The 57,671-nt window shown below is 69.4% G+C and carries 38 protein-coding genes (2 of these 38 cut by a window edge); 22 read left to right on the plus strand and 16 right to left on the minus strand.

The annotated features are described in order from the left end of the window. A protein-coding gene (locus ACQZOG_RS26080; protein WP_203549764.1) for a coagulation factor 5/8 type domain-containing protein crosses the window boundary here: on the minus strand, positions 1 to 1,597 show its 5' portion. Its footprint begins 218 nt before the window's first position; 1,597 of the gene's 1,815 nt are visible here — the first part of the coding sequence; its start codon is at positions 1,595 to 1,597; its stop codon lies off the left edge, out of view. Between the two features lie 242 nt (positions 1,598 to 1,839). Between ACQZOG_RS26080 and ACQZOG_RS26085 the strand changes: the two genes are divergently transcribed. The 4 genes from ACQZOG_RS26085 to ACQZOG_RS26100 are packed head-to-tail and all read left to right on the plus strand — an operon-like array spanning position 1,840 to position 6,396. After that, positions 1,840 to 3,156: an ABC transporter substrate-binding protein gene (locus ACQZOG_RS26085; RefSeq protein ID WP_372453333.1), complete on the plus strand. Its 1,317-nt coding sequence runs from the start codon at positions 1,840 to 1,842 to the stop codon at positions 3,154 to 3,156. A gap of 14 nt (positions 3,157 to 3,170) precedes the next feature. Continuing rightward, entirely contained in the window at positions 3,171 to 4,160 is a 990-nt protein-coding gene (locus ACQZOG_RS26090) for a carbohydrate ABC transporter permease (RefSeq protein WP_203549762.1), read from the plus strand. Between the two features lie 17 nt (positions 4,161 to 4,177). Continuing rightward, positions 4,178 to 5,017 carry a carbohydrate ABC transporter permease gene (locus ACQZOG_RS26095; RefSeq protein WP_058917348.1) on the plus strand — a complete coding sequence of 280 codons (840 nt, stop codon included), beginning with the start codon at positions 4,178 to 4,180 and terminating at the stop codon, positions 5,015 to 5,017. 20 nt (positions 5,018 to 5,037) lie between these two features. Further along, positions 5,038 to 6,396 (plus strand): GH1 family beta-glucosidase, encoded by a 1,359-nt coding sequence (locus ACQZOG_RS26100; RefSeq protein ID WP_033273664.1) that lies wholly within the window; start codon positions 5,038 to 5,040, stop codon positions 6,394 to 6,396. Positions 6,397 to 6,465: 69 nt separating this feature from the next. Here ACQZOG_RS26100 and ACQZOG_RS26105 read toward each other — a convergent pair whose 3' ends face one another. Both ACQZOG_RS26105 and ACQZOG_RS26110 read right to left on the minus strand, forming a co-directional pair. After that, on the minus strand, positions 6,466 to 6,675 hold the full coding sequence (locus tag ACQZOG_RS26105; protein WP_033273663.1) for a tautomerase family protein: 210 nt from the start codon (positions 6,673 to 6,675) through the stop codon (positions 6,466 to 6,468). A gap of 116 nt (positions 6,676 to 6,791) precedes the next feature. Further along, positions 6,792 to 7,553, minus strand: a complete 762-nt coding sequence (locus ACQZOG_RS26110) for an SDR family oxidoreductase (protein ID WP_033273662.1) — start codon at positions 7,551 to 7,553, stop codon at positions 6,792 to 6,794. A gap of 97 nt (positions 7,554 to 7,650) precedes the next feature. Here ACQZOG_RS26110 and ACQZOG_RS26115 point away from each other — a divergent pair, with 97 nt between their 5' ends. The 3 genes from ACQZOG_RS26115 (at position 7,651) to ACQZOG_RS26125 (ending at position 12,913) form a co-directional block, all read left to right on the plus strand. Further along, positions 7,651 to 8,511, plus strand: a complete 861-nt coding sequence (locus tag ACQZOG_RS26115; RefSeq protein ID WP_359518296.1) for a helix-turn-helix transcriptional regulator — start codon at positions 7,651 to 7,653, stop codon at positions 8,509 to 8,511. 197 nt (positions 8,512 to 8,708) lie between these two features. Further along, complete coding sequence (locus ACQZOG_RS26120) at positions 8,709 to 10,598, plus strand: DUF2075 domain-containing protein (protein ID WP_391604955.1); 1,890 nt, start codon at positions 8,709 to 8,711, stop codon at positions 10,596 to 10,598. Between the two features lie 38 nt (positions 10,599 to 10,636). Beyond that, positions 10,637 to 12,913, plus strand: coding sequence for a DUF2075 domain-containing protein (locus ACQZOG_RS26125; protein WP_430741857.1), 2,277 nt, complete (start codon positions 10,637 to 10,639; stop codon positions 12,911 to 12,913). Positions 12,914 to 12,967: 54 nt separating this feature from the next. On the opposite strand, the gene ACQZOG_RS26130 is transcribed toward ACQZOG_RS26125, so the two are convergent. Continuing rightward, positions 12,968 to 13,096, minus strand: coding sequence for a DUF6408 family protein (locus tag ACQZOG_RS26130; RefSeq protein WP_225627849.1), 129 nt, complete (start codon positions 13,094 to 13,096; stop codon positions 12,968 to 12,970). Positions 13,097 to 13,405: 309 nt separating this feature from the next. Further along, the gene (locus ACQZOG_RS26135; RefSeq protein WP_430741858.1) at positions 13,406 to 14,698 is read right to left on the minus strand and encodes a PIN domain-containing protein; all 1,293 of its coding nucleotides are present in this window, start codon (positions 14,696 to 14,698) and stop codon (positions 13,406 to 13,408) included. A gap of 471 nt (positions 14,699 to 15,169) precedes the next feature. Between ACQZOG_RS26135 and pglW the strand changes: the two genes are divergently transcribed. Both pglW and pglX read left to right on the plus strand, forming a co-directional pair. Continuing rightward, positions 15,170 to 19,840 carry a BREX system serine/threonine kinase PglW gene (gene pglW / locus ACQZOG_RS26140; protein ID WP_430741859.1) on the plus strand — a complete coding sequence of 1,557 codons (4,671 nt, stop codon included), beginning with the start codon at positions 15,170 to 15,172 and terminating at the stop codon, positions 19,838 to 19,840. Continuing rightward, positions 19,837 to 23,427 (plus strand): BREX-2 system adenine-specific DNA-methyltransferase PglX, encoded by a 3,591-nt coding sequence (pglX, locus tag ACQZOG_RS26145; protein WP_430741860.1) that lies wholly within the window; start codon positions 19,837 to 19,839, stop codon positions 23,425 to 23,427. Before pglW ends, pglX begins: the two co-directional genes overlap by 4 nt. Here pglX and ACQZOG_RS26150 read toward each other — a convergent pair. Next, positions 23,354 to 23,917, minus strand: coding sequence for an ATP-binding protein (locus ACQZOG_RS26150; RefSeq protein WP_430741498.1), 564 nt, complete (start codon positions 23,915 to 23,917; stop codon positions 23,354 to 23,356). The genes pglX and ACQZOG_RS26150 overlap by 74 nt on opposite strands. 191 nt (positions 23,918 to 24,108) lie before the next feature. Here ACQZOG_RS26150 and ACQZOG_RS26155 point away from each other — a divergent pair, with 191 nt between their 5' ends. The 3 genes from ACQZOG_RS26155 (at position 24,109) to ACQZOG_RS26165 (ending at position 26,253) form a co-directional block, all read left to right on the plus strand. Further along, on the plus strand, positions 24,109 to 24,942 hold the full coding sequence (locus tag ACQZOG_RS26155) for a helix-turn-helix domain-containing protein (protein ID WP_430741499.1): 834 nt from the start codon (positions 24,109 to 24,111) through the stop codon (positions 24,940 to 24,942). After that, positions 24,939 to 25,133, plus strand: coding sequence for a DUF397 domain-containing protein (locus ACQZOG_RS26160; protein ID WP_430741500.1), 195 nt, complete (start codon positions 24,939 to 24,941; stop codon positions 25,131 to 25,133). Before ACQZOG_RS26155 ends, ACQZOG_RS26160 begins: the two co-directional genes overlap by 4 nt. A gap of 244 nt (positions 25,134 to 25,377) precedes the next feature. Continuing rightward, a complete protein-coding gene (locus ACQZOG_RS26165) occupies positions 25,378 to 26,253 on the plus strand; it encodes a hypothetical protein (RefSeq protein WP_430741501.1) in 876 nt (291 codons plus the stop codon). A gap of 82 nt (positions 26,254 to 26,335) precedes the next feature. Here the strand turns inward: ACQZOG_RS26165 and ACQZOG_RS26170 are convergent, their stop codons facing one another. Both ACQZOG_RS26170 and ACQZOG_RS26175 read right to left on the minus strand, forming a co-directional pair. Continuing rightward, on the minus strand, positions 26,336 to 26,968 hold the full coding sequence (locus ACQZOG_RS26170; RefSeq protein WP_430741502.1) for a DUF6879 family protein: 633 nt from the start codon (positions 26,966 to 26,968) through the stop codon (positions 26,336 to 26,338). Then, positions 26,961 to 27,230 carry a hypothetical protein gene (locus tag ACQZOG_RS26175; RefSeq protein WP_391606086.1) on the minus strand — a complete coding sequence of 90 codons (270 nt, stop codon included), beginning with the start codon at positions 27,228 to 27,230 and terminating at the stop codon, positions 26,961 to 26,963. Before ACQZOG_RS26175 ends, ACQZOG_RS26170 begins: the two co-directional genes overlap by 8 nt. A gap of 229 nt (positions 27,231 to 27,459) precedes the next feature. On the opposite strand from ACQZOG_RS26175, the gene ACQZOG_RS26180 reads away from it, so the two are divergent. The 4 genes from ACQZOG_RS26180 (at position 27,460) to pglZ (ending at position 37,188) form a co-directional block, all read left to right on the plus strand. Then, on the plus strand, positions 27,460 to 27,870 hold the full coding sequence (locus tag ACQZOG_RS26180; protein WP_391606087.1) for a hypothetical protein: 411 nt from the start codon (positions 27,460 to 27,462) through the stop codon (positions 27,868 to 27,870). Next, the gene (locus tag ACQZOG_RS26185; RefSeq protein ID WP_430741503.1) at positions 27,867 to 30,002 is read left to right on the plus strand and encodes a tetratricopeptide repeat protein; all 2,136 of its coding nucleotides are present in this window, start codon (positions 27,867 to 27,869) and stop codon (positions 30,000 to 30,002) included. Before ACQZOG_RS26180 ends, ACQZOG_RS26185 begins: the two co-directional genes overlap by 4 nt. A gap of 380 nt (positions 30,003 to 30,382) precedes the next feature. Further along, a complete protein-coding gene (gene pglY, locus ACQZOG_RS26190) occupies positions 30,383 to 34,270 on the plus strand; it encodes a BREX-2 system ATPase PglY (protein ID WP_430741504.1) in 3,888 nt (1,295 codons plus the stop codon). After that, positions 34,267 to 37,188, plus strand: coding sequence for a BREX-2 system phosphatase PglZ (gene pglZ, locus ACQZOG_RS26195; RefSeq protein WP_391606090.1), 2,922 nt, complete (start codon positions 34,267 to 34,269; stop codon positions 37,186 to 37,188). Before pglY ends, pglZ begins: the two co-directional genes overlap by 4 nt. A gap of 66 nt (positions 37,189 to 37,254) precedes the next feature. Here pglZ and ACQZOG_RS26200 read toward each other — a convergent pair whose 3' ends face one another. From ACQZOG_RS26200 to ACQZOG_RS26210, 3 genes are all read right to left on the minus strand, one after another. After that, positions 37,255 to 38,307 carry a CBS domain-containing protein gene (locus tag ACQZOG_RS26200; RefSeq protein WP_193456603.1) on the minus strand — a complete coding sequence of 351 codons (1,053 nt, stop codon included), beginning with the start codon at positions 38,305 to 38,307 and terminating at the stop codon, positions 37,255 to 37,257. Beyond that, entirely contained in the window at positions 38,304 to 40,121 is a 1,818-nt protein-coding gene (locus ACQZOG_RS26205) for a GmrSD restriction endonuclease domain-containing protein (protein ID WP_359518333.1), read from the minus strand. The genes ACQZOG_RS26200 and ACQZOG_RS26205 overlap by 4 nt, the downstream gene beginning before the upstream one ends. Positions 40,122 to 40,222: 101 nt before the next feature. Continuing rightward, positions 40,223 to 40,954, minus strand: a complete 732-nt coding sequence (locus tag ACQZOG_RS26210) for a DUF4839 domain-containing protein (protein WP_359672697.1) — start codon at positions 40,952 to 40,954, stop codon at positions 40,223 to 40,225. Between the two features lie 193 nt (positions 40,955 to 41,147). Here ACQZOG_RS26210 and brxD point away from each other — a divergent pair, with 193 nt between their 5' ends. From brxD to ACQZOG_RS26230, 4 genes are all read left to right on the plus strand, one after another. Beyond that, positions 41,148 to 42,497: a BREX system ATP-binding protein BrxD gene (gene brxD / locus ACQZOG_RS26215; protein ID WP_359518337.1), complete on the plus strand. Its 1,350-nt coding sequence runs from the start codon at positions 41,148 to 41,150 to the stop codon at positions 42,495 to 42,497. Further along, positions 42,497 to 44,707, plus strand: coding sequence for a DEAD/DEAH box helicase (locus tag ACQZOG_RS26220; RefSeq protein WP_359518338.1), 2,211 nt, complete (start codon positions 42,497 to 42,499; stop codon positions 44,705 to 44,707). The genes brxD and ACQZOG_RS26220 overlap by 1 nt, the downstream gene beginning before the upstream one ends. Positions 44,708 to 44,769: 62 nt before the next feature. Beyond that, positions 44,770 to 46,377 carry a competence protein CoiA family protein gene (locus ACQZOG_RS26225; protein ID WP_359672699.1) on the plus strand — a complete coding sequence of 536 codons (1,608 nt, stop codon included), beginning with the start codon at positions 44,770 to 44,772 and terminating at the stop codon, positions 46,375 to 46,377. Positions 46,378 to 47,215: 838 nt separating this feature from the next. Next, positions 47,216 to 47,716 carry a hemerythrin domain-containing protein gene (locus ACQZOG_RS26230; RefSeq protein ID WP_359518343.1) on the plus strand — a complete coding sequence of 167 codons (501 nt, stop codon included), beginning with the start codon at positions 47,216 to 47,218 and terminating at the stop codon, positions 47,714 to 47,716. A 23-nt stretch (positions 47,717 to 47,739) separates the two neighbouring features. On the opposite strand, the gene ACQZOG_RS26235 is transcribed toward ACQZOG_RS26230, so the two are convergent. The 5 genes from ACQZOG_RS26235 to ACQZOG_RS26255 form a co-directional block, all read right to left on the minus strand. After that, on the minus strand, positions 47,740 to 50,673 hold the full coding sequence (locus ACQZOG_RS26235) for a hypothetical protein (protein ID WP_391606092.1): 2,934 nt from the start codon (positions 50,671 to 50,673) through the stop codon (positions 47,740 to 47,742). Beyond that, positions 50,670 to 51,794, minus strand: a complete 1,125-nt coding sequence (locus ACQZOG_RS26240) for an ATP-binding protein (RefSeq protein ID WP_033273656.1) — start codon at positions 51,792 to 51,794, stop codon at positions 50,670 to 50,672. Before ACQZOG_RS26240 ends, ACQZOG_RS26235 begins: the two co-directional genes overlap by 4 nt. A gap of 103 nt (positions 51,795 to 51,897) precedes the next feature. Next, positions 51,898 to 53,340 (minus strand): vWA domain-containing protein, encoded by a 1,443-nt coding sequence (locus tag ACQZOG_RS26245; RefSeq protein ID WP_193467359.1) that lies wholly within the window; start codon positions 53,338 to 53,340, stop codon positions 51,898 to 51,900. Beyond that, entirely contained in the window at positions 53,337 to 54,728 is a 1,392-nt protein-coding gene (locus tag ACQZOG_RS26250) for a hypothetical protein (protein WP_359597608.1), read from the minus strand. Before ACQZOG_RS26250 ends, ACQZOG_RS26245 begins: the two co-directional genes overlap by 4 nt. Beyond that, positions 54,728 to 55,249: a hypothetical protein gene (locus tag ACQZOG_RS26255; RefSeq protein WP_193456610.1), complete on the minus strand. Its 522-nt coding sequence runs from the start codon at positions 55,247 to 55,249 to the stop codon at positions 54,728 to 54,730. The genes ACQZOG_RS26250 and ACQZOG_RS26255 overlap by 1 nt, the downstream gene beginning before the upstream one ends. Before the next feature lie 348 nt (positions 55,250 to 55,597). On the opposite strand from ACQZOG_RS26255, the gene ACQZOG_RS26260 reads away from it, so the two are divergent. Beyond that, positions 55,598 to 57,250: a phosphodiester glycosidase family protein gene (locus ACQZOG_RS26260; RefSeq protein WP_037642688.1), complete on the plus strand. Its 1,653-nt coding sequence runs from the start codon at positions 55,598 to 55,600 to the stop codon at positions 57,248 to 57,250. A 242-nt stretch (positions 57,251 to 57,492) separates the two neighbouring features. Continuing rightward, positions 57,493 to 57,671, plus strand: the beginning of a protein-coding gene (locus ACQZOG_RS26265; RefSeq protein ID WP_193456611.1) for an alpha/beta hydrolase. It continues 853 nt past the right edge of the window; 179 of the gene's 1,032 nt are visible here — the first part of the coding sequence; it begins with the start codon at positions 57,493 to 57,495; the stop codon falls past the right edge of the window.

Consider the following 57,671-nt stretch of genomic DNA (forward strand, 5'->3'; position numbering starts at 1 on the left):
CGTGGGTGGTGACGTGGTCGCCGACCTTGTACGCGGCGTAGCCCTTGAGCGAGCCGTTCTGGATCGCGGCCTGGTTCGGGGCGTCGTAGGCCTTCTCGTTCTGGAAGAAGATCGTGCGGCCGCGTTCGCCGTTCCACTGGACGTCGTACTTGTTGAAGTGCTCGACGAACAGGCCGGTGGCGAGGACGTCGTGGCCGTTGACGACGACACCGTAGTCGCAGCGGTTGGTCTCCCAGCCCACACCCTCGCCGTGGTCGGCGCGCCAGACCCAGGTGTGGTCGACGATGGTGTGCCGGGCGTTGACCACCATGCTGGTGGTGGCCCTGCCGGGGCCGGCGCCGCCGATGCGGATGAAGACGTCCTGGACGGTGATGGGGTTGGCGGAGTGGTTCCGGGAGGCGCCGCGCGGCCCGACCTCCAGCAGGACCGGCGAGTTGACCGTTCCGGCGTCGATCAGGAAACCGGCCAGCCGAACGCCGTCGACATCGGCGACCTTCAGGGCGGTGACGCCGTTGTCGGGCACGAGGGTGGCGTACCCGAGGCCCAGGACCACCGTGTTCGGCCGGTTCACCCGGACCGGCTCGTCGACGTGGTAGATGCCGGGCGTGAGCAGCAGGTGGAGGCCCTGCTCCAGGGCTCGGTTCATGGTGGCCGCCGAGTCGCCCGGCTTCGCGACGTAGAAGCGGTCCAGTGGCAGCGAGGTGCCGCGCGGGGTGCCGTTGCCCCAGGTGACGCCGCGGGCGTTCCTCCGCAGCGCGGGCAGGAAGACGCGGTACTTCCCGCCGTCGAGGTACAGGAACGGCTTCTCGCGGGAGATCGGGGTGGTGTCGAGCGTGGTGTACGGCGGGTCCGGGAAGCTCTGCGCGGGGGCGCCCTCGACGCCGGAGAACACCATGTTCCACACGGCGTTCGTCCAGCCGCCGACCGAGCTCTCCCGGGTGTACCACTGCTGCTGCGAGTAGGGGCCGACCGTGCCGTCGATCCGGCTGTCGGCGATGTAGCCGCCGCTGGCCCAACCGTACGTGGACGAGGCGAGGTTGAGGTCCCCGAGTATGTGCATCCGGCGGAACGGCGCGGCCTGGGCGACCGCCCACCGGTTCGTGCCGTTGACCGGGACGAGGGCCAGGTTCTCCGCCGAACGCCAGAAGTTCTGCGTGGCGTTGCCGTCGAACCAGCCGGCGTCGACCGTCACGTCACCGTGGATGGTGGTGTCGTCGGGCGACAGGCCGAGGCCGGACACCGAGGTGTAGAAGCCGAGCTGGGCGTTGAGCCCCTGGTACGTGCCGGGCTTGAAGAAGAACTGGTAGCGGCCGGGGCCGAACTGGTCCTCCTCCTGCCGGGCGAACACCTCGTCCAGCGTGGCCTGGATGCCCGGCGTGGACGGGTCGAAGACGATCACGTTGGGTCCGAGGTCGCCACCGCCCTTGAGGCGCGGGGGCCTTCTGCGTGCGGTCGGCGCCGCGGACGCCGTACCGGACAGGCCCGCCAGCACGGGCACGGCGGCCGCGGCGCCGAGAACGGCCCGGCGGCCGACGGCCGAACGCGGGGCCGGAACGGCGGGGGAGGGGGTGGAGGGGGAGTCGGACGTCGACGTCATGGGGCGGCTCTCCTGGTTCAAGAGATGAAAGGAGCAGGGGAGTTGGGAGCGCTCTCTCGCCGCTGAATGGTTCATCTCCGGAACGCATGAGTCAAGACATGCGACAGGAGTCGAGCGAGTCCGTCGGAAGCCTTGACGTGGTCCCGGCCAAGGGTTTAACTCACGTCCTAAATTAAGCCATGAGGCGCCGTCCCCGGGCCGTCCTCGGGGCATTCGACCTTCCCGGAAAGGGACCAGGAGCCATGCGCAGCATCCGAGCCGCGGCCACAGGCGCCGTCATGCTGTCTCTCGCACTCGCCGCTTCTGCCTGCGGAGGCGGTTCGAGCACCGGTGGCGGGTCCAACGACTCGCCGAAGGAACTGACCTACTGGGCCTCCAACCAGGGCGCCAGCATCGAGGTCGACAAGAAGGTCCTCCAGCCGGAGCTCGACAAGTTCGAGAAGCAGACCGGCATCAAGGTGAAGCTGGAGGTCGTGCCCTGGTCGGACCTGCTCAACCGCATCCTCACCGCCACCACGTCCGGCCAGGGCCCGGACGTGCTGAACATCGGCAACACCTGGTCCGCCTCCCTCCAGGCGACCGGAGGCCTTCTGCCGTGGGACGACGAGCGGTTCGAGAAGATCGGCGGCAAGGACCGCTTCGTCGACTCCGCGCTCGGTTCCACCGGAGCCGAGGGACAGCCCCCGGCCGCCGTCCCGCTCTACTCCATGGCGTACGCGCTCTACTACAACAAGCAGATGTTCGCCGACGCCGGCATCGGCGCCCCGCCCGCCACCTGGGACGAGTTCGTCACCGCCGGCAAGAAGCTGTCCCAGGACGGGAAGTGGGGCACAGCGATGGAGGGCTCGAACCCCTCCGAGAACATCCACCACGCCTACGTCTTCGCCAAGCAGCACGGCGCCGACTTCTTCACCCCCGACGGCAAGCCGGACTTCGCCAACGACGGCGCCGTCGCCGCGGTCAAGCAGTACGTCGACCTCATGGCCAAGGACAAGGTCATCGCGCCCGGCAACGCCGAGTACGCCCAGAACCAGTCGGTCAGCGACTTCGCCAAGGGCAGGACAGGCATGCTGCTGTGGCAGTCCGCGTCCGCCAACCTGAAGTCCCAGGGCATGAGCGAGGACGCCTACGGCATCGCCCCGGTGCCCGTGCAGTCCGGCACCCCGGGACCCGGCAAGCAGGTCAACTCGATGGTCGCCGGCATCAACCTCGCCGTCTTCAAGAACACCGACAACCTCGACGGCGCCACCGAGTTCGTGAAGTTCATGACCAGCGACGCCGAGCAGAAGATCCTCAACACTGCCTACAGCTCCATCCCGCCGGTCAAGGCCGCCCAGGCCGACCCCGCCTTCAACACCCCCGCCAACGCCGTGCTGAAGGACACCCTCGCCAAGAGCGCCGTCGCCCTGCCGCAGGTGCCCGACGAGTCCCAGTTCGAGACCGCCGTCGGCACCGCCGTCAAGGACCTGTTCGCCGACGCCGCCGCCGGACGCCCGGTCACCACCGACTCGGTGAAGGCCGCGCTCACCAAGGCGCAGCAGCAGATGCCCACGAAGTGAGTCCCCACACCGCCATGACCGCCACCGCCCCCGCAGCGGAGGCCACCGTGCGGAAGAGCTCCCCCGGTGCGACGCACGGCCCCCGCCGCCGCACCGGGAGGCTCCGCCGCGTCGGACTGCCCTACCTGCTGCTCCTGCCCGCGCTGCTCCTCGAACTCCTCGTCCACCTGGTGCCGATGGTCATCGGCATCGTGATGAGCTTCAAGGAACTCACCCAGTTCTACATACGCGACTGGGGCACCGCCCCCTGGGCCGGCCTCGACAACTACACCGTCTCCGTCGACTTCGACGCGCCCGTCGGCCAGGCCCTGCTCCACTCCTTCCTCGTCACGGTCGCCTTCACCGTGCTGTCCGTCGGCCTGTGCTGGCTGATCGGCACCGCCGCCGCGGTGTTCATGCAGGACACCTTCCGGGGCCGCGGCCTGCTGCGCGCCCTGTTCCTGGTGCCGTACGCGCTGCCCGTCTACGCGGCCGTCATCACCTGGGTGTTCATGTTCCAGCACGACAACGGACTGGTGAACCACGTCCTGCACGACCAGCTCGGCCTCACCGACAAGCCGTCGTTCTGGCTCATCGGCGACAACAGCTTCGTCGCCCTGCTCACCGTGTCGGTGTGGAAGGGCTGGCCGTTCGCCTTCCTCATCGTCATGGCCGGACTGCAGAACATCCCCCGCGAGCTGTACGAGGCCGCCGCCCTCGACGGCGCCGGCATGATCCAGCAGCTCCGCCGCATCACCCTGCCGTCACTCCGCCCCGTCAACCAGGTGCTGGTCCTCGTCCTGTTCCTGTGGACGTTCAACGACTTCAACACCCCCTACGTCCTCTTCGGCAAGAGCGCGCCCGAGGCCGCCGACCTCATCTCCGTGCACATCTACCAGGCGTCCTTCGTCACCTGGAACTTCGGCACAGGCTCGGCGATGTCCGTGCTGCTCCTGCTGTTCCTGCTCGTCGTCACCGGCGTCTACCTCACCCTCACCTCACGCGGACGGAGGACCGCCCAGTGAGCACGCCCCGGTCCCCGATGGCCCCGCCCCGCACGTTCCTGTGGTCACGGCGGGTCTTCCTGACCCTCCTCACCGGCTTCGTGCTGATCCCGGTGTACGTCATGCTGTCCAGCTCGCTGAAGCCGCTCGCCGACGTCACCGGCACCTTCCGCTGGCTGCCGACCGAACTGACGGTCCGCCCGTACATCGACATCTGGTCCACCGTCCCGCTCGGCCGGTACTTCGTGAACTCGCTGATCGTCGCGGGCGCGGCCACCGTCTGCTCGGTCGTCATCGCCGTGTTCTCCGCGTACGCCGTCAGCCGCTACTCCTTCCGCGGCAAGCGCGTCTTCACGGTGACCGTGCTGTCGACGCAGATGTTCCCCGGCATCCTGTTCCTGCTCCCGCTGTTCCTCATCTACGTCAACATCGGCAACGCCACCGGCATCGCCCTGTTCGGCTCCCGCGGCGGCCTGATCCTGACGTACCTGACCTTCTCGCTGCCGTTCTCCATCTGGATGCTGATCGGCTACTTCGACTCCGTCCCGCGCGACCTGGACGAGGCCGCGCTCGTCGACGGCTGCGGACCGCTCGGCGCGCTGTTCCGCGTCGTCGTCCCGGCCGCCGTCCCCGGCATCGTCGCCGTCGCCGTGTACGCCTTCATGACCGCCTGGGGCGAGGTCCTCTTCGCCTCCGTGATGACCAACGACACCACGCGCACCCTGGCCGTCGGCCTCCAGGGCTACTCCACCCTCAACGACGTGTACTGGAACCAGATCATGGCCGCCTCCCTCGTGGTGAGCGTCCCCGTGGTCGCCGGGTTCCTGCTCCTCCAGCGCTACCTCGTCGCCGGCCTGACGGCAGGAGCCGTCAAGTGACCCAATGTGAAAGGACTTTCGTGACCATCGACTACGCCGCCCTCCCCGACGACTTCCTGTGGGGCACGGCCACCTCGGCCTACCAGATCGAGGGCGCCGTGGCGGAGGACGGCCGCTCCCCGTCGATATGGGACACCTTCTCGCACACCCCCGGCCGCATCGACAACGACGACCACGGTGACGTGGCCTGCGACCACTACCACCGCTGGCACGAGGACATCGCCCTGATGAGCCGCCTCGGCGCCAACGCCTACCGGCTGTCCGTCGCCTGGCCGCGCGTCGTGCCCGGCGGCGACGGCCCGGTCAACACCAAGGGCCTCGCCTTCTACGACCGCTTGGTCGACGGACTCCTCGAGGCCGGCATCACCCCGTCCGTCACCCTCTACCACTGGGACCTGCCCCAGACCCTCCAGGACCGCGGTGGCTGGCCCGAGCGCGACACCGCCGAGCACTTCGCCGCGTACGCCTCCGCCGTCGCCGAACGCCTCGGCGACCGCGTCCACCACTGGGCCACCCTCAACGAACCCCTGTGCTCCGCCTGGATCGGCCACCTCGAAGGCAAGATGGCCCCCGGCTGGACCGACCTCACGGCAGCCGTCCGCGCCTCCTACCACCTGCTCCTCGGCCACGGCCTCGCCGCCCGCGCCATCCGCGCCGCCGCCCCCGGCGCCCAGGTCGGCATCGTCAACAACCTCTCCACCATCCACCCGGCGAGCGACAGCCCCGGGGACCGCGCCGCAGCCGTCCGCATGGACGGCCACACCAACCGCTGGTGGCTCGACCCGATCCACGGCCGCGGCTTCCCCGCCGACATGCGCGAGGTCTACGGCGTCGACCTCCCTGAACGGCCGGGCGACCTCGACACCATCGCGGCCCCGCTCGACTGGCTCGGCCTGAACTACTACTTCCCGCAGGTGGCCGCCGCTGACCCGGACGGCCCGGCCCCCTACGCCGCACCCGTACGCCGTGACGGCGTCCCGCGCACCGGTATGGACTGGGAGATCGACCCGACCGGCATCGAGGACCTCCTCCTCCGCCTCACCGACGAGTACGGCGCCCGACGCCTCTACGTCACGGAGAACGGCTCCGCGTTCCCCGACGTGATGCGCCCCGACGGCACGATCGACGACCCCGAGCGCCAGGACTACCTGACCCGGCACATCGCCGCCTGCGCCTCAGCCGCCCGCAAGGGCGCCCCGCTGGCCGGCTACTTCGCCTGGTCACTGCTCGACAACTTCGAGTGGGCGTACGGCTACGACAAGCGCTTCGGCCTGGTCCACGTCGACTACGCCACGCAGGCGCGCACGATCAAGGGCTCGGGGTACCGGTACGCGGACATCATCCGGGGGCATGGGGAGCGGGTACGGGAGGCGGCGTGAGCGTGTGGCGCCGGCTGGTACGGCGCCGGCGGGTGCGGGTAGGGTCCCGTGCCCGCCGGCGGCCGCGGGTCAGGCGTCGCTGTTGAGCAGGGCGGCCGTGAGGACGTGACCGCCTACGCCCCAGCCTCCGTCGGCGACCTCGTCGACGAGCACCACGGTGGTGGCGCGGGCGCGCTCACCGTAGATCTCCGCGTAGAGATCGGTGGTGCGCTCGACGATCTTCTTCTTGTCGTCGGAGCTGAGGGTGTCCGCGGGGACCTTGAAGTGGGCGAAAGGCATGAGTGGTACTCCTTGAGAGCTCTGTAGGAAGTGGCGGACGCGATACGGGCACCGTAGGGACGTCTCCCAGGTGGCCGGCACGTCCTGGGTGACCGGCAGGGCGACCGGCGGGAGGCTCAGACCATTCCGCCGTTGGCCCGCAGGACCTGGCCGTTCACCCAGTGTCCCGCCGGGCTGGTGAGGAAGGCGGCGACCCGGGCGATGTCCTCCGGGGTGCCCAGCCGCTCCAGCGGCGGGGTCTTCGCGAGCCGGTCGATCTCCTCCGGCGTCTTGCCGTCGAGGAACAGGTCGGTGGCGGTGGGGCCGGGGGCTACGGTGTTCACCGTGATGTCCCGGCCGCGCAGCTCCCGGGCGAGGATCAGGGTCATCGACTCGACGGCGGCCTTGCTCGCCACGTACGCGCCGTAGGCGGGGAACTGTGCTCCGACCACGGAGGTCGACACGCTTAGGAAGGAGCCGCCGGGCCGCAGTCGCCGCGCGGCCTGCTGGGCCACCACGAAGGCGCCGCGGATGTTGGTGCGGTGCATCGCGTCGAGGGCGGCCAGATCGAGGTCGGCGACGGGCGACAGGACGAGGCGGCCGGCGGCGTTCACCACGACGTCCACGCCGCCGAACTCCTGCTCCGCCCGGTCGAACAGCGCGGCGACCGCGTGCTCGTCCGCCACATCCGCCCGCACGGCGATCGCCCTCCCGCCGTCGGAGGTGATCGCCTTCACGGTCTCCTCGGCCGAGGCCGTGTCCCTGGTGTAGTTCACCACCACCGCCAGACCGTCGCGGGCGAGCTGGAGCGACACCGCGCGGCCGATGCCGCGCGAACCGCCGGTGACGACGGCGACCCGTGGGGGAGCCGGTGTGAGGAGACTGTCATTCGTAGTCATGCCTCCACGGTGCGCGGTCCCGGCAGGCGCAACCAGGGGATGCCATCCCCTGGGTCGCCCCTGGGGCGGCGCTACGGCCGAGCACAGAATGGTGCACATGGGTTCTGCGAAGTACACCGAGCTCGGAGCGTTCCTGCGGTCGCGCCGGGACCGCATCCGGCCGGCCGACGTGGGTCTCCCCGCCGGGCCGCGGCGCCGGGTACCCGGGCTGCGCCGGGAGGAGGTGGCGCAGCTCGCCGGGGCATCGGTGGACTACTACAACGAGCTCGAACGCGGGGCGGGCTCCCAGCCCTCCGAACAGATGATCGCCGCTCTGGCCCGGGCACTGCGGCTGACCGCCGACGAGCGCGACTACCTCTACCGGCTGGCGGACCGCCCCGTGCCCGCCCCAGGCACCGCGGCCTCGCACGTCCACCCCGGCATGCTCGACCTGCTCCAGCGGATGCCGTCCACTCCCGCGCAGGTCATCACCGACCTCCACGTCACGCTGGTGCAGAATCCGCTCGCGGTGGCGTTGCTCGGTGACCAGTCGGGATTTCGGGGGCCCCGCGCGAGCTTCGTCCACCGGTGGTTCACCGAGCCCGAAGCGCGCCTGCTCTACCCGGAGGCCGACCACGCGACCCAGTCGCGGGCGTTCGTCGCGGACCTTCGCGCGGCCGCTGCCCGCAGGGACGCCAAGGACATCGAGGCCGCCTCGATGATCCGCACCCTGCTGCGGGTCTCGCCGGAGTTCGCCGCCCTCTGGGCCGACCATGACGTGGCATTCCGCCGCGACGACCGCAAGCGCATCCAGCACCCCGCCCTCGGGGTCGTGGAGGTCAACTGCCTGAACCTGTTCAGCGAGGACGGCCGACAGCGCCTGCTGTGGTTCACCCCGGCCCTGGGCACCGACAGCGCGGACCTCCTCGATCTGCTGGCGGTCCTCGGCACGCAGGACGTGGTCGAGTCCGGGGCATGAGGGACCCGGTCGACCGGAGGTGCTCCGGCAGGCACGGGCCTCGTGACCTGCGCCGGGCCCACCTCACCCTTCTTCTTGTTGCCAGGTAACCTCATCCACATCAATGCGGCCCGACGGGCTTCCGCTCCACCCCGGTGGAGTCTCGAAGGACATGCCCCCACCCGCACGAGTCACTTCGTGCTGCCTGGGGGAAGTCCTTGCTGTTCCGCGCGTCCGCAAAAACGGTCGCCGTCATGGCGCTCGACGGTTCGCTGTTCCTGCACCTCATCGACCAGTTCGTCCACATGCACGGCTACCGGCCCGGCACCTCGGAGGTGCGCTCCTGGGAGCGCAGCCTTCCCGTCCTGGCCGCCGCGCTCAACGACGCGAGCCTGGGCGACGTGGAGATGATGCTGGAGTACGCCCTCCCGCTGAACAGCAAGCGTGCCGACGTGGTCCTCGCAGGCGTGCACCCCTCTACCGGGGAACCGTCGTACGTGGTGGTGGAGCTGAAGCAGTGGAGCGAGGTCCGGCCCCACGAGGACGATCCCACACTGTGCCACGTCGAGCCTTATGTGCACCCCGTCCTCAACCCCGTCGAGCAGGTGCGCCGTTACTGCGACTACCTGGTCAACTTCAACGGAGCTGTGGCCGAACGAGGACACCGGGTCAGCGGGGTGGCGTTCCTGCACAACGCCACCGAGTTCGACGTCGCCGCCCTGCGGGAGATCGAACGTGACGGCCGCGGGCTGCTGTTCACGGGGCAGCGCCGCGGCGAGTTCCTCGACCATCTCCGTTCCAAGCTGAGCGATCGCCACTCCGGCGCCCGTGCGGCGGACGAACTGCTCTCCGGCGCCACGGTGCCGTCGAAACAGCTCATGTCGGTGGCTGCCGTGGAGGTGCGCGAGCGGCAGCAATTCGTGCTGCTCGACGAGCAGCAGGTCGCCTACCGCATGGTGCTCAACGCGGTGGAGAAGGCCAAGCGCGCAGACCGCAAGGAGATCGTCATCGTGACCGGCGGTCCCGGCACGGGCAAGAGCGTGATCGCTCTCCAACTGCTCGGTGAGCTGTACCGGCGAGGGATGCCTGCCCTGCACGCCACGGGCTCCCAGTCGTTCACCAAGACGATGAGGAAGGTCGCCGGCTCCCGCAAGCGCGAGGTGCAGGACCTGTTCAAGTACTTCAACAGCTTCATGACCGCCGAGAAGAACAGCCTGGACGTCCTGATCTGCGACGAGGCCCACCGCATTCGGGAGACCTCGGCGAACCGGTACACGCGTGCCGAGCACCGCACCGGCAAGGCCCAGATCGACGAACTCATCGACATCGCCTACGTGCCCGTTTTCCTTCTCGACGAGCACCAGGTGGTACGGCCGGGCGAGATGGGCACCGTCGCCGACATCGAGGCGGCAGCGGCCAAACGGGACATCCCTTGCCACGTCATCCCGCTGGAGAGCCAGTTCCGCTGCGGTGGCAGTGACGCCTACCTGCGCTGGGTCGTCCGGCTCCTCGGCCTCGAAGCCGGCGCCCCTGTCGTCTGGGAGCCCGACGACCGTATGCAGCTGCTGGTCGCCGACAGCCCGCAGGAGATGGAAGCGTTCCTCGAGGCCCGGCGGGCGGAGGGTTACGGCGCCCGCATGTCCGCCGGCTACTGCTGGCCTTGGTCCCCGGAACCGAAGCCAGGTCACCCGCTTCCGCTGGACGTCATCATCGGTGACTGGGCCCGCCCGTGGAACCTGCGGGGCGAGCGCTCGCTCTCCGGTGCGCCCCCAGCCGCCCTGTGGGCCACCGACCCGGCGGGCTTCGGCCAGGTCGGCTGCGTGTACACCGCTCAGGGCTTCGAGTACGACTGGTCCGGCGTCATCATCGGCCCCGACCTGCTGTGGCGCGGCGACCGCTGGATCACGGACCGAACGGCCTCCAAGGACCCGGTGTTCAAGAAGTCCACCCCGGACGCCGACGTGGACCGCCTGATCCGCAACACCTACAAGGTGCTGCTTACGCGAGGCATGGTCGGCACGGTCGTGTACTCGACGGATCCGGAGACGCGCGGAATGTTGCGGGAGTTGGCGGGCGGTCGGCTGGAGCAGCGCGTTTCCACGGTGTGACGGGGGCACGTCCACGCCACGGAGCACACGATCCGGCCATGATGGCTGTGCTTCGCGTCGACCACGGCGTCGCCGTCGTCCGTAGCGCGGCTGGTCTCCCTAAGATTCGAGGTACTGATTGCGGCCCGACGGGCTTCCTTACGAGGACATGCCCCCACCCGCACGAGTCACTCGTGCTCTGGGGGACCCACCTCGTGTCCATGCTCCTGCTGCGACTGGCAGCGCAGGATCTGCTGACGTTGAACTCAAGGCGCCGCATGGTGCCGCACCTGGCCGCCAGGTGGCGGCACTTCCGAGGCGCCGACGCCTCGCTGTCGGAGCGGTCCGCGTGGGCCGAGAGCCTCGTGCACCTCGCGGAGGACCTGGTCGCCGCCGGTCGCGGGAACGTGGAGATGATCGTCGAGTGTGCCGCCACCCTTGACGAGGCCGACCGCCCCGCCGACCCGAGGCTCATCGACGTCGTTCTGGTGGGCCATCACCCCGACGACAAGCGGCTGTCCGTCCAACTGGTCGAGCTGAAGCGCTGGTCAACGGTGACCAGGGTGGAGCGAGCCACCGCGGAACTGGTCCACGTACCGGGGATGGGCAGGAAGAAGCACCCCGCCCTGCAGTTACGCGAGTACTACGAGGCGTTCACGGGCGGCAGGGGCCCACTGAGCGGACTGGACTTCGAATGCGGGGGGTTCGCCTACTTGCACAACGCCACCGACGCGTCCGTCCGGCCTCTGGTCGACGTGGACGCTCCGACCGGCGCCTACGCTGCCGTCTACACGAATGACCGGCGCGAGCAACTGATCTCCGACCTCCGCAAGCACTTTGCCGACGAAGGGGGCGCCTCCGCGGCCGAGATACTGCTGCAGAATATGGGCTTACGCAACACACCCCTGCTCGACGCCATGATCCGCTCCCGCGGCGAGGACACGGTCTTCACCTTGCGTGGCCGGCAGAAGAGGGTCGCCGAGCAGATCCTGGAAACCGCGGCCGAGGTTCTCCCGGATCCGCAGCGCCCCGCCCTCGTGCCGGACGAGCGGCGCGTGGTCTTCCTCGTCACCGGCGGCGCCGGTACGGGGAAGAGCGCCATCGGCCTGCAGATCAAGGCGGAGCTGGAGGCGGGGGGCCACACGGTCAAGTACGCCAGTGGCAGCAGGGCCTTCAACGGCGCGATCCAGGAGCACGTCGGTTACGGGGACCGGGAGTTCAGGGAGAGCTTCACCTACTTCAGCAACTTCGTCACCCCTCCGGACCCGCTCTTGGACGTGCTGATCTGCGACGAGGCGCACCGCCTGCGGGAACGCTCGACCAACCGCTTCTGGAAACCCGAACACCAGGGCACCAAGCCCCAGGTCGACGAACTCCTCGACGCGTCCCGTCTGACCGTGTTTTTCCTCGACGAAGGGCAGACCGTACGACCCAACGAGGTCGGCACCGTTGACTTGATCAGGAACGCGGCGCGACGGCGCGACACCGCCCTTCTCGAGTACGAACTCCGGGAACAATTTCGCTGTGGGGGCAGCGACGCTTACATCCGCTGGGTACGGGCGTTGCTCGGTATGACGGACGATGAGCCCCAGCAGTGGACGCCGGACGGCCTGATGCATGTCGAGGTGGCGGACAGTCCGGAGGAACTCGAACGGATCATCCGCACCGAGGCGCTCGCCGGAGCGTCCGCCCGCCTCGTCGCGGGGTACTGCTGGCCGTGGACGAAACCGATCGGCAAGGAGAGGCGGCTGGAGGCCGACGTGCGGATCGGCGACTGGCACCGGCCCTGGAACGCGGACAGCGACGCCTACTGCGACGACGGGGCACCGCCGTGCAGGATCTGGGCCGTGCACGAGAAAGGGCTTGACCAGATCGGCTGCGTGTACACGGCACAGGGCCTTGAGTGGGATTGGTGTGGCGTGATTATGGGCGAGGACATGGTGCGCCGGGACGGCCGGTGGGTGTTCCGCCGGGGCAAGGCACGGAGGGACCCGGAGACCGGTGTCAAGCACGTCGCCGTCCCGGGCTCGTTCGACCCCAAGGTGAAGGTGGGCAGCGTCGATGAGGAGGAGTTCTCCCGGCTGGTCCGCCACGCCTACCATGTACTGATGACCCGGGCGAGCCGGGCGACGGTGCTTTACTCCACGGACGAGGAGACCCGGAACTACCTGAAGGAACTGGTCGGCGAGGTCCAGGTCCACGGGCTGCGCCCCACTTGGGAGAACCTTCCGGAGGAGGCACGCGTGCCGCACCTGCCCCGGCCGCGCCGAGGGCGGGGCTCCCGTCGGAGGCGCCAGAGCACGGGGCCGCACGCTCCCGACCTGTACCTGTTCTGACGCGCGCCGCCTGCATGCGGGGTGGCGGGCTCTCCGGGCCCGCCACAGGCCTGCTCAGAGGAACAGGCGCGCTGCCGCCACCAGGGCCGTCACCACGACCTGGGTGACGACACCCGCGGCGACGTCGACCAGGATCTCGCGAAGCCGGTAACGACGTGCAGGCTTGTACTCAACGGGATTCATGGATGTCCACTCCTTGGCGTGACCTGGGAATGGCGGGACCGCCCTTCCGGGCATCCGCGGTCACGCCGCGTGCGACACGCAGCGGAAACCACTCGTCAGTCACAGCCGGGAACCGGCATCCGAAACTCCGCCGACGTACCCTCCGGGAAGGTGCGCAGCGAGATCAACGGTAGTGGACCATCAATACGAGCCCACGCCTTTTCAGCCAATGCCGGGATGCGGTTGACGAGCGGTTCCCGGCTCGGCTGCGGCCGAGCCGGGGCTTGACAGCCTTTCGAAAGGGCCTGCGCGCCGCGGACCGGCGTTGCGTCACGACTCCTCATCGTTGTTCTCCGCGTCGTTGATGAGGGGAGCGAGGAGAGGGTGGACTCTGAAGCCGGACGTGCGGCCCGGACCGTTCTTGTACTCAGCCGTGAGAACAGGAACCGCTGAGTCCGGGATCAGCCCTTGCTTCTGCAGCTTGCGGCTGATCCGAGTGATTGGCTTGGTGAAGCCTCTCAGCGTTCGATCGTCGTCGTAGTCACAGAGGTCGTAGACCGCTTCCGGTTCCGCATGACCGTCCATGGCTGCCGCGTAGCGGATGACCGCCACACGGTTTGTGTAACCCTCGTATTCCAGCCCGCGGAACAGAGCCTCGAGGGCCTCGACGGTCCATCCGCCATAGGTGACGCCTGCTTCAATGCGCTCGACTCGCTCGATGTCCTCGACGGAACCAGCCTGAAGACTGAGTCGCAGTACGGGGGCGGCGACTTCCAGGAACTGCTTCGGCGACAGCAGGTAAAGGCGGCCTCCGCCACGTGCCCGTAGCTCCGCCGTCAACTCCGGTCGTGGGCCTCGGTTGTGGCCCCGCTCCTTGCGCCACCAGTCTTCCTTCGCGTCCGCGGTCACGAACAGGACATCGCACTGGCGGCGGGATGCCTCTCGCAGCAACTGTTCCCAGACGAAGAAGTCACCGACCGCCCCGTTGCCGTCCTTCTTGGCGTCCATGTAGCCGGGTGGCACGCGCTGGTCGACACGCTTCTGACCCAACGCGGTCAACGCGGCGCGGTCTTCCGGGGAGAAGGAAGGCCCCACCCTGCCGGTCAGTGCCGGCTCCAGCTTGGCGATCACCGGATCGGTACTCGTGTCGTGACCGATGTGCTGCCACTCGCCCTCACCAACCTCATTGATCTTCTTTCGGACTTCTTCGAAGACCTCGCTCAACCGATCGTGGAGCTCCTTGAAGTCGTCATCGCTCAAAGCGACCCGGTTGGCCCAGGTGCGCAGCGTTTGTACCGCTTGCACCGAGTGACCGCTCATCTCCTGGGCGGCCTTGGCGCTGGTCGACCGTGCCTCGGAAATGGTGGTCTCCCGGTTCCGCCAGAACTCCACCAGGACCTGGTGGGGAATCCATAAACGATCACCCAGGGCGCCGAGCGCCGCCAGAAGATCGGCACGGGCCTGCTCGGTGTAGCGGTAGAGATTGAGCAGGACGTTGGCGTCCGGGGTGACGAGGCCATTCGTCAGCACCGAGCCGAAATCCGCAGTCGTCGGAGTGCGGAAGGCTCCGAAGTCGTCGAACAGTCCGCGGATGTTCGTGTCGGTCTCCGTGGTGTTCGTCATCGTTCCCCCGGTTGCTGCCCACGTCGGCCCCCTTGCCCACGTGCCTGGCGGTGACCCTAGTGTTTCTCCGGTAGGGAGGAATGGCGGATGGCGGAACTCGTACACGTCGGGACGTCGACCGGTTCCTGCGGGGCGGGGGCGATGGCCAGAACCCGGGAGTGACGACTGCGTGGAGGCCGTGTGGACGCTCCACTTCGTGTGCCTCCACGACAGAGGAGGGTGGCGCTGTGCTCAACTCGCGCAACCCGGCCTAACTGGAGCGCTCCGGGTGATATATCGATATATGGCCCGCGTTGTTGCCGTATGTCTGTGCGAAGCGTGGCGTCCCATTGTGATCACGCGAGCCCTATGTCCTATAGTCCCGTCCTTCACCGCCTCTTTTCATGCCACAGGCAACCACTAGGATCTGCCCCGGGGACCTGACCATGGGGAACGGCGGTCCTCGAAGGACACGAGAAGCGGGGAACAGGCATGCGGGAAGGCCGGTGGGTCACGGTCACCGAGTCCGAGTTCGAGCACGAACGCCGCGGCCTGGAGGCGATCCGCCAGAAGCTGCCGGACGCCGACCCCTGGCGGGCTTGGTCGAACTTCACCTTCACCGCGAACACCGGTCACGTCCGCGAGGTCGACCTGCTGGTCGTCGCCCCCGGCGGAGCCTGCATGATCGAGCTGAAGGACTGGCACGGCTCGGTCACCTCCGAGAACGGCACCTGGGTCCAGACCACCCCCGGCGGCCACCGCCGCACCCACGGCAACCCGCTGCACCTGGTCAACCGCAAAGCCAAGGAGCTGGCCGGCCTACTGGCCCAGACCGGCGCCAGGCGGGTCTGGGTCGCCGAGGCGGTCTGCTTCACCGACAACAGCCTCCGCGTCCGGCTGCCCGCCCACGACCAGAACGGCGTCCACACCGTCGACGAGCTGGTCGAGATGCTCAAGCAGCCCCCGCGCGACGAGCGCCGCCGCGTCACCGCGATCGGCTCCCGCGAGATCGCGGCGGCCCTGAAGAGCATCGGCATCCGCAAGAGCGACGCCCAGTACAAGGTCGGCCCCTACGAGCTGGAGCGGAAGTCCTTCGACTCCGGGGAGACCTGGGCGGACTACCTGGCCCGCCACAGCGACCTGCCCGAGGCCGCGCGCGTGCGGATCTACCTCAGCGAACGCGGCTCGGAGGCCTCCCTGCGCCAGTCCGTCGAGAACGCCGCCCGGCGCGAAGCCGTGGTACTGGGCCGCTTCAAGCACCCGGGCGTCGTCCAGCTCAAGCAGTACTTCCCCTCCGGGCACGCTGCCGGACCCGCGCTGATCTTCGACTACCACCCGGACACCCTGAAGCTGGACGAGTACCTGGTCCGGTACGGCGAGAAGCTGGACATCCTCGGCCGGATGGCGCTGGTGCGCCAGCTCGCCGAGACGATGCGCTCCGCGCACGCCAGCCGCATCCACCACCGCGCGCTCGCCGCCCGCTCCGTCCACGTCGTCCCCCGCCCGCGCGGCCGCAAGGGGCAGGCGGTCGGGGAGGAGGCCGCCTGGCTCACCCCGCAGCTGCAGATCTCCGACTGGCAGATCGCCACCCAGCGCAGCGGCGACTCCTCCTCCGGACAGGGCATGACCTGGTACGCGCCGACTGCCCTGTCCGCCATGCACCTGGGCACCGACGCCGACGCCTACCTCGCCCCGGAACTGACCGCCCTCCACCCCGACCCTGTCTACCTCGACGTCTACGGGCTGGGCGTCCTCACCTACCTGCTGGTCACCGGCAAGGCCCCGGCCGCCAGCCAGGCCGAGCTGCTGGCCCGCCTGGAGGCGGGCGAGGGCCTGCGCCCCAGCTCCCTGGTGGACGGCCTCTCCGAGGACGTGGACGATCTGGTCCAGGCCGCCACCGCCTACCGCCCCGGCCAGCGCCTCTCCAGCGTCGACGAGTTCCTGGAGCTGCTGGAGGTCGTCGAGGACTCCCTCACGGCCCCCGCCGCGGCCGTCGACGGGCACGCCGAGGAGGAGACCGGGGAGAGCGCCGACAAGGACCCGCTGGAGGCCGTCGCCGGCGACGTGCTCGCCGGCCGGTGGGAGGTCCGCCGCCGCCTCGGCACCGGCTCCACCAGCCGTGCCTTCCTCGTCCGCGACCTGGAGGCGGAGACCCGCAGGACGCGACCGCTGGCGGTGCTGAAGGTCGCCCTGTCCGACAGCCGCGGCGAGATCCTCGTCCGCGAGGCCGAGGCCATGCGCCACCTGCGCCCTCACTCCGGCATCATCCGCCTCGTCGAACCCGAGCCGCTGCACATCGCCGGCCGCACCGTCCTGGCCCTGGAGTACGTCGGCGACGAACGCGACGACGCCGGTGAGGGCGCCGAGGGCGCATCCCGCCCGCGCCGCCGCGAGGAGACCGTCGCCCGCCAGCTCCGCGAGCACGGCCGTCTCCCGGTCGACCAGCTCGAGGCGTACGGCGACTACCTCTTCGGCGCCGTCGACTTCCTCGAGGGCGAGGGCGTCTGGCACCGCGACATCAAGCCCGACAACATCGCCGTCCGCATCCGCCCCAACCGCACCCGCGAACTCGTCCTCATCGACTTCTCGCTGGCCGGCTACCCGGCGAAGAACACCGACGCGGGCACCGAGGGCTACCTCGACCCCTTCGTCGACGTCATCACGCGCGGCTCCTACGACTCCCACGCCGAGCGGTACGCCGTCGCCGTCACCCTGCACCAGATGGCCTCCGGCGAGCTGCCCAAGTGGGGCGACGGCAGCGTCCTGCCGCGCATGACCGACCCGAAGGAGTGGCCGTATCCGACCATCGCGGCCGAGGCCTTCGACCCGGCCGTGCGGGACGGGCTCGTCGCCTTCTTTCAGAAGGCCCTGCACCGCGACGCGGGCAAGCGGTTCCCCGAGCTGAAGCCGATGCGGGACGCCTGGCGCAAGGTCTTCCTCGACGCCTCGCAGACCGTCCCCTCCAGCCACCGCACCCGCCCCACGGCCCCCGCCGACCGGACCACACCCGCCGAGGGCGCCGCCGCAGGAATCGCGGACGCCGAGCCGGAGACCGCCGAGCAGCAGCGCGACCGCCTCGCCGCCGAGGTCACCCGCGACACCCCGCTGACCGTCTCCGGCCTCACTCTCGCCGCCCAGTCCTTCCTCTACGGCCTGGGCCTCACCACGGTCGGCGACCTCCTCGACTACAGCCGCCGCAAGCTCGTCAACGCCCCTGGTCTCGGCGCCAAGACCCGCAACGAGGTCCAGCAGCGGCAGCGCGAATGGGGCGAGCGGCTGCGCGAGATCCCGGTCTCGCCGCTCACGCCGAAGGGCCGGGCGGAGGCGAAGGAGGAGCTGGAGCAGCTCACCGCCGCCGAGTCGGCCCTCGTCGGGCAGCTAGCGACGGGCGAGTCGGCGGGCGCGCTGTCCGCCCGCACCCTGCGCTCCGTCAGCCTCGACACCCTCGCCACCGTCTTCGTGCCGGCCGTCAACAACAACGGCTCCAACCGCAACAAGGCGGAGATGGTGCGGCTGCTGCTGCGCCTGCCCGACGAGCACGGCGTCCTGCCCGGCATCGGCGTCTGGCCCAAGCAGAAGGACGTCGCCGACGCGCTCGGCCTCAGCCACGGCCGCATCCCGCAGATGCTCAAGGACGAGCGCAAGCGCTGGAAGGCGGAGCCCGCCGTCCAGGCACTGCGGGACGAGATCATCGACCTGCTGGAGAGCATGGGCCGCGTCGCCTCCGCCGTGGAGATCGCCGACGCCCTCGCCGTCCGGCGCGGCACGCACCTCGCCGGGCGCGAGCAGCGGCGCGCGATGGCCCTGGCGGCGGTACGGGCCGTCGTCGAGGTCGAGCAACTGGTACCGCAGGAGGCCGAGTTCCAGCACCAGCCGAACCGCAAGGCGACCGACGAGTCGCTGGGCGCCGGCCTGCTCGCCCTCGACGTGCGCGAGAACGACGCCCCGGACACCCCGACCGCGCCCGGCCTGCTGGACTACGCGATGCGCCTGGGCAAGACGGCCGACCGGCTCGCCCGGCTGGACACCCTGCCCACGGCCGCGACCGTCCTGGCCGAACTGGGCGCGCTGACGGTCCCGCCCGGCGCCGTCGACTGGGACGAGCGGCGCATGGTGGAACTGGCCGCCGCCGCGTCGCTGAACGCCGCCGCCACCCCGCGCCTGGAGATCTACCCGCGCGACCTGTCCCTCGTCCGGGCGCTCCGCCTCACCCAGGCCGGACTCGTCCGCTGGATCCCGGGCGTCCCGGAGGGCCGACAGCCCGGCCTGACCGGCGAGGACGTGCACGAGCGGGTCCGGGTCCGCTTCCCCGAGGTGGTCGTCCCGGACGGACGCGGCGGCACGACCCACGAACTGCCGACCGGCGGCCCGCTCACCAAGGCGCTGCGCGACGCGGGCTTCGAGCTGTCGCTGAGCATGCGCGAGGACACAGGCACGCTGCGCTACCTGCCGACGCGGGTGGAGGACGCCTCCAGCTACCTCACGACCGGCGCGTGGCGGCAGTCGACGCGCACGGGCACGGTGACGCGGTACGCGGACGACCCGCAGCTCGCGGGCGCGGTCCGCGCGGAGGAACGACTGCTCGCCTCGGCCCACCGGGACGGGTACCGGGTGCTGACCGTACGGCAGCAGCTCGTGCGGGACGCGGTGCGGGAACTGGGCGCCGAACGGCTGGGCGCGGGGGCGGTGTCGGTGACCGAGCTGTTCCTGGAGGCCCTGCACGCCCAGGTCACACCGGGCACCAAGCCGACCTGGGAGACCCTGCTCAAGGCGGACGCCGCCGAGCCGGGGTCGAAGGGTGCGGTGCGGTTCGCGGAGTACGCGCGGACGGCGTGGGGCTCGGTCGAGCCCCGGATCGCCGCGCTGCTGGGCAACGGTGGCGGTGCGGGGCCGGTCCTGCTGACGGAGGCCGGGGTGTTCGCCCGGTACGACGCGATGGGCGTCCTGGACCGGCTGGCGTCGGCGGCCCGGCGGGGCGGGCGGGGGCTGTGGCTCCTGGTCCCGCAGAACGACCCCTCACGTGAGCCCCGGCTCGGGCAGGCGGCCGTGCCGTACCAGGCCGGCCTGGGGGAGTGGATCCAGCTTCCGGACACGTGGGTGGGTAACCGCCATCGCGGATCCGGCGAGGTTGTGGCAAGTGGTGTCGAGGGAGACGCGAAGTGATCGACCGCAAGGCTCTGTTGGACGACCTGAAGCAGCAGGTCAAGGCGGTCGAGGCCGACCTCGGCAAGCAGGTGAAGGCGCTCGGTGAGGTCGGTGCGCGGCTGCGGGCCGAGTACGACCAGGCGCGCAAGCTGGGGCGTACGGCGGCGACGTGGAACTCGTGGCTGGACGAGCGGGTCACGCAGGTCGCGGTGGCGTGGGTGCTGGGGACTGTGTTCGTGCGGTTCTGCGAGGACAACCGGCTGATCCCGGAGCCGTACCTGACGGGGCCGGACGGTGACCGGCGTGAGCTGGCGGAGTCGCGATACGACGCGTACGTGGAGTTGGACGACGACCCGACCTACCGGGGGTGGCTGGAGAAGGCGTTCGACGAGCTGGGGCAGGGGCAGGCGGGACGGCTTCTCTTCGACAAGCGGCACAACCCGCTGTACCAGGTTCCGCTGTCGCACGACGGTGCGCGGGAGCTGGTCGAGTTCTGGCGCCAGCGGGACGAGGCGGGCGTTCTCGTTCACGACTTCACCGACCCGCTGGACGAGGATGGTACGAAGGGCTGGGACACGCGGTTCCTGGGTGACCTGTACCAGGACCTGAGCGAGGCCGCACGCACCACGTACGCGCTACTGCAGACGCCGGAGTTCGTGGAAGAGTTCATCCTCGACCGGACGATGAACCCGGCGGTGCGGGAGTTCGGGTACGAGGGCCTGAAGATGATCGACCCCACGTGCGGCTCGGGGCACTTTGTGCTGGGGGCGTTCCAGCGGCTGGTCCGGCTGTGGGCTGAGGAACAGCCAGGCAAGGACGTGCACGAGCGGGTGCGGGAAGCGCTGGACTCAGTGCACGGCGTGGACATCAACCCGTTCGCAGTAGCCATTGCTCGATTCCGGTTGCTTGTGGCAGCGATGGCGGCCAGTGGGGTGCGGACAGTCGCTGAGGCGGCGAAACACAACTGGCCAATGCACCTTGCGGTGGGTGACTCGCTAATTAAGAATCAACAGCTGGGGCTATTTAGTGCGGTCGATGGTCAGGACGAGCTGGCCTCATTCGCATATGCCACAGAGGATCTGCGTGACGAGCATTCGGGAATCTTGCAGTCGGGGCGGTACCACGTCGTGGTCGGAAATCCGCCCTATATTACTGTCAAGGATAAGAAACTGAACGAGTTGTACCGTGAGCTATATGACGCTTGCGGCGGCACCTATGCACTCTCGGTCCCATTCGCGCAGCGGTTTTTCGAACTGGCCAAGCAGGGGCATGTCGATGGCCATGGGTATGGCATGGTTGGGCAAATCACCGCGAATTCGTTCATGAAGCGTGAGTTCGGGGCAAAGCTCATCGAGAGCTACTTCCGGGATCGGGTCGAGCTGACGGAGGTTATTGATACTTCGGGTGCCTATATCCCCGGGCATGGGACTCCGACGATCATTCTAGTGGGTAAACGTCGCGAAGGCGTTCTACGTTCTGCCACGATTCGCACGGTGCGAAGCGTGCAGGCAGAACCTGCTGTGCCGAAGACGAGCGAAAACGGCTTTGTTTGGAGAGCGATCGTCGACCAGATCGACAATCCGGGAACCGTGAGTCAGTGGGTTTCGGTGGACGATCTGGACCGCGAGCGTTATTTCGCTAGGCAACCTTGGATCCTTTCGGATGGCGGCCTCGAAATGGTTGAGCAGCTCGAGAAGGGAAGTAATTTTTCTCTGAAGTCGGAAATCGAGCCGCCTATTGGTCGTGCGATCCGTGCTGGTGCCGACGAGGCTTACATTCGCCCCATGCGGGCTACTTATAGGGCTGATTCCAATCGAGTCGGGCTGCGCCCTCTGATGACTGGGGAGATCGTTCGAGATTGGAACGCTTCTCCTGACGAGGCGATCTGGTTTCCGTATGCCAATGAATTGGCGCCCGGAGACTTGGCAAGGGAGTTGTGGCCACTGCGGCGGCTTCTTCAGGCGCGCCGTACCTTCCAAGGAGATATGAGTGATGCGGGCCTGCAGTGGTGGGAATACATGCAGTTCACTCCGTCAGCTTACCGAACCAATCTCTCCCTCTCATTTGCCGAAGTAGCTACACATAACCACTTTGTACTGGATCGCGGTGGAAAAGTGTTCAAGCAAACGGCTCCAGTAATTAAGCTTAGTCCGGATGTGACCGAAGAGCGGCACGTAGAGCTACTCGGACTGCTTAACAGTTCGGTTGTAGCTCTTTGGCTCAAGATGGTGTGTCACAATAAAGGGCGCCCTGGTGCTGAGCAGGCGGGCGCAGATGAGCCGTGGGAAAATCGTTATCAGTTTAACGGTTCGAACGTCGAGCGTGTACCGCTGCCTTCCTCGTATCCTACTGCTCTCGCAAAGTCGATGCAGAGCCTGGCGGAACTTTTGTCGCGCTACAATCCTGCTGTAGTGGTGGCCTCGGGGGTGCCGACGGCGCAGAGGCTTCGTGAGGCTCGTAAATTTTGGGAGTCCACTCGGGGGCAAATGATCGCTCTACAGGAAGAGTTGGACTGGCAGGTCTACTCTCTTTACGCCCTTATTGAGCAAGAGATCATTTCCCCCAGTGAAGACGTTCCTGTAATCGATCCTGCTGAACGTGCTTTCGCTATTGTACTCGCTCGTAAGCAGCAACGAGGAGAGGTCAACACCTCATGGTTCCAGCATCACAACCATAATTTCACTCCTGTCACCGAAATTCCGGCTCACTGGCCCGCCTCCTACCGTGATGTCGTGCAGAAGCGGATCGACGCGATCGAGTCGAACAGGGCCATCGGCATGGTCGAGCGCCCCGAGTACAAGCGCCGTTGGGCTACCGAGGGCTGGGATGCCCTCCAAGAGAAGGCCCTGCGCTCCTGGCTGCTGGACCGCATGGAGAACCGCGACCTCTGGTTCGACGAGAACGGCCAGCCCACCACCCTCACCCTCTCCCGTCTCACCGACGCCCTCTCCCGCGACGAGGACTTCGTCTCTGTCGCCAAGCTCTACGCGCCCCGCAAGGACCTCCCCCAGGTCGTTGCCGAGCTGATCACCAACGAGCACGTGCCGTTCCTCTCCGCTCTGCGCTACAAGCCCTCCGGGCTGAAGAAGCGCGCGGACTGGGAGGAGATCTGGGACCTCCAGCGCAAGGAGGACGCAGCGCCCGACGAGCCGGCCAAGCGGAAGATTCGGGACTCCATCCCCGTACCGCCGAAATACAACTCGGCCGACTTCCTGCGTCCCCCTTACTGGAGGGCGCGCGGCAAGCTGGACGTGCCCAAGGAGCGGTTCATCTCCTACGGCCAGACCAACGCCGCCACCCCCGAGCTGTACGGCTGGGCCGGCTGGGACCACAAGGAGCAGGCGCAGGCGCTGGCGACTTACTTCACCAACACCGCGCTGTCCACCGAGGAGATCACCCCATTCCTCGCCGGCCTGCTGGAACTCCAGCCGTGGCTGTACCAGTGGCACAACGAGTTCGACATGCTCTACAGCGGCTCCCCGGCGGACTTCTTCGCCGGTTACCGCCAGCAGAAGCAGGGCGAGCACGGGCTCACGGACGATGACCTCCGTGGCTGGCGTCCCCCGGCTGCGACCCGAGGTCGTCGCGCAGCAGCGAAGAAGTAGCCAGGAGTAGATCGACATCCGTCGGTTCAGGGGCCACCCGATGCGTCAGCGGGTGGCCCTTTGTCTGTGAGTGCAGCTCCGCCCACACGGTCTTGCCCGGGGCGGTCTTGCGAGGGTTGACGCCCCAGTCGTCCGCGAGGGCGGCGACCAGAAGCAGGCCCCGGCCGGACTCGGATAGCGAATCGGTCGCCGAAGGGCTGGCGGTCGGGGGCTGTTTCTCAGCGCGGGTGTCGGTCACCTCGATACGGAAGGTGCCCTCGGTCAGGGTGAGCTGGACGTGGAAGTCCCGGCCGGGGACGTGGCCGTGCTGGACGGCGTTGACGGTGAGTTCCGCCGTGATGAGGGTGTGTGTCTCGTTGACCGTGGTCGCGTACGGGTAGCCCCAGTCGTTCAGGCGGTGCGAGACGAGTCTGCGAGCGAGGCGGGCACCGCGTGGCGTTGACGTGAAGCGCATAGTGAACTCGCGTTCGAGCGCGGGGTGCTGCTGCATATGCCCATTCGGGGGAGTTGCTGACTTCATAGGGTCAACGGTGTCGAACTCTGCGTAGCGTTGACCAGGAGTGATGCACTGACGGGTGCGGGCTGTACACGCGGTCGGTGCGCTTGTACCTGGTGTTGGGCGTGACCGGTTCCCAGGACCCGAAGTTGGCTGGCTGGGCGGTTGCACGAGAGGAGTGCGGCGTGGACGACGAGGTTCAGCAGCCGGAACAGTATGAGGTCGGGACGGGCATGCTGTGCGTGTTCGGGAGGCAGTTGAAGCTGTTCCGGGAGCGGGCGGGCCTGGACCGCGCGGGGCTCGGGTCCCTGACCGGGTACTCGGCCTCGACGATCGCGTCGTTCGAGCAGGCAAGACGCATTCCGCCGCCAAAGTTCATCGACCAGGCAGATGAAGTGCTGGCGGCAGGTGGGGTACTGAGAGCGAGTAAGGAAGAGGTGGCTCGGGCTCAGTATCCAGCGTTCTTTCGCGACGCGGCCAAGCTGGAGGCCGAGGCCGTTGAACTTCATGTGTACGCCAACCAGGCAGTGCCTGGACTCTTGCAGACCGAAGAGTACGCGCGGGCAGTGTTCACCAACTGGCGGCCCTTGCTGCACGAGGATGTGGTCGAGCAAAGGGTGACGGCGCGCCTGGCTCGGCAGGAGATCTTCTCTCGGATGCAGCTGCCCACCATCAGCTTCGTCATCGAAGAGTCGGTCCTGCGGAGGCCACTGGGCGGATGGGGCATCATGCGCGGGCAGTTGGAGCAGATCTTGCTTCATGGCCAGCGGCGTAACGTGGAGGTCCAGGTGTTGCCGACCGAGCGGAACGAGCATGCCGGACTGGCTGGTCCGTTCACCTTGATCGAGACGAAGGAAGGGCGGAGGATCGCGTATGTGGAGGCTCAGCAGGACAGCCGCCTCTACACAGCGCGGAAGCCCGTCCGGGAGATCGAGGAGCAGTACGGACTCCTTCGGGCCCAAGCGCTCACTCCCCGCGAGTCGCTGGCCTTCATCGAGAAGTTGCTTGGAGAGAGATGAACGTCGAACAGACTGTTCCTGAGTCGGCTTGGATTAAGAGCAGTTACAGCAGCGGAGCAGGCGGCGAATGCGTCGAGGTCGCCGCACGCCCCGCCACCGTCCACGTCCGCGACTCGAAGGACACCACCCGCGCCGTACTCGCCGTTGGACCCACCACATGGGCCGTCTTCGTAGAGTTCGTGGCACGCTGACAGAGGTGGCGCCGATCGCGGGGGCCCTCGGCGGGCGTGTGCTTGCCGAGGGCCCTGCGTATCCCACCCCTACGGCACACCTTCAGCAGACCCAGCGCCTTGCTCGCCCGCGATCGCCTTCCCGGACAGTGATCGGCATCGTGAAGGAAGCCGGCTCTCACGCCACCGCCACTCTCGTAACGAGCTCTCAACGAAGTCGATCCATGCTGATCCCCGCAACTCGGAGGCACTGTAGGTTCCTGCCATGAAGCAGGGTAAAGAGGTCGAGAACCCCGAGTCGCGTTTCTTCGCGGTGCTGATGGCGGCGGCGAAGCTCCCCGGTGTGCGGATCAACAGGGAGGCGTACCTCCGCAGTGCGCTCGCTCGCCACTGCTCCGAGGAAGAGATCCGACGAGCGATAGAGGAGACTCCCGCTGCCGCCGGCATCACGGTCGAGCTCCTCGACAAGGTCGCCAACGACTCCATCCGCTACGAAACCGCCAAGGTCAGCGCTCTCTCGGCCGCAGCCGGGATGCCCGGCATCTTCGCCCTGCCCGCCACGGTGCCCGCCGACCTGGCCCAGTACGTCGGCCACATGTTGCGCATCGCGCAGAAGCTCGCCTACCTCTACAGCTGGCCCGATTTGTTCGCCGATGAGGGGGAGGGCGTCGATGACGCGACGATGGGGGTGCTCACGCTGTTCTTCGGCGTGATGTTCGGTACCCAGTCGGCGAACGCCGCCGTGGGCCAGGTTGCCGGCATGCTGTCGAAGCAGGTCGCGAAGAAGCTGCCTCAGAAGGCGCTCACCAAGGGTGTCATCTACCCGATCGTGAAGAAGTCCGCGGCTTACCTCGGCGTCCAGATGACCAAGCAGTCCTTCGCCAAGGGCGTCTCCAAGGCCATCCCCGTCATCGGGGCCGTCGTGTCCGGCGGGCTCACTCTCTCGACGTACCTCCCGATGGCCAAGAGGCTCAAGAAGCACCTCGCCGGCCTGCCCCTGGCGGATCCGTCACACCGAGCGCCGGAAGGAGACGTCGTGGACGGCGAAGTCGTGGAAGAACACGAGACGTTCGCCCCGGCGGACGCCGAACTGCACGACGCGGACACCGCTGCCGTCAAGCTGGAGAAAACCAGGGACTGACGCCGCGCGTGCCCGCCGCCGGGACGGGGATCCGCCCCGCCGGCCTGCGGGCTTGCTCATCACCCCGTCCCGCCGTTCGCCGCTACCCGTCACCACCCGTTGCAGATCCGTCCCCTCCGGGCGGGGCCAGGGGGACGATCTCCCGGTCGAAGAAATCGTAGAACCCCTCACCACGCTCATACAGCGCATCGAATCCGGCGTTCGTTTCCCGGATCAGTGAGCTGTCCGTATAGCGATGGGCGCCCGCCGCGTTTCCGTCCTCGTCGTACACGACCTCGTACATGACCACATCGCCGAGAATCACCACTTCCGGAACCAGGCGATGCTGCTCGACGCCGGCAATGTCCCGAGCGTCGATGACCTTGATCGCGTCGCCCACGTCCACCCGCACGCGCAGCACGTACAACTCCCACTGCACATACGGCGTCACCGGGAACTCCACCACCCGGAGACGGCGGTGCGTGACGCCCAGGTCCGACGCCCGCCGGATTTCCCGGGCGTAGTCCTCGCGCCTCCCGTCGGCCAGGGACAGGGCCCGCTCCCAGTCGCCGCCGGCGAAGGCCTCCCAGCTCGGGAAGCCGCGCTCCTGGAAGTGCTGGCCGCGCTCGAGCTTGTTGAGGAAGCCGATCCCGCTGGAGTAGATCCGGCCGAGTTCCGCGTGGTACGTGGGGCGGTTCAGACGTTCGGAGACGCCGTAGGGGAAGGAGTCAAACACTGGGGATGTCCGGCTTCGCCGCGATGAGCATGTTCCTGGGGATGACCACGAGGCGCTCGTCCGACCCGATCGAGACCCCGTCGGGAAGGTTCCTGCCGAGCGACTGGGTGAGGTCCCGGCCGATGACGGCGACATCGCCGTTGGCGAGTTCCCAGATGTCCGGGCAGTCAGGAGTTCCGGTGGTGTTTCCCAGTTCCTGGGGAGTTTTTCCCAGGCGTCGCTTGAAACTCGTGGCGGGATCCGCTTCCCACGGCCTGGCCATTTCCCTCGCCCCCTCGATCGGTCGCGAGGCCTCACCGTACCGCGCGAGAAGCCTGTCTGACCATGTGTCAGAGCAGGTCCTTGGGGGTATTGGCGAGGATTGATTCCTCCTTGTTCCCTGCCGTGCAGGGGTGGAATGATATTGATCGCACTGAAGATCGCGCAAAAATCTGACAGGTGACATTTTCCATCTGATGCTGTCGGAAAATAGGGTGAGCGGAGGGGTGTCTGTGGACGCTGAAGTGGCCTTGCTCGCGCAGAGCGCGGGAACCACCTTGGTCGCGTTGATGGCGACCGATGCCTGGCACCACGTGCGTGACGGGATCACGCAGCTCTGGCGCCGGACGCAACCAGAGCGCGCCGACACCGTCGCCGCCGAGTTGGAGGCCGGCCGCGAGGACGCGCTCGCCGCCGCGGCCGCGGACGACCAGGAGACCCTCGACGAACTACGGCTTCAATGGCAGGGGATGGTACGGCGGCTGCTCGTCGCCCGGCCCGCCGCCGTACAGGAACTGCGTGCACTGCTGGACCAGCTCGACCCTGACGGTTCGGCCGCCCGGCGGATCGCCCAGCACGCCACCGCATCCGGTCAGGCCCGGGTCTACCAAGCGGGACGTGACCAGCACATCACAGAGCGATGACGGGCGGGACGGACGGTCACGCCGAGGACCACGGACGCGTCTACCAGTCGCACGGCGACCAGCACATCAGCGAGCACCACCACTACAACGACGACGGGCCGGACAACGGCGGGCCGGACTCCGTGCGACGCCCGGCGGTCGGCCGGCTCCCCGTCGCGCTCCGCGACCGCAGCGAGGTGATGGAACGCCTGCGAGCGAGCGTGAAAGCGGAACGCGGCGGCCAGGTCTACGTGCTGTACGGGATGGGCGGCTCGGGCAAGACGGCAGTCGCCTGCGCCCTGTTCCAGGAGGTCACCGCGGAAGCGGGCCGGGTGGGTCTGTGGGTCAACGCCTCCGACCGCGCGAGCCTGCGCGCCGGCATGCTCGCCGTCGCCGCCGACCGAGGGGCGGACGACGGTGAACTGCTCGCCGCACGCAACGGTCTCAGACCCGCTGCCGACCTCGTATGGAGGTACCTCGACCGCTCCGCCGAACCCTGGCTGCTGGTCCTGGACAACACCGACGAGCCGGAGATCCTGCGGGACGGCGACTGGCTGCGCACCAGCCCCCGCGGCACCGTGCTGGTGACCACGCGGCGCGCGGCGGCCCGATGGTGGCCGGGCGCCGAGCTGCAATACATCGGTGTCCTGCCCAGGGAGGACGCGGCGCTCGTGCTGCGCGATCTCGCACCGCACAGCGGCACGACCGAGCAGGCGGCGCGGGTCGCGGACCGGCTCGGGCGGCTGCCCCTCGCCCTCACCCTGGCGGGCGGCTTCCTCTCCCGGCAGGTCATCGACCCCTGGACGATGGACGCCTACGGCGACCAGCTCGACTCGGACGAACGAGTCCAGCTCATAGACCGAGGAGCCGACGCCCTGTCCGAAGCGGACCCCCGCCACCTGGTCGGCCTGACCTGGCAGCTCACCCTTGACGCCTTCGAAGCGCGCGGACTGCCCGAAGCGGCGGCCCTGCTCAGACTGCTCGCCCGGTTCGCCGCGGAGCCGCTGCCGCTGGCTCTGCTCAACCACGCCGACATCGGCGCCGTACTGCCTCGTGCCCGGACCGAGACAGCCCTCAGAGCGCTCCTCGACCAGTCACTGTCCGAACTCGTCGAGGCCGCAGGCACACGCTGTGCACAGAGTCACGGCATCCTGCTCGACAGCGTCTCGGCGGCGACCCCCGCAGACCTCGTGCCGGCCCTCGACACGACAGCCGTCCGGCTGCTCGACGGGGCCGTGCCCGCAGTACCCGATGCCGGTCCGCACGACCCCCGGCTGCGGCTGCTCGTTCCTCACGCGCTGGCCCTGCTCGGGCACGCCGGCGAGTCGTCCGCCGCCGACGCCCTGGCCGTCACGACGCGGCTGGCCACCGCCCTGCACCGGACCGGTGACTACGTCTCCGCCTGGGAGACCGCCCGGAACGCCGCCGATCTCGCGCAGCGACACCTCGGCGCGGATCACCGTGCGGTCCTCGCCGCCCGGTCCAGGGCAGGGCGGGCACTGTTCCGGCTGGGCCGGTACGCCGAGGCCGAGGCGGCGCTCCGCGCGGTCCGGGACGCCCAGGAGCGCCTGTTCGGCGCCGACGACCCCGACACCGCGGACAGCGGTTACGGCCTCCAGCTCGTGCTGGCGAACCTCGGCCGACGGGAGGAAGCCGTCGCGCTGCTCCGCGACACCGTCGCCGCGCGGCGCTCCGCTCTGGGCGCCGCGCATCCGCTGACCCTGCGGGCCCGCGCCGGCCTGCTGGAGATGCTGCCCGCCGCCGACGTGGTCACCGAGGAAGGCGGCGCACTGCTCTCGCTGCCGTCGGAGTGCGAGCGCCTCCTCGGCCCCGACCACACCGTGACACTCGGCGCCCGGCACAACCACGCATGGGCGCTCTACCTCCTGGGCCGCTTCGACGAGGCAGACCGTGAGATCCGGCAGGTCGCCGAGGCGTACGAGCGGCGCTTCGGGCCCGAGTACCCGATCGTGCTCGCCGCCCGGCAGCTCCTCTCCCGGACCCGAGCCGCGCTCGGACACAGGGAGGAGGGGATCGCGCTGATGACCGACGTCGTCGAGCGGCGGGACCGCGGCCTGGGCCCCGAGCACCCCTTCACGGTCGCGAGCCGGAACCTGCTGGACGCCTACCGGTCGGGGCGATGGCGGCCGTAGCGCCCCACCGTGGGGACCGGGCGATCGGTACGGGCGGTGAGGGCATACGGCACCGGGTGGAGGGGGAGGGACCGATGTAGGGTGCTATGCGCAGGCCGTACGGGTGATGTTCAGTGCGAGGGGGACGAAGAGTGCAGACGCCGCGAATCCACCCGACCTGACTTCTCCGGCGCCGTGAGCGTGGTTGCCGTCCGCTCACCGCATGACCGGATCCGTCCGCGCCGCCGACCATGACAGCCGGCCCGCCGCACCGGCCGTCCGTACTTCTGAGCGCCCTGGCCCCACCCCTCGGACCGGCCCCGGGCCTCGGCGGCGGACCCCGCGCGGCACCGAGTACGAGCAGCAGCAGCGACCACCGTCAGGGAGAGCGAGAACCCGCAATGGCCCAGCAGCCCCTCCTCCGCGATGTCATCGACATCAAGGAGTCCATCTCCACCTCGGACTTCGTGCTGTCCCTCGCCGAGGCGACGACACCCGAGGGCGCCCAGCACGCGCTCAAGGACTACGTCGTCACCGAGCGGCTGCTGGAGAACTTCGACGAGGCGCTGGACCTCATCAAGTCCGCGCTGGACGGACACCGCTCCAAGGCGGCGTACCTCCACGGCTCGTTCGGTTCCGGTAAGTCGCACTTCATGGCCGTGCTGTACGCACTGCTCAGCGGCGATCCGGCCGCCCGTGCCCGCACCGAGTTCGACCCGGTGCTGACCAGGCACGAGTGGCTGACCACGGACGGCAAGAAGTTCCTGCTCGTGCCCTACCACATGCTCGGCGCGAAGGCGCTGGAGCAGCGGGTGCTCGGCGGGTACGTGCACCACGTCAAGAAGCTGCACCCGGACGCGCCGACCCCGCAGGTGTACCGGACCGACTCCCTCTTCGCCGACATCCGCGCCATGCGCGCCAACATGGGTGACGAGGCCGTCATCCGAGGCCTGGGCACCACCGGCGCGGACGACGGTGAGGAGGACGAGTGGGGCGAGGGCTTCGCCTGGACCCCGCAGCTCCTGGACACCGCGCTCGCCGCCGAGGAGAACCACGAGGCGGGCGTCCACCTCAACCTCACCAACCCCTCCACCCCGGCCGAGCTGCGCGCCAAGCTCGTCAACGACGCCGGTACCAACATCCTCCCCGGCTTCACCAAGAACGCCGCCGAGGACGAGCACGGCTTCATCTCCCTGGACGCCGGTCTGTCCGTCATCGCCGAGCACGCCAAGTCGCTCGGCTACGACGGCCTGATCCTTTTCATGGACGAGCTGATCCTGTGGCTGGCCACCCTCATCCACGACCAGAAGTTCGTGGCCCGCGAGGCCAGCAAGATCACGAACTTCGTGGAGGGCGGCGACGCCCGCCGGGCCATCCCCGTCGTGTCGTTCATCGCCCGCCAGCGGGACCTGCGCGAGCTGGTCGGCGAGGAGGTGTCCGGCGCGGCCGAGTCGTCCATCCAGGACACCCTGAACCTGGCCTCCGGCCGGTTCGACAAGATCACCCTGGAGGACCGCAACCTCCCGCAGATCGCCCACGCCCGCCTCCTCAAGCCCAAGGACGACGAGGCGGCCAAGCTGGTCGACGCGGCCTTCGAGCAGACCAAGCGGGTCGGCCCCCAGGTCTGGGACACCCTGCTCGGCTCGGAGAAGGGCACCACCGGCGCAGACGCGGAGTCGTTCCGGCTGACGTACCCGTTCTCGCCGGCGTTCATGGACACCCTCGTCCACATCTCGTCCGCGCTGCAGCGCTCCCGCACCGGTCTGAAGCTGATGGGCCAGCTCCTCGCCGACCACCGCGACGAGATCCGGCTCGGCCAGCTCGTCCCCGTCGGTGACCTGTACCCGGTGATCGCGGGGGGCGGCGACAAGCCGTTCACCGACAGCCTGAAGGTCGTCTTCGAGGCCGCCGACAAGCTCTACAAGACCAAACTGCGGCCCTACCTGCTCAGCTCGTACGACATCACCGAGGACGACGTCGAGCAGTACCGCAACCGGCCCGAGTCCCTCACCGACCAGAAAAAGGTCAACGGCTGCCGGATGTTCCTCGGGGACAACCGGCTCGTGTGCACGCTGCTGCTGTCCGCGCTGGCGCCCAGCGTGCCCGCGCTGTCGGAGCTGACCATCCGGCGGCTCGGCGCGCTCAACCACGGGTCGGTTCTCGCGCCCATCCCGGGTGCCGAAGTCGGCATCATCAAGAACAAGGTCGCCGAGTGGGCGGCGAGGTTCCCCGAGATCAAGGAGACCGGCACCGACGCCAACCCCGGCGTCCGCCTCGAACTCTCCGGCGTCGACGTGGACTCCGTCATCGCCAACGCCCAGGTCAACGACAACCCCGGCAACCGGGTCGCCCTCGCCCGTCGCCTGCTGTCCGAGGAACTGGGCGTCGAGCATGGTCAGCTGAGCGACCTGCTCAACTTCACCTGGCGCGGCACCGCACGCACAGCCGAGATCGTCTTCGGGAACCTCGCCGACGAGGACGAGTTGCCCGACCATGACCTCATGCCGCAGGAAGACGGCCGCTGGCGCATCGCCATAGACCTGCCTTTCGACGAGGGCGAGTGGGGCCCGGTCGAAGACGTCAACCGCATCCAGCGGCTGCGCGAGCGTCAGCAGGGCGAGCGGTCCCGCACCGTCGCCTGGCTGCCCGCGCACCTGTCCGCGCAGCGCTTCCAGGACTTCCGTCGCCTCGTCGTCATCGACAAGGCCCTCGCCGACGAGCACCGCTTCGACACCCAGTACGCCGGCCACCTCAACGCCGACAACCGCAGCCGCGCCAAGGGCCTCCTCGAAACCCAGCGCGAGGCGCTGCTCAAGCAGGTCAAGGGCGCCTTCAAGCAGGCGTACGGACTCGCCCAGAAGCAGGCCGCCGATGTCGTCCCCGACTTCGACGACCACCTCGTCGCGCTGCCCGACGTCGACGGACTCACCCTGTCCTTCGGGCAGAGCCTGCACGACGGCATCCGGCACGTCGCGGGCAAGCTGCTCGCCCACCAGTACCCGGCCCACCCCGACCTCGACCCCGAGGCCACCGGCACCGCCGTCAAGCCCGCCGACATCAAGAAGGTGTTCCCTCACCTCAGGGCCGCCGCCGAGGCGCGCGACGGGCGGGTGGAGGTTCCGGCGAGTGACCGCGTACACATGCGGCGCATCGCCGAACCCCTGCGCCTCGGACAGCAGAAGGAGGCGTACTTCGAGCTGTCCCGCTACTGGGCCGACCACTTCCGCCAGCTCGCTCGCTCCCAAGGTGTCACTGGGGACCTGTCCCTGATCACGCTCACCGACTGGACCGACAAGCCCGACCCGCGCGGTCTGCCCGACCTCCTCGCCCGGCTCGTCGTCGCCTCCTTCGCCGAGATGGACGACCGGGTCTGGGTGCGCGGCGGCACCGTCCTCGACCCCGCGCCCGAACTGTCCGCGATCAAGGACCACGACGCGCTGCGCAGCCAGCCGCTGCCCGCCGAGTCCGACTGGGACACCGCCCGGCAGCGCTTCGAGACGATCTTCGGGGCGAAGCCGCCCGCGCTGCGGCGCGGCCGGATGGTCAACCAGTTCGCCCGCCAGATCATCGAGGCCGCCCGCGACCACCGGGACCACGCGGCCGATCTGGTGCACCAGTTGGAGGCCCACGCCTTCTTCCTCGGCCTCGACCAGACCGCCGATACCGGACGCCTCGCCCTCGCCCGCCGCTCCCTGGAACTGCTGGACGCCCTCACGGCGGAGGCCGGCAAGGGCGCGGCCGGGGCGAAGAAGACGGTGGAGGCGCTCGCCTCCTTCGACCTGGGCGAGACCAGCGCCGACCGGTACGGCACCTCCATCAAGAAGGCCCGCGCGGTCGCGGAGGCCGTCGCCTCCGCCCCCTGGAGCACCCTGGAGCTGGCAGCCGGACTCGGTCCCGAGGGCGAGGCGCTGCTCGACTCGCTGCGCAACGTGGCCCGCGACGACCAGCGCACCGCCGACCTGCGCGATGCCCTGGCCCACACCCAGCGCGAGGTCGTCGCCCTGATCAAGCGCGCCCAAGCCGCGGCCGCCCCGTCGCCCGCACCTGTCGCTCCGCAGCCCAGGGCCGACGACCTCTCCCTGAACACGTCGACCAGCGACCCGCGCATTCCGTACACCCCGTCGCAGGAGACGCCCTCCCCGGCGAGCGTCGGCGGTACGGGCCGGAAGTCCGGGCGTCGCAGCACGACCGCGTCCCGGGCCGTCGACGACCTCCAGGCGGAGCTGGCGGACCTGGCCGCGCGCAACCCCGACGCGACCATCGAGATCACCTGGCAGGTCATCGAATGACGGACACCGTCGCCGCAGTCCCCGGTGCGGTGCGGCTGAACACCGCGACCGTCACCCAGTACCTGTCCTCGCAGTCGTCTCTTGCCGCCCCCCTCACAGGAGGCGGCGAGGGCAGGCGCCGGGTCGTGCTGCTGCGGTCCGCACCGCAGTGGGACGGGCCTGCCGAGCCCGCCTGGGGCGAGGGCCGTACGGCCGGCGTGGCGGTGGCGCCGTCTCCCCTCGCCGTCCACGAACTCGTCCTCGATCACCTGGCGGGCCGCCGTCCCGGCCCCGCAGTGCTGGTCGTGCTCACCGACCGGGAGCAGAACGAACTCGACCCGGCGATCCTGGCTCGCGTCCACAAGCTGCGCATCGACACGGTCGACAGCTGGGACGTCGTCCGCGAGGCGTTCGGCGCCCGGCAGATAGACCCCAGGCTCAAGGACGTCAACTGGGCTGCCGAGGCCCTGCTCGACGCCACGCCGCCCGGTGGTTGGTCGGCCGTGCCCGGTGGCTGGCTGTCCCGCCAGTACGCCCTCACCGCGCTCGCGCAGCGCCGCCTGCGCCTCGGCCGCTATGACACCGAGGGCGGCACGCGTCGCCCCGGCGACGACCGGCTCGACGCCCAGGCCCTGCTGCATTGGTCGACGCGACCCGGAGCGCCCGAACGGCTCCTCGCCCTGCGTGGCCCCGAACACGCCGGCCTGTCCGCCTTCCTCGGTGAGGAGGACCAGGCGGGCCTCGCCGGCCGTGCCCTGCTCGCGCTCGTCGATGCCGAGCGTGGTGGGGACGCCGCCGCCTTCGGCCTCGTGTGCGCGGCGCTGTGGCAGCACGCCGAGCCCACTCCCGAGACCTACCGGGCCCGGGGCCGCGCTGAACGCTACTTCGGCGATCAGCCTCCGGCGAACGGCGACCAGCTCGACGCCCTGGTGACCGTTTTCGGCCGGGCCGCCGAAGAGTATGTGACCACACTGCTGGCGTCCGGGCACCGCACGGGCGGCAGCGACGCCGACCAGGCACGCGAGGCACGCCGCACCACCGGCATCGTGCTCGACCGGGCGTCCGCCCTGGCCCGTCAGTTCGGCGCGGAGGATGCCGTGGCGGCGAGCCCCGTCCTGCGCGGTGGACTCGAGGCACGGTTCACCGCCGTCGGCCAGGCCCTCGCGTCGGGCGACACGGCCGCGGTGGCGGACGCCGTCCGCCGCCTGAAGGACCACCGGCTCGCCACCGAGCCGGAAGAGGCCGCCCGCATCGAACGTGCCCGCATGGGCCAGCGCCTGGCCCGCTGGCTGGCCACCGACCCGCCCGCAGACGCCCCCACCGTCGCCGACGCCATACAACGGCATGTCTCGGATACCGGCTGGGTGGATCTCGCCCTGGAGCACATCGAGGCCGGTGGCGACCCGGACCCCGTCCTCAAGGCCGCCTACGACACCCTCGGCACTCGCATCAGAGAACAGCGTCGGCAGATCGACGCGTCGTTCGCGCGCGCCCTGGCGGCATGGACGGAGGCCGGCACGCAGCCCGGCTCCATGCTGACCGTCGAGACCTTCCTCGACCGCGTGGTCGGCCCGGCCGTGCGACGCGGAGAGGAACGGCGGGTGCTGCTGCTCGTGCTGGACGGCATGAGTGCGGCCATCGCGAACGAACTGGGAGAGGAACTGCGCCGGTCCTGGGCCGAGTTCGACCCCCTGCCGGAGGGCAACGCCCCGCGCCGACGGGCGATGGCTGCCGCCTTGCCGACCGTGACGGCCGTGTCCCGTACCTCCCTCTTTGCTGGCGCCCTGATGAAGGGCGCCCAAGCGGACGAGAAGCGGCTCTTCCCCATGCTGAAGCTATGGGGCGGAGCCCCAGCAGCCGTGTTCCACAAGGACGACCTGCGCACCGAGACCGCGGGCGACACCTTCGGCCCGGCGCTCACGGAGGCGCTGGCCGACGGCAAGACCCATGTCGCCGTCGTTCTCAACGCCATCGACGACCGGCTCGCCAAGGAGCAGAAGCTCGGCGACGGCGCCTGGCGCATCGACGACGTGCCCGGGCTGCGCGACCTGCTGCGGGTGGCGGCCACCCAGGGCATGGCGGTCGTCCTCACCAGCGACCACGGCCACGTCGTGGACCGGCACGGCACCAAGGTCGACACCGCCGCCGACCCCTTGTCCGCCCGCCACCGTCTGCCCGGCGGCAGCCCGCTCGCCGAACGGGAGATCGCTCTGTCCGGCCCGCGCGTGGTCTGGCCCGAACCTGGGGCGTCGATCGTCGCGCTGTGGGACGCCGACTCCCGCTACACCGCCCTCAAGGCCGGCTACCACGGTGGGGCATCGCTCGCCGAGGTCACCATCCCCGTGCTCGCTTTCCTGCCGTTCGGCGCGGAGCCTCCGCAGGGATGGCGGGAGCTGGGCGACCAGCGGCCGGCCTGGTGGGCTCCGGAGGAGGCCGGTAAGGCACCGCTGCCGGACGGGCACCTTGCTCGACCGGTGACCGCAACGGCTCCCGCTCCCAAGAAGCCGACGGGCAAGGCCAAGAAGCAGCAGGCGGAAGTCGCTCGGACGCACGACACGCTCTTCGACGTCGCGCTGACGACCGGGGGAGACGACGCTCTCCTCACCCCGACCGTCGTCTCCCGCACCGAGACCCTGGTGACGGCACTGCTCGAATCGGAGACGTACCAGGCTCAGCTCGGCGGGCTGGCACGCAAACCGCCGCAGGAGCAGGTGCACAAGGCGCTTGCCGCCCTGCTGGACGCGGGCGGCACGTTGCCTGTGACCGCACTCGCCCAGCGCGTCGGCATGCCTGTCGCCCGGGGCGACGGTTTCGCCGCCGTCCTGCGGCAGCTCCTCAACTACGACGGCGTACAGGTCCTGGAGACTCTGCCAGACGGACGCACCCTGCGGCTCCACGAGGCGTTGTTGCGAGAGCAGTTCGCTCTCGGAGCCGGCTGACCACGCGGCTCGGGGTGCCTCCGGATTCGATCCCGAGACACCCCGAGCGGCGAGCTGCCCCCTACCTCACGACGCGAAGGCCCGCAGCACCTTCGCGAAGGTCGTGAGATCGTCGATCATCTCCTGCGGGAGCGGCTTCTCGTCGAAGTGCGCGATCCTGTTGCGGATGTCCTTCACCCGCTTCAGCAGGCCGACGAACTGCTCCCGAGGCATGTTGGGCCACTTCAGCGCCTCCCAATTGCGGTCGGCGCGCTCGGCGAAGGACTGCTTCGTCTGATCGCCGTCCAGGAGCCGCAGGTAGTCGCCGAACATCAGGTCCGACACCTGGCCGGTACGCTGCTCCGGCTTCTTGTTCGTCTGGACCGCCTTGATGGCCTCTTTGTCCAGTGCTGCGCCCAAGCAACGGCGCAGCAGGGACTCGATCTCGCCCACGATGAAGAAGGGACGCGCCGCCCCTTCGAAGCGGTCCGTCACGTCCGCGGCGGTGACGATACCCGAGAAGCAGCCGTCGTCGCCGCGGACAAGCAGGTAACCGTGTTCGCGGATGCTCGGGAGGACGGCGAAGAATTCCTGCCGGGAGTCGAAGACGGGTAGCGAATCCTTCTCCATCGCGTTGTCGAGGGTGGCCTCCTTGCCCGCCTCGTACATCTTGGCCACCGATCCCCACGTGACGACCCCGTGGACCTGCGCCATGCCGGTGGTCACCGGGATCTGAGAGAAGCCCTTGGTACGCATCAGGAAGGTTGCCTGTGACAGCGGCGTGCCCGGACCCACGGACATCAGGCCGCGCCGCGCGGAGGGGATGTCGCCGAGCAGCAGTCGCTGCGGTAGGGCGTTCGAGGGCAGGGCCTCGTCCGCTTCGTCGGCCTCGCCCTCCGGTTCCGGGGGCGTACGCTGTGCGGGAACGGCTGCCAGGGACACGACGTCGACGGTGCTGCGCAGACCGCAGACGGCGAAGTCCGGCAGCGTGGTCAGCCCGGCATCCTTGAGTGCCTGCGAGATGTGGTGCACCGTCCGGTGATCACGCACCCTGACCTTGAAAAGATCGAGGATCTCCTGCACGGACACGGTCCTGCCCTTGAGCGTGGCCACGTCCCACTCGTGCGGCCTGGTCGTCATCGGGCGTCGCCCTCCGGCAGGTCACGGAGCATCGTCCTCTTGCCCATGGCGGAGTGCACGAGGTCCTGCAGTTGCTTGGAGCGGTCGCGGTAGAAACGCTCGTAGTCGTTCTCGCGCAAGGCGTCCGGATCGATGAGGTGGGTGGTCAGGACGTCGTCGAACCACTCGGGGCGCATGTCGGACGCGGCGATCATCGTCGCCAGGTACGACGACGGTGCCCCCGTCATGTCCATCGCGGCGCGGTAGGACAACGGAGTCTTGTTCACGATCGAGTTCGTCGGCAGATCACCGCTGTTGCCTCGCCGGAACCACGTCTTGGGGAAGATCTGCCGGATGTCCACGCCGTACTCGCTGAGGCGGCCGGGACTGAGGGGCGCACCCGTGTAGTGCCAGTCCACCGCACCCTGTTTGATCAGCAGGGCGTAGATGCCCTTGTAGGCTGCGCTGTTCCGAGTGGTGAGCGTGTCCAACCGGTCGGCGAAGAAGAACGCCTCCGTGACGGTCTCGGGCGCCCTGTCGTCGTGTGCGATCCAGGGGACGAGCTGCTCGACGTCCTTGGTGAAGCGTGTCTCCGTGGACCCGCCGTACATCTCTCCGAGGACCCCGCACCAGTACCACTGCTCGATCCTCTCCTCCGCTCCCAGGCCGTCCATCCTCGTGTCCAGGATGGCGCGGACAGCCGCGAGCGGGACGAGCTGCGTCTTGTACGGCAGATCGGCCGGCCGGACGATGCACTGACGCTCCAGGAAGTCACCCACCCAGGCGAAGGCGTCGGCGAGCTTGGGCGCCAGGCGTACGAAGTCAGCCAGGGGAAGGTCCAGCAGGTCGCGGCGTTTGCAGGACACGGTGGTACCGAGTCCTTCCTGCTTGCGCTCCCAGGTGCGGACGAGCGCGATGGCCTGCAGGAAGTCGATACTGCTCAGGCCGTTCTCCAGGCCACTCTCGACGCGGCCGAAGACTGGGTACTTGGCGGCCAGCTGCTGCTTGATCTCCCGCCAGACTTCCGGGAGCTGGTAGTAATCACCGGTCTCCTCCACGTAGTCCCGGTCACCGGCGTACGTCGCGGTGAGCAGCTCGAAGACGTTCAGGGGGACGCCCCCCGTGTTGACCCGCTCGAACACCGCACAGACGGCGTCCATGGAGGTGGAGGCGGCCAGCCGGATCATCGGCACCTGGAAGGCGCGCACCTGCTGGAGAACCGCCTCGTCGAACTGACCCCACAGGTCCCAGTTCCGGTCCTCGTCCGCCTTGATGTACGCCTTCTTCCACTCGTTGACACGCTGGGCGTCGAAGACGAAGTGGAGGGGGAAGAGGCCGGCCGCGCACTCGGCCTCGGTGGTGCTCAGGTCCAGCACGACTGTCCGGTTGAAGTCTGTTCGCAGCACCTTGTCGGCCGGGACCGACACGATGGCCTCGTCACGATCGGCGGAGGGCCCCACTGCCTTCGCGATGTCGACGTAGTACCAGCGCTGGATGGCCTTGCCTCGGGCGTCCGCTGTCTCCACCGGGGCGTCCAGCCACAAGGACTGGAAGAGCGAGGTAAGGCGCTGCTGCCCGTCCAGCAGCAGGAGGTCGGCCTCCGGGTCCCCCTCCGGCTGGGCACCGGTGAGGGTCCGGGAGCGGAACCGAGTGGCGCCGCCGGTCTGCAGCGTCATGACCACGCCGAGCGGATAGTCCAGTGTGACCGTCGCGATGATCGCCCGGATCCGGTCGTCGTCCCACTTCCAGTTACGCTGGAAGTCGGGCAATTGTAAGGAGCCCGAGGCGACTTCCGCCAAGACGTCCTTCAGTTTCACGTTGTCGAGGGCTGCCATGTGACTCCACTCCCCGCCCTGATTCCTGTACGGAGAGTGATTCCAGCAGCGCTCTGTGGTGCCGGTCAAGCCGGTTGGCAGATACGCGAGGGCGCCCGTTCCTATCGGGTTTCCGTCGAGACCGGGTCGAGATGGAAGAGGCACTGGACGGCGTTGAAGTCGCCCACCTCGGCGACGAAGCGGAACTTGTCGCCCACACCGATGGCAGCGGGCACGTCCTTGCCGGTCAGGCTCAGTTCGGCCACGTTGACGTCCTCGTACTTGAAGGCCGGGCCGACCGTCGTGTTCGGCCCCTTGTCGCCGGGGCCCAGAAGGAAGTCGTAGCGGGTCTTGTAGTCGCCGTGGGGTGTCATGTGCACGATCGAACCGTCGAAAGAGATCGTCCGGCCCGCATACTTGGTCGCGAAGTCCGCGTTAGCGGCGTCGCAGGTGTCCGCCTTCAACAGTGCCGCGAACTCCGAGTTGTTCTCCGGCGTGATCACTTCGACGGCCGCGCGCTCGGCTGCGGGCGGGGTCGAGGTCGGCGTAGCGGAAGGCTCCTCGCTCACGGCGGCCGAAGGCTTGGCCGCCTCGTCCTTCTGCTCACCCCCGTCGCTGAGTGCGGCGGCAGTGGCGATGACGACGGCGATGATCGCAAGTACAGTGGCTCCCGCGCCGACCAGTGGCCAAGGTATCGGCTTCTTCGGCCGACGGAAGGTGAGGGTGGAGCGAAGCGTGCCCTGGGACTGCTCGACGAACTCCCAGCCGTCCTTCTGCATCCTGGAGATCACCAAGCCGTCGGTGCCGCGAACGGTCTGCACGGTCTTGTGCTCATACTTGATCTCGTCGGCCATGTGCCACGCCCCCCGAATGCGCTGTCACCCCAACTGCCCCGTGATCATAAGGTACTGAGGTGGGAGCTCCGGCATCATCGGTGCACCATAGGGCGCGAATGCGGAACCTGAACCAACGGGCACTTGTCCACATACCGGGCAGCATGGTCTCTTCGTCCTGGCAGAGATGCGAGGAGATGGAACACTGTTGCTCGTGAGCACCACCGGATCCAAGCGTCCCGCACAGGTCAGCGCGGCCCGCCGCCGTACCGTCATCGATGCCCTGCGCCGCGGGGCCGTACCCGAGAGCGGGCTCGACCTGCTTGCCACCGGGCTCGACCGGTTCGAGGCGGCCCTTGACGCGGAACTGGACGCCGTCGCGTCCGGCGGGTCCGTGTTCAAGGCCGTGCGCGGTGAGTACGGATCCGGCAAGACCTTCTTCACCCGCTGGCTGGGGGAGCGGGCCAAGCGCCGCAACTTCGCCGTGGCCGAGATCCAGATCTCCGAGAACGAGACTCCGCTGCACAAGCTGGAGACGGTCTACCGGCGGCTCACCGAGCGCCTCACCACCTCCAGCTTCCCGCCCAGCGCCCTGCGGCCAGTGGTCGACGCCTGGTTCTACGCCCTGGAGGAGGACGCTCTCGCTGCCGGCGCGACCGAGGAGGAGCTGCCCAGCGAGGTGGAGAAGCTGCTCGTCGCGCGGCTCGCAGAGGTGTCCCGGCATGCCCCCTCCTTCGCCACCGCCCTGCGCGGCTACCGGGCCGCCCTCGCCGCCGGCGACGAGGCGACCGCCGCGGCTGTGCTGGCATGGCTCGGCGGCCAGCCGCACGTCGCCGCCTCGACCCGCCGGTCCGCAGGCGTACGCGGCGACCTGGACCACTTCGGGGCGCTGGGCTTCTTGCAGGGCCTGCTCACCGTGCTGCGCGACTCCGGGCACACCGGTCTCTTCGTCGTCCTCGACGAGGTGGAGACGCTCCAACGGGTCCGTTCCGACGCGCGGGACAAGGCGCTCAACGCACTGCGTCAGCTCATCGACGAGGTGCACTCCGGCCGCTTCCCCGGCCTGTACCTCGTCATCACCGGGACGCCGGCCTTCTACGACGGCCAGCAGGGTGTGCAGCGCCTGGCTCCGCTCGCCCAACGGCTCGCCACCGACTTCACCACCGAGCCGCGTTTCGACAACCCTCGCGCTGTGCAGATCAGGCTGCCCGGCTTCACCCAGGAGTCTCTGATCGGTCTCGGCGTCACCATCCGGGACCTGTACGCGGACGCCGCTACATCGCCTGAGCGCGTCCTAACGGTCGTCGACGACGCCTACGTCGCCGACCTTGCGCGGGCCGTCGGCGGAGCCCTGGGCGGGAAGGTCGGTGTGGCGCCCAGGCTGTTCTTGAAGAAGCTCGTCGGGGATGTTCTCGACCGTGTGGACCAGTTCGACGACTTCGATCCGCGACAGCATTACAAGCTGACGGTCGCGAGCAGCGAGCTCACCGACGTGGAACGCAACCTGGCCGCCACGGTTACCGGCGGGTCCGCGTCCGCCGACGACATCGACCTGGAGTTGTGATGGGGGACGCCGACAGACCGTCCGAGGCGGAGCCGACCAGGGGAGAGGCCGACGTACTCGACAGGCTGGACCCTGTCGTCCTGCATCACATCGTCAACACCCTCGGCTGGCCCGACCTGCGCCCCCTGCAGAGGGCGGCGATCCCCCCGCTGATGGACGGCGAGGACGCTGTCCTGCTGGCACCCACGGCCGGTGGCAAAACCGAGGCTGCCTGCTTCCCGCTGCTGTCGGCCATGGCCGAACACCGGTGGACCGGCACCTCGGTGCTGTACCTGTGTCCCCTCAAAGCACTGCTCAACAACTTGGTCGTCCGCGTCGACACGTACGCCCAGTGGCTGGGACGGCGCGCCGCACTCTGGCACGGCGACACCAAGGAGTCGCAGCGGCAACGTATTCGGACCGAGGCACCGGACATCCTGTTGACCACGCCCGAGTCGCTTGAGGCGATGCTGATTGGGGTCAAGACCGACCACGCGCGGCTGCTGGGTGGCGTCCGTGCTGTCGTCGTCGATGAGGTGCACGCCTTCGCGGGTGACGACCGCGGCTGGCACCTGCTCGCCGTGCTGGAGCGACTGGAGAGAGTCACAGGTCGGCCCATCCAGCGCGTCGGACTGTCTGCGACCGTGGGAAACCCTGACCAGCTGTTGCACTGGTTGCAAGGAGCCAAGGCGGGCGACCGCACCGGACGCGTGGTCGCGCCGGGTGTCCACCTGCCCCCCACCGGTGCGGAGGCCGAACACGGAGAGCAGACCGCCGAAGCACCGTCCCGCAGACCCGCCGGCGAGGTGGAACTCGACTACGTGGGTTCCCTCGACAACGCCGCCAAGCTCATCGCCGCCTTGCACCGGGGGGAAAAGCGCCTCGTCTTCTGCGACTCGCGCCGCCAGGTCGAGGAATTGGGTGCTGCGCTCCGCGCCCGTGAGGTGACCGTCTTCCTGTCCCACGCCTCCCTCTCCGTCGATGAGCGCACCCGCTCGGAGCAGGCCTTCGCCGAGGCGCGTGACTGCGTCATCGTCTCCACCTCCACCCTCGAACTCGGCATCGACGTCGGTGACCTGGACCGTGTCATCCAGATCGACTCCCCGGCCTCCGTCGCCTCCTTCCTGCAGCGCATCGGACGCACTGGCCGGCGCGCGGGCTCGGTGCGCAACTGTCTGTTCCTCACTACCCGCAAGGACACGCTGCTTCAGGCGGCCGGGCTGTTGCTCCTCTGGTCGCGCGGCTGGGTCGAACCGGTGGTCCCACCGCCTGAGCCGCGTCACCTCGTGGCCCAGCAACTTCTCGCCGTCACCCTGCAGCAGCACAAGCTCGGCGATCAGCTCTGGGAGCAGCAGTGGAACGGACTCGCCCCCTTCGACCGGTCCGCCGCCCCGATCCTGCGACACCTCACCGAGGAGGGCTTCCTCGACAACGACGGCGGCATGCTCTTCGTCGGCCCCGAGGCGGAGCGCCGCTTCGGCAAGCGGCACTTCATCGAACTCACCGCGTCCTTCACCGCGCCGCCGCAGTTCACCGTGCTGTCCGGACGCACCGAGATCGGCCGTACCGACCCGAGCGTGCTCACCGAGGAGCGCCCTGGGCCGCGCCGATTGCTGCTTGGCGGACGCAGCTGGCAGGTCACCTACATCGACTGGCTGCGTCAACGCGTCTTCGTCGAACCTGCCGACGGCGGCGGCGTCGCCAAGTGGATGAACGGCGGCATCGTGGGGCTCTCGTACGCCCTCACCCGTGCCATGCGCGAGGTGCTGCTGGGCGCCGACCCGCCCGTCTCCCTCACCCACCGGGCCGAGGCATGCCTGACCGAGCAGCGAGAGAGCGACGCACCCGACACCGTGCACCCTGGCGGCACCTTGGTCACGCGCGTCGGCAGCGATGTCCGGTGGTGGACCTGGGCCGGCTATCGCGCGAACGCCACCCTCGCGGCCACGCTCCAACCGGTGACCGACCCTTTGCAACGTCCCACCGACTGTTGGCTGCGGCTTCGTGAGGACCTCACTCCGGCCGACTGGCGCACGGCCCGGCAGAACATCGGCGAGAATCTCGTGCTACCCGACGTGGACCCCCGTGCCGTGCGCGGTCTGAAGTTCTCCGCAGCCCTCCCGGAGCGGCTTGCCGTCGCCACGGTCGCGGCCCGCTTGGCCGACTTCGAAAGCGCCCGCAAGGTGCTGTCCGAACCCGTGCGGTTGCAAGCGTCAAGCGAGCTCGCCTGAAGGGCTTTCGCTGGAGAACGCACCGTCGATCCCGCTCATCACAGCATGTCCGGAGCCCGACCATGCCTATCGAAGAAGAGGACACCCGCAAGGTCCAGACAGCGGTTGCCGGTTCCCCCGGTGCTGACCGCCCGGTGTACCTGCCCATGGACGCGGCCTCATACGACCACTTCATCCGTGAGTACCCTAGCCGGGACTTCTACTGCGGGACACTGCTCGGCGGGTGCGGCAAGAAACTGTCGGCCCGCAAGTACCGCGACAAGAAATGCCACTTCGCGCACGTTGTATCGGGTCAATGCCGACGGGTCTCCACGAATGAGGCGAGCGCGGACCACCTTTACATAGGCAGGGCGCTGGCGGCTTGGATGAAGAAGCAGAAGTACAAGAACGTCCAGGTGCGCTACAAGCAGCGTGGACAGAGCCTGCGCGAGCTGGTCGACATCAGCTACACCCGCGGGGGAAGTCCTCGCCGCCATCTCATGCGCGTCCAACTGGCCAGAAGGTCCAAGACAGAGTGGGAGCGGAGCGACACTGAGCTGCACGGGCAGTGGGCCGGCGTGCAGTGGCTGTTCGGACCCGACAGTATGCTCGCCAACTGGCAGGTGGACAGGCAAGGATACGCCATCCGGATCCAGTGCCGCCCCGCCGGGATCACCCGCGTCGTAGAGGTCGGAGTGCAGTTCGCGGATGCCCCAGTGGAATGGATTCCTCTTTCCCGGTGCCGCATGACCGCATATGGCATACACGCTCCTGCTCTGGAACTCACCCCGACCGGGCTCAGCCGCCTTGACCGGGAACCCCGGCCGTCTCCCTCACGCCTTGCTGAGGTTCCCCCATCCGTCTCACACCGCGCGCAGGACGTCGGGCTGTCGCCGTCCGGGGAGAGCAGCTTGGCACCTGTCATCGCACCGGCTGCCGACCTTCTTGTCCGAAAGCGACGGACGCTCGAAAGACCCAAGCCTGTGGAGTCTCACCATGCGCAGCGGGAGGCCCTCGCCGGACTCGTCCGGGTGCCACACAGCATCCTGGGGGCACCGGGGCCGTCGCTGGAGCAGTTGCGTGCGGAGGACGACCGAAGAGGCACCGAACGCGTGTTGTCGCTTCTCGATCGCCTCGACCAGATCGGAGACGACCTTCACCTGGATCAGCTGCAGAAGGTTCTGCGAGAGATCGCATTCTGCGAGGAAGCCATGTGGAGCCCCCTGATTACCTCCCTGAGGCAACGTACGGCCGCATGGCGTGCACACGTCGAGGCCATGGCGGAGCGCCCCACGTTCCGGCAGATATGTGCCTTGGCCGATCTCGTGCGGTGGGTTCTTGACATGGCCGCCCGCCGGTCGGCTCGTCCCTTCACCTGGGTGGAGCTGGGGGAACGGTTGAGCAGGCCGTTGGCCCCTCTTCACCCGGAGGACAAGGTGTCCATTCTGGTCGAAGTCGACCGTGCTACATGCTCCGGCCGGCCCCCTCTGTCGGCGCTCGTAGCAGCGCGCAGCAATCGCGTGCACCCGCTGTACGCCCAGGTATTGGACCACCTTGGCCGTCCAGTCCCAGCTCCCGACGCTTCGCAGACCTCATGGGAGGCGGACGTCCGGGAACACCGACGCTTCCAATGTCTCAAGGAGAAGCAGTACAGGGTCACGGTGCAAGGCCGACCCGCGCAACACCGCTGATCACGCAATCGCGACAACCTCCGGCTCGACTCCCTGCGCACACGACCGAAGGGTTGGATCAGCGAGGCGCTCCCTTGAGCGCGGTGACCAGCTTCGATCCGGGAAGACCGGAGCTGGTGTCCATGCGCAGCGTCGGGGGCAGGGGAGGAGGCATCACCATTGGAGATACCCGGTACGCGCGCGTCGATGCCGTCAATGCCGCGCTCATACGCGCATGAGCGCCGCGCGAAGAAGCCGCCGTTCCAGCCTCTGCTCACCAGCTCGGGCGAAGAGAGACGGGAACGGCGGCTGACCGCCCGTCAGTGGGCTGCGGCGGGTCCCTCCAGGGGTACCAGTCCCGACGGCCCTTCCTCGACCGCGTTCCTGGCGGCCGAGCGTGGTGATTGACGGACGGTGGTCTGCCCGTGAGATCGAGCTCCAGGCCGGACAACCGGGTGCAACGGGCCCAACCGCACAGCGCGCAGCAGTGTCGGCGCCCGCGTGGTGCGGATGAGCCACCGCGCCAGCAACCGTCCCAGCGCAGTCTGCGCGAGGTTGACGGTCACGGTTAGCGTCAGGTTGTTGCCAGCCGCGCTGGTGAACGTGTCGTCTCCGGTGGCGAGCCGGGTGAAGCTGCGCAGCCCGACGTCGGCGTGTTCCGCGCTGTAGCTGTCCCGTTCGGTGAGCGGGTACCGCGCACCGTCTGGATCACCGGGTAGACGAAGACGAGGAGGCAGAGGGCGGGGGTCGGCACCGCCTTGCCGCGCATCCAGGACGCGTGATCGGATGGGAACAGCATCGCGTGCCGGTGACGGTCAGCGTCAGGCATGGAGGTGCGGAACCGAAGGGACTGCCACCCGTGGCCTCCCGCAACACCGACCGTGCGGCTGCACTCAGCCTGCAACTCTCCCAAGCCCATCACGAACTGCGTCGACGGCTGAACGACGTCAGGACGGGTCTCGGACGTCGGCACTCGAACGACGACACACGTGCCACGCACTGCCTGGCCTTCTGTGAGGCGTTGACCACGCACCACGAGGGGGAGGACGCAGGGTTGTTCGCCCAACTGCTGCGTGAGCGCCCCGACCTCGCCGGGACCGTCACGAAGCTCGTCCAGGACCACGGACTGATCGCTTCGATCCTGACCCAGGTGCGCGAACTCGCCGACTGGGCCCTTGGCACGCAGGGGCCGGATCTGGAAGCGATCGGCCGTGAACTCGACGGACTCGCGGCCATCATGGAGAGCCACTTCCGCTACGAGGAGCGGGCCATCGGCGAGGCGTTGGACGACCATGGTGACGACACCGACTGGGCCGACCCCGTCTTCCGCTTCCAAGGACGGGTGACGCCGGCCCCCTGAGGAGAGCCGGCGTCACCTCGCCGTCACGCGTCGGCGAGCAGGGCCTCCAGGGCCTCGGCCGAGGCGGGGTGGCCGGCTGCCAGGGCCGCGCCCGGCGCACCGCCGTCGCCGGCCGCCGCCCAGCCCTCCTCGCACCCGAGCAGCTCCGCCACCGCGTCGCACGTCGCCGGGTGGGCGGTGAGCAGGGCCGCGCCCGTGTGCGGCACGGGGGACGGGCCCAGCCGCTGCCAGCCGTCCTCGCACCCGAGCAGCCCCGCCACCGCGTCGCACGCTGCCGGGTGGGCCGCGAGCAGGGCGAGGCCCCGGGGTGCCTGGGCCGCGGTGTCCGAGTGGCGGGCGCGGGAGGCCGCGAAGGGGTCCTCCTGCGGCTGCCGCCACGGCGGCACCCACGAGTCCAGCGCCGGCAGCCGGCCGGGGAAGACACGGCCCGCCTCGCGTATGAGCAGCGGGGCGAGGTCCGCCGCGCCCTTGCGCAAGGTGGTGATCAGCAGCGGCAGCCACGGCAGCAGCACCGTGTCCGGCAGGCGGCCGAACGCGTTCGACACCGCCTCCACCACCACGTCCGCCAACCCCGGCACCGGCTCCAGCGCGTGCACGAAGCCGCTGAGGTAGCGCGGGTAGGAGGGCACCACCAGCGGGTTGTCCAGCAACGCGTCGCACCGCGCGCGCAGTTCGGCGCGCGACAACGTGCCGAGCTGCACCTGCGCCGCCCACAGCAGAGCCGTCTTCGACGGGTCCTCCGGATGCGACTGGGCCACCGCCAGCTCCAGCTGCGTACGGTCGCAGCCGAGGGACAGCGCCAGGCTCTCCATGCTGAACAGGAAGCCCAGCATCGCCGCGACCTGCCCCACCGTCGCGTCCTCGTCGCGGAACGCCGTCGGCAGCAGCGTGCAGTAGTGCGCGTACCCCGTCCTCACGAACGACTCGATCCACGCCGGCAGTTCCGGCCGGCTCGTCCGGTAGTACGCCAGCAGCGCCCGCGCCCGGCGCAGCACTTCCGGCGCACCGTCGACCGTGCGTTCCGCCGACAGCACCTTCAGCGCGTGCGTGCCCAGCTCGTCCGCCAGACGCCCACTGCGCAGGTACAGCAGGCTGTCCTCGACGGCCGCCAGCACGCCCGCCGTGGTCGCCCGCGGACCGTACGCCTCCCGTCGCAGCCGCTGCTCCAGCACCTGCTCGATGCTGACGCCCTCGTAGCCCAGCTCGATGAGCGCCCGTTGGTGCGTGCCGAGGGACAGGTCCCAGGACTCCTGGATCGACCGCTCACCGAGCCGCCGCTCACCCATGATCGGCCGGGCCGCGGCCGGCGGCATCAGCCGCCGCAGCATCCACAGCACGTCCGAGCACGCCTCCAGCTCCGGCCGCCCGGCCACGTCCAGCAACGCCCGCTGCACACCACGCTGCCGCAGCTTCAGCCCCAGCGGCTCCAGCCGGTCGTACACGTCCCGGGCGAGCGGCGGCAGCGCCTCGTAGCCCACCTGACCGATCCGGTCGCCGCCCATCATGATCTCGACGAGCCGCCGCACGTCCCGCCGCCCGGGCACCCGGTCCTTCTCGATGCAGGTGACCGCCGCGTCCTGGAAGTCGTACGGCGTCGGCTTCGCCCGGTCCCGCATGCCGGCGAGCAGGATCGACGTCTCGAAGACGGCGATGGCGTCCGCGGTGGAGGCCAGATAGCCGTTGCGGCGGGCCGCGCGCACGATGTCCACGGACCAGCCGAGCAGCTCCGCCTCGTCCAGGCCGTCCAGCACGGGCGGCTGCCGCAGGAACCCGGACAACCGGTCCGCCGCCGGCGCCGCGACCGCCGGCGCGACGGCCGGCAACGCCTTCTTCGCACGTGACGTCCGCGCCCCCGCCTGGCCCTCCAGCCGGTACGGCTGCACTCGCGTCCGCTTCAGGCTCTTCTGCCACTGCGTCGCCGCGATCGACACCGAGCCGGGCACCAGGCCGAACTGCGCCTCGATCGCCGCGTGGCTCGACGGGATCAGCCCGTACTGCCAGGTGGTCGCCGTGCGCGGCGAGATCGTGAACGAGTCCGAGCGCCCCTCCACGCCGAACTCCTCCACCCGGCTCGCCGCGTGGAACGCCCCGCACACGTACAGACAGTCCGCCGGGTCCGCGCCCGTCGCCGCCATGTGCTCGCGCATCCGCGTCCACATGTAGCGCTCGCGGTCCTCGTCCACCCGGACCCGGTCGCCGTCGCCGGGCGCGAGCCGCCGGAACAGGCTGCCGACGAGGAACATGACCTGGCGGTAGGTGTCGTGGTCGCTGTCCCCGAGCGGGACCTCGACGTACTGGTGCCACCACTCCGACCAGTGCCGCACCTTCCCGTGGCGCAGCAGATGCTCCTCCAGCTCGGCGAACCGGGGACGCAGGTCGCCGATCTCGACGCCGACCGCCTCGCCGTGCAGCGCCGCCTCCTCGGACTTCGGCTCCTCGTCCGCCTCGGCCGAGGCCTCGGCCTTGGAAGCGGTGTCGCTCCACTGGAAGACGTGGTCGGAGGACCGGTCGACCAGCACCAGTTCCACGCCCGGCGTGTCCAGGGCGTAGGCGATCGCCTGGTACTCGGCGGACGCCTCGGTGACCGGCGCGACCACCGACAGCGGCGCCCACTCCTGAGGGAACCCGTCGATGTCACCGGCGAACGCCTGCACGGCCACGGGGAGCCGGCAGTTGCGCAGCTCGGTCAGCAGCGGCGCCATGTCCTCGCACAGCTCCAGGTACACCACCTTGGGCTGCTTCTCTCGCAGGCGGCGAGCCATGGCCAGGGCCGAGGCGGGGGAGTGGTGGCAGACCGGGAAGATCTCCAGCGGCTCCCGCACCGCCCGGTCGACGTCGTCGACCAGGCCCAGAAGGATGCCCTCCAGTGCGTCGGGCCCGCCCGCGAACTCGGTCGCCGCCTCCTGCAGTTGCGTACGCAGCGCGGTGAACACACCGCTCGCCCGGGACCCGCTCACGACAGGGTGGCGATCGCGTCGCGGCCGCCCTCGAGGAACTCGGGCCAGGCGCCGCCCTCCTCCTTGCTGCGCGGCTCGACGACCCCGTGCAGGTACTTGTTGAGTATGGCGAGGTCCTCCGGCTCCCGCCGGGTCAGCGAGCCGACCAGCGAGGACGCCAGGGTGCGCGCGGTCAAAGCATGCTCACCGAAGAAGTTGCCGTGCAGCACCGCGTCCTCCAGGACGCCGATCTGCTCGGCCGTCGACAGCGCGGACTCCAGCTTCTCGTCGTCGCTGCCGGCCGCCGCGGCGGAGGCGCGCAGATCGGCGAAGCTCTGCAGCAGCACGTCGAGCAGCGTGGGCGGCACGTCCAGCTCGATCGCGTGCCGGCGCAGCAGTTCCTCGGTGCGGAAGCGGACGATCTCCGCCTCGCTCTTCTTGTTCGTCACCACCGGGATGCGGACGAAGTTGAAGCGGCGCTTCAGCGCGGACGACAGGTCGTTGACGCCTCGGTCGCGGCTGTTGGCGGTGGCGATGATCGAGAAGCCCGGCTTCGCGAACACGATGTTGTCGTCGCCGCCCCCGCTCTCCAACTCAGGGACGGAGATGTACTTCTCCGACAGGATCGAGATCAGCGCGTCCTGCACATCACTGGTGGACCGGGTCAGCTCCTCGAAGCGGCCGATGGCGCCGGTCTCCATCGCGGTCATGATCGGCGAGGGGATCATCGACTCCCGCGACTGGCCCTTGGCGATCACCATCGACACGTTCCACGAGTACTTGATGTGGTCCTCGGTGGTGCCGGCCGTGCCCTGGACGACCAGCGTCGAGTTGCGGCAGATCGCCGCGGACAGGAGCTCGGCCAGCCAGCTCTTGCCCGTGCCCGGGTCGCCGATCAGCAGCAGACCGCGGTCGGAGGCGAGGGTGACGATCGACCGCTCCACGAAGCTGCGGTCGCCGAACCACTTCTGCGAGATCTCACGGTCCAGCCCGTCGGCCCGCTCCGAGCCGAGAATGAACAGCCGCACCATCTTCGGCGACAGGCGCCACGAGAACGGCTTGGGGTTGTCGTCGATCGACTCCAGCCAGTCGAGCTCCTCGGCGTACTTGATCTCGGCGGGGGCGCGCAGCAGTTCGGACATGAGTGATGGGCCTTTCGAAGGTCTCGATATCGAGAAGTCGGAGAGTCGGTAAGTCGAGAAGGTGAGAAGACGGGACCTCAGAACGTCGGGACGCCGCCGACGCTCACGTCAGGAACGTCTTGAGCTCGTGCACGAGCTTTTTGATGTGGCCGGATATCACCGGCGTGCCCAGGTCCTTGAACTTCTCCCGGAACCACGGGTTGACGCTGCCGCGGCCGGAGCTGGTCACCGACCCGACCGGGATGAACTTCGCCCCGGAACGGTGGATGGCGGCCATGCTCTCGAAGAGCTCGTCCGTGCGCCATTCGTAGAAGTCGGAGATCCACACCACCACGGTGTTGCGGGGCTCGGCGATCTTGGGCTGGGCGAGGGCCATGGCGACCGTGCCGTCCGTGCCGCCGCCGAGCTGGGTGCGCAGCAACGTCTCGAACGGGTCGTGCGCCCACGGCGTCAGGTCCAGCGCCTGCGTGTCGTACGCGATGAGGTGCACGTCCACCTTCGGCAGGCCGGCGAAGATCGACGCCAGGATCGTGCAGTTGACCATCGAGTCGACCATGGACCCCGACTGGTCCACCACGACGATCAGCCGCTGCGGCGTCGTCTTGCGGCTGGTGTGCCGGTAGTAGAGCCGGTCGACGTAGAGCCGTTCCTCCTCCGGGTCCCAGTTGGTGAGGTTCTTCCAGATGGTGCGGTCCAGGTCGAGGTTACGGAAGACCCGCTTGGGCGGGACGGACCGGTCCAGCTCACCGACCGTGGCCTTCTCCACCTGCGTGCGCAGCACCTCCGTGACCTCGTCGACGTAGCGCCGGATCAGCGCCTTGGCGTTGGCTAGGGCGACGCCGGAGAGGTTGTTCTTGTCCCGCAGCAGCTGCTCGATCAGCGACATGCTGGGCGTGAGCCGCGAGGCGAGCGCCGGGTCGGCCAGCACCTCCCGCAGATGCATCCGCTGCACCAGGCCGGCCTCGATCGAGCCCAACTCCGGGCCGATCTCGGGGATCAGCCTGCTCAGGTCGGGCGCGGGCGTGCCGACACCCGTGCCGGTCGGACTGACGCCTCCGCCGGCGCCCGCCCGGCCGGTGCCACCCCGGCCGCCCCGCACGTCACCGGGCCGGCAGCCCAGCGCCCGCTCCAGCCAGCCGGCGTCGGACTGCCAGCGGGCGAGCTGCTCGGCGGTGACCGTGCCGTTTCCGGTCGAGAAGACGTTGAGCAGCACCTTCGACGCCAGCGCGGCCCGCCTCACCTCGGCGGCCCGGTCCCGCTCGCCGTCCGCGTCCGGCTCCGGCGTCATCAGCCCGTCGAACTCGGCCGCCAGCTCGGGATGCCGCTGCACCACGGAGTCGACCGACGCGGCCGGGTCGAGCAGCGCGACCGGCAGCCCGATGTCCTCGACCACGGCGACACTCGCCGACTCCAGCGACGCCTGCTCCTCCGGGTCGAAGAGCCGGGCCAGCAGCCGCCAGTACAGGACCTGCCGCCGGTTCTCGTCGGAGTCCGGGGCGGGCGTCCCGTCCTCGGCGCCTCCCTCGACGACGCTCACCTCGCTCATTTCCTCAGCAGCCTTCCCGCGCGCTCACGCAGCACCTTGACGGCGTCGGTGGCGGCCTTCTCGGCCCGCACGCCCGCCTTGTCCGCCGTGCCGCCCGCCCAGGCCCCCGCATGCACGGCGACGGCCTTCTTCCGCACCGTGCGCTCCACGGCCAACGGCTGGAGCAGGAACCGGCCGGCGTCCCAGCGCAGCAGACCGAGACAAGCGGCGGACGAGGCCACGGCGTCCGCGGTCAGCGGCCCGGCGGCGGGCATCCGGCCGGTGTCGACGGCCAGACGCTCGCCGGCGACCCGGAAGGCGAGCCCTTCAGCCTCGTCCTCCACGGCGTACCCCTCGAGCAGCACCGGTACGGCGATCCGCGCCGGATGCCGGTCCACCGGCGTCACGGGGGCGGAGACGGCGGTCCGCATTGCCACCCGGGCGGTGGTGAAGAGCTCGGCGGGCTCGCCCTGCGTGGCGCGGGCGTCGTCCCAGATCAGGTCGCCCTCGGCAGTGACCGGCATGGCGTCGAGCTCCATGGCACGCCCCTCACTGACGGCGGCCAGCAGTGACATGTGCGGCCGCAGGAGCTGCCACAGCCCCGCGCCGACGACGGTGTCGGGCTTGGGCGCGGACACACCGGCCCGCACCAGGCGGGGCGTCCCGCCGTCCGCCGGCTCGAACACCGCGTGCACCTGAGCCTGCACCGCCGTCGCGTGCTCGTGCAGGTCGACGCCGAGCGGCAGCAGACGACCGGTGGCCTCTCCGACGGCCGTCGCCCGGTCCGCGCCAGGGAGTGTCAGCAGCATCGCCCGCGACCACAGGTCCGCCCACCGCCGTACCGGAATCCGCTCCAGCGTGGCGCCGGGGCAGGACGCGGCGAGCTCCGCGGCGAAGCCGTCGAGCAGCGTGGCGAGCCGCCGCAGTCCCGGCTCGGGCAGCATCGCGGTCACCACGGGGGCCGCGCCGCCGATCAGCTCGTGGTCGATCCCCTGCCAGCCGGCTCGCGCCAGGTCGCACAGCCAGCCGCGCACCGCCACCAGCAGGTTCACCGGACGCTCGGCGCCGTCGGCCGCGGCGGCCGGCCCCTCGGCGCGGGGCCGCCCGACCGCCTCCTCGACCCGCTCGACGAGCGCGTCGTGCACGGAACCCAGCAGCCCCGAGCGTGCGGCGGCCAGCGCCATGTAGTGGTCCTCGTCCGCGGCTCCCGCCGCGGTCTTCTCCGCCGCCTCGGCGACCCGCCCGGCCAGCGGCGACCCGGCGACGGCGTCCGCCAGCCCGGCCAGTCCGACCGCCTGCGCCGGCTGCGGACGCAGCAGCCCGCCCACGAGCACCTGGTCGAACCCGTCCACGGCGGCCAGCGCATCGTCCAGCCCTTCGACGGGGTCGGTCAGCAGATCCGCTCGCATCACGCCACCGCCCCGGTCGTCGGGAACCAGTGCATCTCCGGCACCGGCGCCGTCGTCGGCGCGAACTCCAGGTAGGCCAGATGGCGCAGGAACCGGCTGAACACCTGGGCCGCGGCCGACCTGTCCCCCTGGGCGGGATGCGTCGACGTCATGGCCGAAGTCAGGCCGAGCGCGTCCGCCTGCTCACCGAACACGTCCACCTTCAGGTAGCGGGCGACGCGCTCCGCGCCGTACTGGAGCACGGCCTCACCGATCAGCGCCCGTATGTGGTTGCAGAAGGCACCGTGCGCACCGCCGCACGGCCGGTTGTTGTTGGTGCTGCACGAGAACGCGTACGTCCCCGCCTCCACCGACGACACGTACACCCGGCCGATGTCGGAGCCGCTGGACACGACACCCTGCACACGCCCGTCCGCCAGCTCCACGAACGGCACCTTGGCGAGCTTCCGCGGCCGCGCGGACGGCACCACCCGCACCGTGCTCGACCTCTCCCAATCCGACAACGCACCTCTCCCATGCATACGAAAGGGGGATGTCCTCGCCGGACCGGCGGGACGCGAAAAAATCTATCGGCGGCCACTGACAACGGGGCTGGCCTGTGGACAACCCTGGGCGCGCGGCCATGGGCGTCACCTGATGGTGTGATGCGGCGCCCACACGGACACCGGAGCGGGTTGCCGCGCCTCGTGACTGACAGGCCGTCACGCCTTCTTGACGCACGTTCCCACAGGTCGATACTTGTCCAGCGTGCGTTAAGTGACTGTTCGTGACGCCGTCAGCACAAGGCGAGAAAGTGATGCATGTTCCCAACCGGGGCTTCGCTCCACGAGTGACGCGGGCAGGCTCGACGCGCGAGAGGGCGGTCAACGATGAAGAAGAGAAGACTCGGCGGGGCGGCGGTCGCCCTCGGTGTCGTCCTGGCGGTGACCGGCCTTCCGGCCCAGGCGTCCGCCGACGTCCGCACGACCGACACACGCGCCACCGGCACACGCACCACCGACGCCCGCGCGGCTCTCCCGCTGGGCGCGGCCGGCCTCGCCGAAACCCGCACCACACAGACGCTGCAGCCCGGACTCACCCTCACCCGCATCGTGCGCGGCACCGTGGACCCGGCACACCACTGGACGGTCGAGGCGACCATCCCCGGCGGCGACACCTCACCCGACCCCGACGCACCGCCGACCACCCTCAAGGACAAGGAGAGCGCCGAAGAACTCGCCGCCGATCTGCGCGGCGACGGCTTCGACGCGCGTGCCGAACAGGTGACGACACCGAGCACGGCGGACTACGCGGGCGGAACGCTCGGCTGGCGCGTCCGCATCGGCAGCTTCGCCTCCCAGTCCGCGGCGGCGACGGAACGCATCCGCGTGATCAACGCCGGCCACAGCGGCTCGGTCACCTACACCGGCTGGGACGGCGAGGTCACCGACCGCGGCCCCTGGCGCCTCGACGTCCTCACCATCGACCCGCGCACCTTCCGCGGCACCCTGGACGCCACCCACGGTCCCGACATCGAGAACCGCGAGACCGTCAGCGCCCTCGCCACCGACGCCGGTGCCGTCGCAGCGGTCAACGCCGGCTTCTTCGTCCTCGACCCGCGCTCCGGGGCACCCGGCGACCCGGCGGGCGTCGGCGTGTACGACGGGCGCCTGTTGAGCGAACCGGTCGAGGGACGCCCCGGCCTCGTCGTCCACGACGGCGGCCGCAGCGCCCAGGTCACCCGCCTCACCTGGGAAGGTCGTGTCACCGCGCGCGGCACCACCCTGACCCTCAACGGCGTCAACCGCGTGCCGGGCCTGATCCGCAACTGCGGCGGCAGCGAGGACGACAGCCCCACTTCGCTGCCCCTGCACGACGTGACGTGCACCAACCCCGACCAACTCGTCGCCTTCACGCAGGAGTACGGCGCGAGCACCCCGCAGGGCGAGGGCGCGGAAGCCGTCCTGGACAGCCGGGGCCGCGTGCTGGAGCTGCGCTCCGTGCGTGGCGGTCCGCTTCCGTCCGGCGGCAGCTCGATCCAGGCGACCGGCCGGCACGTGGCAGCGCTGACGGCTCTGGCCCGCCCGGGCGAGCGCCTGCGCGTCGAGACGACCCTCCGCGACGACCGGGGCCGCCGCGTGACGCCGTCGCCGGGGACCGACATCGTCAACGCGGGCCCCGAACTGGTCCGCGACGGACGCCTTCACGTCACCCCCGCCACCGACGGGATGGTGCACCCGGACGACCCCAGCTGGTACTACGGCTGGGTCCACAAGCGCAATCCCCGCACCCTCGCCGGCACGGACGCGGCCGGCCGCACCGTTCTGGTCACCGCCGACGGCCGCAGCACGGACGCCCTCGGGCTGAGCATCACCGAGAGCGCGAAGGTCGCCCGTGCCCTCGGCCTGCGGGACGCCGTCAACCTCGACGGCGGCGGATCGACGACGATGGTGGCGAACGGCCAGGTGATCAACGACCCGTCGGATGCGGCCGGTGAACGGCCGGTCGGGGACGCGCTGTTGCTACTGCCACGCAGGAACTGAGAAGAGCCCCAGGTTCACACCCGGCTCACTCCACGAGCGTCCACGCGGGCGATCCGGGCGCCGGGACGGGCCGCACCACGAACTCCTCGGTCGACCGGGCGACGGCTCGTTCACGCTCGCCGCGTACAGGCCGACCGTGGTCTGTCGCCGATCGCCTCATGTGGTGGATGCTGCCTCAGGGCACATCCACTGTTCGCCCCGCCCGCCCACCGCAGCGACGAACCGCACCGCAGGGAGCCGCCGTGACCACCGCCGTCACCTTCCGAGCACGTGTACGTCTCGTCCTCGCCGTCCTGATCCTCGCCCTCGTACCGACCGCACCGACGCTCGTCGCCCCGACCCCCGCGGATGCCGCCGATACGCGCTCGCCGCACGGTGAGACGGGGCGACGCGGCGCCGAGGTGGTGGCGGTCACGCAGGT

Origin of the sequence: Streptomyces sp. P13-3-3 (assembly GCF_050571355.1) — a bacterium.
In the GTDB taxonomy this organism is placed as follows: domain Bacteria; phylum Actinomycetota; class Actinomycetes; order Streptomycetales; family Streptomycetaceae; genus Streptomyces; species Streptomyces althioticus.

What these genes read in the sequence shown, in the direction of transcription:
- ACQZOG_RS26085 (WP_372453333.1), top strand. Translation starts at nt 1,840, where the DNA reads ATGCGCAGCATCCGAGCCGCGGCCACAGGCGCCGTCATGCTGTCTCTC.
- ACQZOG_RS26090 (WP_203549762.1), top strand. Translation starts at nt 3,171, where the DNA reads ATGACCGCCACCGCCCCCGCAGCGGAGGCCACCGTGCGGAAGAGCTCC.
- ACQZOG_RS26095 (WP_058917348.1), top strand. Translation starts at nt 4,178, where the DNA reads ATGGCCCCGCCCCGCACGTTCCTGTGGTCACGGCGGGTCTTCCTGACC.
- ACQZOG_RS26105 (WP_033273663.1), bottom strand. Translation starts at nt 6,675, where the DNA reads ATGCCTTTCGCCCACTTCAAGGTCCCCGCGGACACCCTCAGCTCCGAC.
- ACQZOG_RS26110 (WP_033273662.1), bottom strand. Translation starts at nt 7,553, where the DNA reads ATGACTACGAATGACAGTCTCCTCACACCGGCTCCCCCACGGGTCGCC.
- ACQZOG_RS26115 (WP_359518296.1), top strand. Translation starts at nt 7,651, where the DNA reads ATGGGTTCTGCGAAGTACACCGAGCTCGGAGCGTTCCTGCGGTCGCGC.
- ACQZOG_RS26125 (WP_430741857.1), top strand. Translation starts at nt 10,637, where the DNA reads ATGATGGCTGTGCTTCGCGTCGACCACGGCGTCGCCGTCGTCCGTAGC.
- ACQZOG_RS26130 (WP_225627849.1), bottom strand. Translation starts at nt 13,096, where the DNA reads ATGAATCCCGTTGAGTACAAGCCTGCACGTCGTTACCGGCTTCGCGAG.
- ACQZOG_RS26135 (WP_430741858.1), bottom strand. Translation starts at nt 14,698, where the DNA reads ATGACGAACACCACGGAGACCGACACGAACATCCGCGGACTGTTCGAC.
- pglW (WP_430741859.1), top strand. Translation starts at nt 15,170, where the DNA reads ATGCGGGAAGGCCGGTGGGTCACGGTCACCGAGTCCGAGTTCGAGCAC.
- ACQZOG_RS26150 (WP_430741498.1), bottom strand. Translation starts at nt 23,917, where the DNA reads ATGCAGCAGCACCCCGCGCTCGAACGCGAGTTCACTATGCGCTTCACG.
- ACQZOG_RS26160 (WP_430741500.1), top strand. Translation starts at nt 24,939, where the DNA reads ATGAACGTCGAACAGACTGTTCCTGAGTCGGCTTGGATTAAGAGCAGT.
- ACQZOG_RS26165 (WP_430741501.1), top strand. Translation starts at nt 25,378, where the DNA reads ATGAAGCAGGGTAAAGAGGTCGAGAACCCCGAGTCGCGTTTCTTCGCG.
- ACQZOG_RS26175 (WP_391606086.1), bottom strand. Translation starts at nt 27,230, where the DNA reads ATGGCCAGGCCGTGGGAAGCGGATCCCGCCACGAGTTTCAAGCGACGC.
- ACQZOG_RS26185 (WP_430741503.1), top strand. Translation starts at nt 27,867, where the DNA reads ATGACGGGCGGGACGGACGGTCACGCCGAGGACCACGGACGCGTCTAC.
- pglY (WP_430741504.1), top strand. Translation starts at nt 30,383, where the DNA reads ATGGCCCAGCAGCCCCTCCTCCGCGATGTCATCGACATCAAGGAGTCC.
- pglZ (WP_391606090.1), top strand. Translation starts at nt 34,267, where the DNA reads ATGACGGACACCGTCGCCGCAGTCCCCGGTGCGGTGCGGCTGAACACC.
- ACQZOG_RS26200 (WP_193456603.1), bottom strand. Translation starts at nt 38,307, where the DNA reads ATGACGACCAGGCCGCACGAGTGGGACGTGGCCACGCTCAAGGGCAGG.
- ACQZOG_RS26205 (WP_359518333.1), bottom strand. Translation starts at nt 40,121, where the DNA reads ATGGCAGCCCTCGACAACGTGAAACTGAAGGACGTCTTGGCGGAAGTC.
- ACQZOG_RS26210 (WP_359672697.1), bottom strand. Translation starts at nt 40,954, where the DNA reads ATGGCCGACGAGATCAAGTATGAGCACAAGACCGTGCAGACCGTTCGC.
- ACQZOG_RS26220 (WP_359518338.1), top strand. Translation starts at nt 42,497, where the DNA reads ATGGGGGACGCCGACAGACCGTCCGAGGCGGAGCCGACCAGGGGAGAG.
- ACQZOG_RS26225 (WP_359672699.1), top strand. Translation starts at nt 44,770, where the DNA reads ATGCCTATCGAAGAAGAGGACACCCGCAAGGTCCAGACAGCGGTTGCC.
- ACQZOG_RS26240 (WP_033273656.1), bottom strand. Translation starts at nt 51,794, where the DNA reads ATGTCCGAACTGCTGCGCGCCCCCGCCGAGATCAAGTACGCCGAGGAG.
- ACQZOG_RS26245 (WP_193467359.1), bottom strand. Translation starts at nt 53,340, where the DNA reads ATGAGCGAGGTGAGCGTCGTCGAGGGAGGCGCCGAGGACGGGACGCCC.
- ACQZOG_RS26250 (WP_359597608.1), bottom strand. Translation starts at nt 54,728, where the DNA reads ATGCGAGCGGATCTGCTGACCGACCCCGTCGAAGGGCTGGACGATGCG.
- ACQZOG_RS26255 (WP_193456610.1), bottom strand. Translation starts at nt 55,249, where the DNA reads ATGCATGGGAGAGGTGCGTTGTCGGATTGGGAGAGGTCGAGCACGGTG.
- ACQZOG_RS26260 (WP_037642688.1), top strand. Translation starts at nt 55,598, where the DNA reads ATGAAGAAGAGAAGACTCGGCGGGGCGGCGGTCGCCCTCGGTGTCGTC.